Source organism: Mesorhizobium sp. INR15 (assembly GCF_015500075.1).
Classification (GTDB): Bacteria; Pseudomonadota; Alphaproteobacteria; order Rhizobiales; family Rhizobiaceae; genus Mesorhizobium.
Genome location: NZ_CP045496.1, coordinates 745,150 through 802,820, shown reverse-complemented (window position 1 = coordinate 802,820; position 57,671 = coordinate 745,150). Strand labels below are relative to the sequence as shown.

Annotated in this window: 47 protein-coding genes (2 of these 47 only partly in view); 22 read left to right on the top strand and 25 right to left on the bottom strand. The window is 63.3% G+C overall.

Annotated features, from left to right (window positions below; translation table 11 throughout):
- The 4 genes in view from GA829_RS03745 to GA829_RS03730 are tightly spaced (at most 40 nt apart) and all read right to left on the bottom strand, a layout consistent with a single transcriptional unit that may run on beyond the window.
- On the bottom strand, window positions 1-637 hold the 5' portion of the coding sequence (locus GA829_RS03745; RefSeq protein WP_195177222.1) for a fumarylacetoacetate hydrolase family protein. Its footprint begins 242 nt before the window's first position; 637 of the gene's 879 nt are visible here — the first part of the coding sequence; the start codon lies at window positions 635-637; its stop codon lies off the left edge, out of view.
- A gap of 40 nt (window positions 638-677) precedes the next feature.
- Entirely contained in the window at window positions 678-1,658 is a 981-nt protein-coding gene (gene hpaD, locus GA829_RS03740) for a 3,4-dihydroxyphenylacetate 2,3-dioxygenase (RefSeq protein ID WP_195177221.1), read from the bottom strand.
- Window positions 1,659-1,672: 14 nt separating this feature from the next.
- Window positions 1,673-3,190 carry a 5-carboxymethyl-2-hydroxymuconate semialdehyde dehydrogenase gene (hpaE, locus tag GA829_RS03735; RefSeq protein WP_195177220.1) on the bottom strand — a complete coding sequence of 506 codons (1,518 nt, stop codon included), beginning with the start codon at window positions 3,188-3,190 and terminating at the stop codon, window positions 1,673-1,675.
- 11 nt (window positions 3,191-3,201) lie between these two features.
- Window positions 3,202-3,588: a 5-carboxymethyl-2-hydroxymuconate Delta-isomerase gene (locus tag GA829_RS03730; RefSeq protein ID WP_195179512.1), complete on the bottom strand. Its 387-nt coding sequence runs from the start codon at window positions 3,586-3,588 to the stop codon at window positions 3,202-3,204.
- Window positions 3,589-3,804: 216 nt separating this feature from the next.
- Here GA829_RS03730 and hpaR point away from each other — a divergent pair, with 216 nt between their 5' ends.
- Window positions 3,805-4,200 (top strand): homoprotocatechuate degradation operon regulator HpaR, encoded by a 396-nt coding sequence (gene hpaR, locus GA829_RS03725; protein ID WP_258052322.1) that lies wholly within the window; start codon window positions 3,805-3,807, stop codon window positions 4,198-4,200.
- Between the two features lie 21 nt (window positions 4,201-4,221).
- Here the strand turns inward: hpaR and GA829_RS03720 are convergent, their stop codons facing one another.
- Together GA829_RS03720 and GA829_RS03715 are read right to left on the bottom strand one after the other, a co-directional pair.
- Window positions 4,222-4,731, bottom strand: coding sequence for a flavin reductase (locus GA829_RS03720; protein ID WP_195177218.1), 510 nt, complete (start codon window positions 4,729-4,731; stop codon window positions 4,222-4,224).
- A 6-nt stretch (window positions 4,732-4,737) separates the two neighbouring features.
- Window positions 4,738-6,282 carry a 4-hydroxyphenylacetate 3-hydroxylase N-terminal domain-containing protein gene (locus GA829_RS03715; protein ID WP_195177217.1) on the bottom strand — a complete coding sequence of 515 codons (1,545 nt, stop codon included), beginning with the start codon at window positions 6,280-6,282 and terminating at the stop codon, window positions 4,738-4,740.
- Window positions 6,283-6,377: 95 nt separating this feature from the next.
- Between GA829_RS03715 and GA829_RS03710 the strand changes: the two genes are divergently transcribed.
- The 8 genes from GA829_RS03710 to GA829_RS03675 all read left to right on the top strand — a co-directional run bounded on the left by GA829_RS03710 (window position 6,378) and on the right by GA829_RS03675 (window position 15,577).
- Window positions 6,378-7,250, top strand: coding sequence for a helix-turn-helix domain-containing protein (locus tag GA829_RS03710; RefSeq protein WP_195177216.1), 873 nt, complete (start codon window positions 6,378-6,380; stop codon window positions 7,248-7,250).
- 159 nt (window positions 7,251-7,409) lie between these two features.
- Window positions 7,410-8,504: a transporter substrate-binding protein gene (locus GA829_RS03705; RefSeq protein ID WP_195177215.1), complete on the top strand. Its 1,095-nt coding sequence runs from the start codon at window positions 7,410-7,412 to the stop codon at window positions 8,502-8,504.
- Window positions 8,501-9,118 carry an ANTAR domain-containing response regulator gene (locus GA829_RS03700; RefSeq protein ID WP_195177214.1) on the top strand — a complete coding sequence of 206 codons (618 nt, stop codon included), beginning with the start codon at window positions 8,501-8,503 and terminating at the stop codon, window positions 9,116-9,118. The genes GA829_RS03705 and GA829_RS03700 overlap by 4 nt, the downstream gene beginning before the upstream one ends.
- A gap of 19 nt (window positions 9,119-9,137) precedes the next feature.
- On the top strand, window positions 9,138-10,004 hold the full coding sequence (locus GA829_RS03695; protein ID WP_195179511.1) for an ABC transporter permease: 867 nt from the start codon (window positions 9,138-9,140) through the stop codon (window positions 10,002-10,004).
- A complete protein-coding gene (locus GA829_RS03690) occupies window positions 10,001-10,921 on the top strand; it encodes an ABC transporter permease (RefSeq protein WP_195177213.1) in 921 nt (306 codons plus the stop codon). Before GA829_RS03695 ends, GA829_RS03690 begins: the two co-directional genes overlap by 4 nt.
- 34 nt (window positions 10,922-10,955) lie before the next feature.
- Window positions 10,956-12,587, top strand: coding sequence for an ABC transporter substrate-binding protein (locus GA829_RS03685; RefSeq protein WP_195177212.1), 1,632 nt, complete (start codon window positions 10,956-10,958; stop codon window positions 12,585-12,587).
- The gene (locus GA829_RS03680) at window positions 12,577-13,521 is read left to right on the top strand and encodes an acetamidase/formamidase family protein (RefSeq protein ID WP_195177211.1); all 945 of its coding nucleotides are present in this window, start codon (window positions 12,577-12,579) and stop codon (window positions 13,519-13,521) included. Before GA829_RS03685 ends, GA829_RS03680 begins: the two co-directional genes overlap by 11 nt.
- Window positions 13,522-13,810: 289 nt before the next feature.
- The gene (locus tag GA829_RS03675) at window positions 13,811-15,577 is read left to right on the top strand and encodes an ABC transporter ATP-binding protein (RefSeq protein WP_195177210.1); all 1,767 of its coding nucleotides are present in this window, start codon (window positions 13,811-13,813) and stop codon (window positions 15,575-15,577) included.
- 36 nt (window positions 15,578-15,613) lie between these two features.
- Here GA829_RS03675 and GA829_RS03670 read toward each other — a convergent pair whose 3' ends face one another.
- Window positions 15,614-16,264: a LysE family translocator gene (locus GA829_RS03670; protein WP_195177209.1), complete on the bottom strand. Its 651-nt coding sequence runs from the start codon at window positions 16,262-16,264 to the stop codon at window positions 15,614-15,616.
- 466 nt (window positions 16,265-16,730) lie between these two features.
- On the opposite strand from GA829_RS03670, the gene GA829_RS03665 reads away from it, so the two are divergent.
- Window positions 16,731-22,760, top strand: coding sequence for an ATP-binding protein (locus GA829_RS03665; protein ID WP_195177208.1), 6,030 nt, complete (start codon window positions 16,731-16,733; stop codon window positions 22,758-22,760).
- Window positions 22,761-22,765: 5 nt separating this feature from the next.
- On the opposite strand, the gene GA829_RS03660 is transcribed toward GA829_RS03665, so the two are convergent.
- From GA829_RS03660 to GA829_RS03630, 7 genes are all read right to left on the bottom strand, one after another.
- Window positions 22,766-23,755: a 2-dehydropantoate 2-reductase gene (locus tag GA829_RS03660; RefSeq protein ID WP_195177207.1), complete on the bottom strand. Its 990-nt coding sequence runs from the start codon at window positions 23,753-23,755 to the stop codon at window positions 22,766-22,768.
- A 158-nt stretch (window positions 23,756-23,913) separates the two neighbouring features.
- Window positions 23,914-25,440 (bottom strand): acyl--CoA ligase, encoded by a 1,527-nt coding sequence (locus GA829_RS03655; RefSeq protein WP_195177206.1) that lies wholly within the window; start codon window positions 25,438-25,440, stop codon window positions 23,914-23,916.
- 289 nt (window positions 25,441-25,729) lie between these two features.
- Entirely contained in the window at window positions 25,730-27,316 is a 1,587-nt protein-coding gene (gene ggt / locus GA829_RS03650) for a gamma-glutamyltransferase (protein WP_195177205.1), read from the bottom strand.
- A gap of 48 nt (window positions 27,317-27,364) precedes the next feature.
- Complete coding sequence (locus GA829_RS03645; protein ID WP_195177204.1) at window positions 27,365-28,159, bottom strand: ABC transporter permease; 795 nt, start codon at window positions 28,157-28,159, stop codon at window positions 27,365-27,367.
- On the bottom strand, window positions 28,156-29,073 hold the full coding sequence (locus GA829_RS03640) for an ABC transporter permease (RefSeq protein WP_195177203.1): 918 nt from the start codon (window positions 29,071-29,073) through the stop codon (window positions 28,156-28,158). The genes GA829_RS03645 and GA829_RS03640 overlap by 4 nt, the downstream gene beginning before the upstream one ends.
- Window positions 29,070-30,155, bottom strand: coding sequence for an ABC transporter ATP-binding protein (locus GA829_RS03635; protein WP_195177202.1), 1,086 nt, complete (start codon window positions 30,153-30,155; stop codon window positions 29,070-29,072). Before GA829_RS03635 ends, GA829_RS03640 begins: the two co-directional genes overlap by 4 nt.
- A 74-nt stretch (window positions 30,156-30,229) precedes the next feature.
- Window positions 30,230-31,270: an ABC transporter substrate-binding protein gene (locus GA829_RS03630; RefSeq protein WP_195177201.1), complete on the bottom strand. Its 1,041-nt coding sequence runs from the start codon at window positions 31,268-31,270 to the stop codon at window positions 30,230-30,232.
- Between the two features lie 226 nt (window positions 31,271-31,496).
- On the opposite strand from GA829_RS03630, the gene GA829_RS03625 reads away from it, so the two are divergent.
- Complete coding sequence (locus tag GA829_RS03625) at window positions 31,497-32,198, top strand: GntR family transcriptional regulator (RefSeq protein ID WP_195177200.1); 702 nt, start codon at window positions 31,497-31,499, stop codon at window positions 32,196-32,198.
- A 31-nt stretch (window positions 32,199-32,229) separates the two neighbouring features.
- Here GA829_RS03625 and GA829_RS03620 read toward each other — a convergent pair whose 3' ends face one another.
- From GA829_RS03620 to GA829_RS03575, 10 genes are all read right to left on the bottom strand, one after another.
- Window positions 32,230-33,396 carry an aminotransferase class V-fold PLP-dependent enzyme gene (locus GA829_RS03620; RefSeq protein WP_195177199.1) on the bottom strand — a complete coding sequence of 389 codons (1,167 nt, stop codon included), beginning with the start codon at window positions 33,394-33,396 and terminating at the stop codon, window positions 32,230-32,232.
- Window positions 33,397-33,400: 4 nt separating this feature from the next.
- Complete coding sequence (locus GA829_RS03615; RefSeq protein WP_258052321.1) at window positions 33,401-34,048, bottom strand: GntR family transcriptional regulator; 648 nt, start codon at window positions 34,046-34,048, stop codon at window positions 33,401-33,403.
- A gap of 482 nt (window positions 34,049-34,530) precedes the next feature.
- Window positions 34,531-35,178, bottom strand: a complete 648-nt coding sequence (locus tag GA829_RS03610) for a glutathione S-transferase family protein (RefSeq protein ID WP_195177197.1) — start codon at window positions 35,176-35,178, stop codon at window positions 34,531-34,533.
- On the bottom strand, window positions 35,175-35,585 hold the full coding sequence (locus GA829_RS03605) for an SRPBCC family protein (RefSeq protein ID WP_210337730.1): 411 nt from the start codon (window positions 35,583-35,585) through the stop codon (window positions 35,175-35,177). The genes GA829_RS03610 and GA829_RS03605 overlap by 4 nt, the downstream gene beginning before the upstream one ends.
- Window positions 35,586-35,611: 26 nt before the next feature.
- Window positions 35,612-35,926: an ArsR/SmtB family transcription factor gene (locus GA829_RS03600; RefSeq protein WP_258052134.1), complete on the bottom strand. Its 315-nt coding sequence runs from the start codon at window positions 35,924-35,926 to the stop codon at window positions 35,612-35,614.
- A gap of 184 nt (window positions 35,927-36,110) precedes the next feature.
- Complete coding sequence (locus GA829_RS03595) at window positions 36,111-36,869, bottom strand: SDR family NAD(P)-dependent oxidoreductase (RefSeq protein WP_195177194.1); 759 nt, start codon at window positions 36,867-36,869, stop codon at window positions 36,111-36,113.
- A 136-nt stretch (window positions 36,870-37,005) separates the two neighbouring features.
- The gene (locus GA829_RS03590; RefSeq protein ID WP_195177193.1) at window positions 37,006-38,061 is read right to left on the bottom strand and encodes a glycosyltransferase family protein; all 1,056 of its coding nucleotides are present in this window, start codon (window positions 38,059-38,061) and stop codon (window positions 37,006-37,008) included.
- The gene (locus GA829_RS03585; RefSeq protein ID WP_195177192.1) at window positions 38,058-39,794 is read right to left on the bottom strand and encodes a glycosyltransferase family 4 protein; all 1,737 of its coding nucleotides are present in this window, start codon (window positions 39,792-39,794) and stop codon (window positions 38,058-38,060) included. Before GA829_RS03585 ends, GA829_RS03590 begins: the two co-directional genes overlap by 4 nt.
- Before the next feature lie 31 nt (window positions 39,795-39,825).
- Complete coding sequence (locus GA829_RS03580) at window positions 39,826-41,793, bottom strand: FAD-dependent oxidoreductase (protein WP_195177191.1); 1,968 nt, start codon at window positions 41,791-41,793, stop codon at window positions 39,826-39,828.
- Window positions 41,794-42,043: 250 nt separating this feature from the next.
- The gene (locus tag GA829_RS03575) at window positions 42,044-42,478 is read right to left on the bottom strand and encodes a MarR family winged helix-turn-helix transcriptional regulator (protein WP_195177190.1); all 435 of its coding nucleotides are present in this window, start codon (window positions 42,476-42,478) and stop codon (window positions 42,044-42,046) included.
- A gap of 198 nt (window positions 42,479-42,676) precedes the next feature.
- On the opposite strand from GA829_RS03575, the gene GA829_RS03570 reads away from it, so the two are divergent.
- The 11 genes from GA829_RS03570 (at window position 42,677) to GA829_RS03520 (ending at window position 57,166) form a co-directional block, all read left to right on the top strand.
- Window positions 42,677-43,765, top strand: a complete 1,089-nt coding sequence (locus tag GA829_RS03570) for a substrate-binding domain-containing protein (protein WP_195177189.1) — start codon at window positions 42,677-42,679, stop codon at window positions 43,763-43,765.
- Window positions 43,766-43,973: 208 nt separating this feature from the next.
- Window positions 43,974-45,590, top strand: coding sequence for a flotillin family protein (locus GA829_RS03565; RefSeq protein ID WP_195177188.1), 1,617 nt, complete (start codon window positions 43,974-43,976; stop codon window positions 45,588-45,590).
- Window positions 45,587-46,810 (top strand): urea ABC transporter substrate-binding protein, encoded by a 1,224-nt coding sequence (locus tag GA829_RS03560; RefSeq protein WP_308462325.1) that lies wholly within the window; start codon window positions 45,587-45,589, stop codon window positions 46,808-46,810. Before GA829_RS03565 ends, GA829_RS03560 begins: the two co-directional genes overlap by 4 nt.
- 13 nt (window positions 46,811-46,823) lie before the next feature.
- Window positions 46,824-47,690 carry an ABC transporter permease subunit gene (locus GA829_RS03555; protein WP_195177187.1) on the top strand — a complete coding sequence of 289 codons (867 nt, stop codon included), beginning with the start codon at window positions 46,824-46,826 and terminating at the stop codon, window positions 47,688-47,690.
- Window positions 47,690-48,730, top strand: a complete 1,041-nt coding sequence (locus tag GA829_RS03550; protein WP_195177186.1) for a branched-chain amino acid ABC transporter permease — start codon at window positions 47,690-47,692, stop codon at window positions 48,728-48,730. The genes GA829_RS03555 and GA829_RS03550 overlap by 1 nt, the downstream gene beginning before the upstream one ends.
- On the top strand, window positions 48,720-49,433 hold the full coding sequence (locus GA829_RS03545) for an ABC transporter ATP-binding protein (RefSeq protein WP_195177185.1): 714 nt from the start codon (window positions 48,720-48,722) through the stop codon (window positions 49,431-49,433). Before GA829_RS03550 ends, GA829_RS03545 begins: the two co-directional genes overlap by 11 nt.
- Window positions 49,430-51,853: an amidase gene (locus tag GA829_RS36555; RefSeq protein WP_195177184.1), complete on the top strand. Its 2,424-nt coding sequence runs from the start codon at window positions 49,430-49,432 to the stop codon at window positions 51,851-51,853. The genes GA829_RS03545 and GA829_RS36555 overlap by 4 nt, the downstream gene beginning before the upstream one ends.
- Window positions 51,854-51,949: 96 nt before the next feature.
- A complete protein-coding gene (locus GA829_RS03535) occupies window positions 51,950-53,650 on the top strand; it encodes an AMP-binding protein (RefSeq protein ID WP_195179509.1) in 1,701 nt (566 codons plus the stop codon).
- Between the two features lie 2 nt (window positions 53,651-53,652).
- The gene (locus GA829_RS03530) at window positions 53,653-54,441 is read left to right on the top strand and encodes an FkbM family methyltransferase (RefSeq protein WP_195177183.1); all 789 of its coding nucleotides are present in this window, start codon (window positions 53,653-53,655) and stop codon (window positions 54,439-54,441) included.
- Window positions 54,442-54,627: 186 nt separating this feature from the next.
- Window positions 54,628-55,875 carry an NAD(P)-binding domain-containing protein gene (locus GA829_RS03525; protein WP_195177182.1) on the top strand — a complete coding sequence of 416 codons (1,248 nt, stop codon included), beginning with the start codon at window positions 54,628-54,630 and terminating at the stop codon, window positions 55,873-55,875.
- A 100-nt stretch (window positions 55,876-55,975) separates the two neighbouring features.
- The gene (locus tag GA829_RS03520) at window positions 55,976-57,166 is read left to right on the top strand and encodes a carboxylate--amine ligase (RefSeq protein WP_195177181.1); all 1,191 of its coding nucleotides are present in this window, start codon (window positions 55,976-55,978) and stop codon (window positions 57,164-57,166) included.
- A 45-nt stretch (window positions 57,167-57,211) separates the two neighbouring features.
- On the opposite strand, the gene GA829_RS03515 is transcribed toward GA829_RS03520, so the two are convergent.
- A protein-coding gene (locus GA829_RS03515) for a class I SAM-dependent methyltransferase (RefSeq protein ID WP_195177180.1) crosses the window boundary here: on the bottom strand, window positions 57,212-57,671 show its 3' portion. 359 nt of this gene lie beyond the right edge of the window; the window shows 460 of its 819 coding nt (coding positions 360-819); its start codon lies beyond the right edge, outside the window — the gene reads right to left on this strand; it ends in the stop codon at window positions 57,212-57,214.

Here is a 57,671-nt window from a genome sequence, read left to right as displayed (position 1 = left end):
CATTGACGCGGGTGGTGAGTTCGATGTCGGCGATCTGCGCTTCGTTCGTGAACGGCACCAGCCATGGGCCGATCGAACCGGTGCGGTCGAAATTCTTGCCTTGCGTGACATTGAACTTGGCGTGGCGCACCCAGTCGCGAATGGTGCCTTCGTTGCACAGCGACAATGCCGCGATGTGGCTCAGCGCATCGGCCTCGGCGATGCGCCGGCCGGCCTTGCCGATGACGATGACCACTTCACCTTCATAGTCGAGCTGCGGCGATTCCGGTGGCCGCACCAGCGGCACGCCGTGACCGACGAACGAGCGCGGAAAGCGCACGAACAGCGACGGGTTTCCCGGCGCGGCCTGGCCGTCCTTGTATTCCTCATTGCGGTCCGGATAGTTGACGCCGACGCAAATGATCTTTTCCGGTGACGGCACCGGAATTTCATAGGCGATACCATCGAGCGGGAAATCCGCCGCAAACGCATCCGCTTCTTCCACCAGGCGCGGCAAGGCGCCGGCGTCGATCACTTCGCGCAATGTCGGCCACTGGCCGTGGCGCGCCGACAGGTCGATGACGCCCTTGTCCGATATCGCGCCGTAGCGTGTCTTGCCGCCGACGGTGAAGGTGGCGATACGCCCAGGTCCAGACATCACAGGTTCCTCGCGAAATTGGGAAGCGACATGTCCATGGTCACGGCGCGATGATCGGCGATGCCGTCAGATCGGGCTGGCGTGGCGCCACGCCGGCGAAGACGCTGCCTTCCTCGAACCAGCTCTTTGGCGCTGGCGCGCCCCACAGCGTCTGGCGCTGCGGGTCCTTCAGGTCCCACTTGATCGGCTCGAGGTCCGGGTCGACCGTCTGATAGTCCGAGCAGTAGATTTCGATGCGATGATTGTCGGGGTCGCGCACATACAGGAAGAAGGCGTTGGAAATGCCGTGCCGGCCGGGGCCGCGTTCGATGTTCGGGAGGTAGCCGGTCGTTGCCATCAGGTCGAGCAGGTCGATGATGTTGAGTGGCGTCGGCACCCAGAAGGCGACATGGTGCAGGCGCGGGCCGACGCCATTGGTGAAGGCGATGTCATGCACGCCGCCCTTGCGGTGTGTCCACGCCGCCCACAGCTTTCCGGTGCCGGCATCCTCTGTGTACTCGGTCACTCGGAAGCCGATCTCGTTGTAGAAGGCCACAGCCTCGTCGACATTGGGCGAGAAGCAGTTGAAGTGGTCGATGCGCAGCGGCTTCACGCCCTTGTAGAGCGCGTATTTCTGGTGGATCGGCGGCAGCCGTTCCATCCTGGAATAGAATTCGAGCGGAATGCCGTGCGGGTCGCGGGTGCGGAAGGTGCGCGACTGGTATGGCCGCTCGACCCATTCCACCGGCAGGCCCTTGCCCCTGAAGAAATGCTCGGCCTTGTCCAGGTCCTCGTCTGAAAACACCTTGAAGCCGAGGTCGCGCGCTTCGGCGGTATCCGCCTTCTTCAGCACGATGCAATGATGCCCACGTTCCTCAAGTGCCCTGAGGTAGATGGTGTCCGATGTCTCGTCGGTGACCTGCAGGCCGAGCGTGTCGACATAGAAGGCGCGGGATTTGGCGAGGTCCGTCACCGCCAGTTCGACATGGCTGAGGCGTACGATGTTGAAGGCGGGGTAGAGGTTTGGCTTGGGCAAAGGCATCTGGTTTCCTCCGGTCAGCCGCCGAGTTTCTGGATCGCATGCGCGGCAGTGGCGAAGGCGATGTTCTTCGTCTCCATGTAGAAATCGAACGAATGGTCGCCGCCGTCACGGCCGATGCCGGAATTCTTGACGCCGCCGAAAGGTGTCGGCAAATGGCGGACATTCTCCGAATTGACCCAGATCATGCCGGCATCCAGCGCATCGGTGAAGCGGAAGGCGCGGGTGACGTCGGAGGTCCAGAGATAGCCGGTCAGGCCATATTGCGTGTCGTTGGCCAGGGCCAGCGCATCGGCCTCGTCGTTGAACGGTATGGCGCTCAGCACCGGCCCGAAAATCTCTTCCTGTGCGATCCGCATCGTGTTCGTCGCCCCGGTGAAGAGTGTCGGCGAGACATAGCAGCCGCCGCCCGGACCCTCGAACTTCGCCCCGCCGGCAGCGACCGTGGCGCCTTCCTTGCGGCCGATCTCGATATATTCCAGCACCTTCTTCTCATGCACGGGATGGATCAGCGGTCCGACCACCGTCTTGGGATCGAGCGGATGGCCGACGGCAATGCGCTTGGCCCTTTCGGCGACCTTGGCGGTGAAGCTGTCATAGACCGAGGCTTCGACCAGAAGCCGCGACGAGGACGTGCAGCGTTCGCCGTTCAGCGAATAGATCATGAAGACCGCGGCGTCGGCGGCACGCTCCAGGTCGGCGTCGGCGAAGACGATCACCGGGTTCTTGCCGCCCAGTTCGAAATGCACGCGCTTGAGCGTATCGGCGCCCTGTTTCATGATCATCGAACCGGTGCGGCTCTCGCCGACGAAGCCAATCGCCTTGATATCGGGATGCTCGGTCAGTGCCTTGCCGGCATCCTCGCCGAAGCCGTTGACCAGGTTCCAAACGCCTTTCGGCAGCCCAGCCTCCTCGGCGATCTCGACCAGCAGGCGTGCGCTGAGCGGCGAAAATTCAGCCGGCTTATGAACGACCGTGCAACCGGCGGCTAATGCCGGCGCGATTTTCCAGGTGGACAGCATGAACGGCGTATTCCATGGCGTGATGATGCCGACCGGGCCGATCGGCACCCGCGTGGTCATGTTGACCTGGCCAGTGGCCCGCAGCGTCTCGCCGTCGCGCGCTTCCGGCGCGCGGTCGGCGAAGAAGCGGAAATTCTCGGCGCCGCGCAGCGCCGCCTTGGCCATGAACTTCAGTGCCTGGCCGGTGTCCATGCATTCGACGAAGGCGATCTCCTCGGCGCGCGCCTCGATCGCGTTGGCAATCTTGTGCAGCAGCTTCTTGCGCGCCTCGCCCGGCATGGCGGCCCAGGCCGGGAATGCGGCCTTCGCAGCCTTTGCGGCGCGATCGATGTCGGCGGCGCCGCCGCGCGCCACCTTGGCCAGCGGCTTGAGGTCGACGGGCGACAGCGTCTCGAAAGTCGCCCCATCCAGCGCCGGCACAGCCTCGCCGCCAATCTGGTTCAACACGCCGTCGCTCTTGAAGCGGGCGAGGTAGGCTTCGGCCTTCTTGAGATTGTTTTCCAGGTCGGACATGGCTGTTTCCGTCACTTGCCGCGCAGCCGCGGGTGGATTGCGTTTTTCTTCCAGCTCAGCACCGGATCGATTTCCCTGATCTCAAGCGACAGGGCGAAATGCGGGGTTTCGAACAGTGTGGCGAGATAGTCTCCGACCGCCGCGAAGACGGCATCGCCGGTCCGCTTCTTGTCCTCGGCGCTGCGGCCGGTTCCGATCCGGAACGACATGTCGAGAAAGGCATTTTCCGGCAAATTGTCGGCAATCGCGTAGGCCTCGGCGCGGAAGGCCCGCACCCGCACGGCGCCGGTCTCGAACAGCCCGGTGTCGAGCACCGTGCGCAACACCAGGGCGCACAAAGCCTTGATGTCGACCTTGGCATCGAGATTGGCCGAATACTCGATCGAGAAATGCGGCACGGCGTTTCGGTCCCCATTCATTGCATTGTTGTAGTTAACGCGTTAATTACATGAGGCATCCGCGAAGTCAAGTCTTGCATCGGGCTTGAGGCGACGATACGGGATGATGTGATGGGCTTTGAGGGGCCAGCGCTGCTGGGGTAAAGCCTGCTGCGATCGCATGCCGGTGCTGGAGAATTTCACTTGCTGCCCGAAAACACCCGCCGCTCGTTGCCGATGGCGCTTCTGCATGCCCGCGAAGCGGTGATGGCGCGCTTTCGTCCAATGCTGGCCGCGCATGATGTGACCGAACAGCAATGGCGCGTGTTGCGCGTGCTGAGCGAAGCGGGCTCGGTCGAGGCGACCGAACTTGCCGACCGCGCATCGGTGCTGCCGCCCAGCCTGACGCGCATCATCAAGGCGCTTGAAGGCCGCAAATTCATCACCCGCAACAAGGCGGAGGGCGATGGCCGCCGTGTCATCCTCACCATCGCGCCGGCGGGTTCCACCCTGATCGACGCGCTGTCACCCGAGCGCCTCGTCATCTATCGCGACATCGAGCAGCGCTACGGCCACGAGAGGCTGGAACAACTGCTCGACCTGCTTGAGAGCCTGATCGCTGGCGAAAGCTGACGCCGCCGCAACGATGGTCTCTCAGCCGCCAAAACTCCCAAGCCGCGTCGGCTGCGTATAATTGCGGTCGACATAGAGCAGCGCCGAGCCGCCGCTGCCATGCCGCACATCGATGACGCGGCCGATCATCACATTATGCGTGCCGACAACATGCACATCCTCGATCTCGCAGTCGAAATTGACGATGGCGTCCGACAAAGCAGGGGTGCCGGAGGTCAGGGTCTGCCACCGCGCCGAGGAGTAGCGGGCCTCCATGTCGCGGGTCGCGCCGGCAAATTTTCCGGCGAGGTGCATATGGTCATGCGTCAGCACGTTGACGCAGAAGCGCCGGTTGGACAGGAACATCGCGGCCTGCGCCGACCGCACGTTCATGCACACCAGCAGCGTCGGCGGCTCGTCGGAGACGCTGCACATGGCGGTGGCGGTAAAGCCGCCGCGTCCCGCAGGCCCGTCTGTTGTAACGATGTTCACCGGCGCGCAGACCCTGGCCATGGCGTCGCGAAAATCGGCCTTCGAAATCTGGATGGCCATCGGACGTCACCCCGCTGTTGAAGCGAGCGGGTTGAGCCAGGTATCTCCCGTCCAGCCGTTCTCGTCATAATCGGCCATGCAGGTGTCGACCAGTTCTTCCATCGCCTTCAGCCGTCCGCCGCGTTCGGCGCCTTTCAGCACCTGCAGCCGCACCTCCTCCGGCGCACCGGCATAGTTGAGCTCGTAGAGCGCGTGGCGGCCGCCGAATTCAGTGCCGGTCGCATCCCAGAGCAGCTTCATGATCTTGATGCGCTCGACATGGCCCATGTCGTCGGAGCCACGCACATACTGGGCGAGGTATTTGTCGATCTCGGGATTGTTGAAGTCGCGCACCGACGACGGCAAGTAGATCAGCCCGGACGCGATGACCCGGCGCACCGTGTCGATGACGCGCGGATAGGCCTCTGACATGAAGGTGCGGTAGGCGAGCGCGGCTTCCAGGTTGGGCAGAACCGCGCCATTGGCCCACGGGATCGGGTTGTAGGCCATGGCGTTGGAGAAACTCCAGAACATGTGCCTGAGCGCAATGACCTCGCCCAGCGCCGCCTGGTTGCCGCGGAAGGCATCGCCGCCGGTGGCGCGGAGCGCCTTGGCCAGCAGGCCGGCAAGGAAATCCAGCTTGACGGCAAAACGCGTGCAGCCCTGGAAGCAATAGCCGTGCATGAAGCCGGACGCCGGATGAAAGGAAAGGATCTTCTGCGCATCGCGCAGCACCAGCACGTCCTCCCAGGGGATGAAGACATTGTCGAGCACCAGGATCGCGTCGTTTTCATCGAAACGCGACGACAGGGGGTAGTCGAAAGGCGCGGCAACCGTGTTGGCCGTCTGCTCGTAGGAGACGCGGCAGAACATCTTTATGCCCGGCGCGTTCATCGGCACGATGAACATCACCGATAGCGAAGGGTCTTCGGTCACCGTCGCCGAGCTTTGCGCCAAGAAATTGTAGTGGGTGAGCGCCGACGACGTTGCCACCACCTTGGCGCCGGAGACATAGATGCCGGCGTCGGTTTCCTTGGTGATGTGGACGAAAACATCCTTCACCTGTTCCGCCGGCTTGTGACGGTCGATCGGCGGGTTGACGATGGCATGGTTCATGAACAGGACGGATTCCTGCGCCCGCTTGTGCCAGGACAGCGCGTTGTCCTTGAACGGGCCGTACCAGTCGGCATTGGCGCCGAGCGTGTTCATCAGCGCGGCCTTGTAGTCGGGCGTGCGGCCCATCCAGCCATAGGACATGCGGGACCACTCGGCGATCGCCGTCTGCTGGGTGGCGAGTTCGGCGGAGGATTTGGCGACGCGGAAGTATTTGTGGGTGTAGCCGCCTGAGCCGGTGTCGGTCGGCGAGGTCAGCGCCTGCTGTCGTTTCGGGTCATGCAGCGCGTCGTAGAGCCGTGCCAGCGAACGCGCCGAGTTGCGCATTGACGGGTGCGTGGTGACATCGGCGATGCGTTCGCCATTGATGTAGACCTCGCGGCCGTCGCGCAGGCTCTCCAAGTATTCGGCCCCGGTAAATGGACGCGCCTTGTCGGCGCGAAAGTCTTCTGACCGCATGATGATCCTCCTCTTGGATGATGCACACCCTAGCGCCGGCGCCAGCGATCGGTTATGGACGGAATGGCAAAACCGATTGGACTTTTTCCGGCGCCATGACCCAGAAAGCCATTCCTGATTTCTTCGTCTACGGCGAGCCGGTCAAGCCGCTCGATGTCGGCTTCCTGCATGTCGAGACAGTGCAAGCGCGCAGCAACATTCATCGTGGTCAGGTCGCTGCGCACAAGCACCCGCAGATGGGTCAGATCACATATTGGACCAGCGGCTCCGGCACCTACCGTGTCGAGGATCGGTCCTGGGACTTTTCGGCGCCGGCGGTCAGCTTCGTGCCGAGCAATGTCGTGCATGGTTTCTCGATCGGGCCGGATACGGACGCCATCGTGGTCTCGATCGCGGATGACGCCTTGGCCGCCATCGCCGGTCACAGCCTGTTGCCGCTGGACAGGCCGGTCTTTGTCGACGGTCACCCCCAGCATGCCGCATGGGCACGGCTGGCCGCCGTGCTGGACATGATCGGCGCCGAATATGCCGAGGCGCAGGCCGGCAATGACAGGACGCTGCCGGCGCTGATCGCCGTTGCGCTGTCCTACATCGCGCGCCTCAGCCCCGAGGCGACAGCGCTTGCATCCTCGTCCGCGAGCGCCTCGCTGGCACAGCAGCTGCGCCGCCTTGTCGATGCGCATTTCCGCGAGAACTGGCCGGTCGACCGCTATGTCGAGGCATTGGGCAGCACGCCGCATCTTCTTGACAAGGCGGCTCGCGAGGTGCTGGGCGCCGGCGTCAAGCGGATCGTCAGCGAGCGCCGGCTGCTTGAGGCGCGGCGGCTTCTGCTGTTTACCGTGCGCACCGTCGAGGACATCGCCTACGAGATCGGCTTCGATGACCCGGCCTACTTCTCGCGCTTCTTCCGGGCTAGGGCCGGCGAGGCGCCGGCGGCATGGCGGCGCAAGCAATTGCGGCGGGGCTGATGCCGGCGCAACACTTTCCCGCTTGACTGACCGGAGGTTCCGAATAGGCTAACAGGCGAATTCTGGAAAATACCGGCCTTGATCGCCGGGCGGCAAGAATGCCTCGTATGCCTCGCCCTGTCGGCGTGGCTGCGGGGCATTGTCATTTTGGGGACCTGTTTGAAACGGCGCATCGAAATCGGCATCCTCTATTCGCGCTCGGGCAGCTACCAGCTTGTCTCCGACGCGTGCCGCATGGGCGCGATGCGCGCCATCGCCGACATCAACGCCGATCGCGGCTCCGGCATCGAACTGGTGCCGGTGGAACGCGACCCGCAAAGCAACGCCGATCGCTACGCCACGCTGTGCGAGGATATTTTCAAGACCAGCAGCGCCCGCCATGTGGTCGGCTGCGTCACCTCCTGGAGCCGCAAGGAGACGATCCCCGTCCTGGAGAAGGCCGGCGGCATGCTCTGGTATGCCTGCCCGTATGAAGGCTTCGAGGCCAACGAGCATGTCGTCTACATGCACGCCTGCCCCAACCAGCATCTGGTGCCGCTGATGGCGCATGTCGTGCCGCGCTTCGGCGCCAACGGCTTCCTGCTCGGCTCGAACTACATCTGGGGCTGGGAGATGAACCGCGTGGCGCGCGACCTGATCGCCGACGCCGGCGGCAACGTCCTGGGCGAGCGCTATCTGCGCATCGGCGAGACCGACGTGTCGCGGCTGATCGCCGAAATCAGGGCCACGCGCCCAAGCTTTGTCCTCAACAACCTGATAGGCACCTCGTCCTACGCCTTCCTCGCCGCGTACCGCGATCTGGCCGCTGAGGATTCGGCCTTCAGCCCTGAATCCTGCCCCGTCATCTCGTGCAACCTGACCGAAGGCGAGCTGCCGGCGATTGGCGCGTCGGGCAATGGGCATCTCTCGGTCGGGCCCTATTTCGCACCGAGGCCGGCGGCGTTTGCCTCGTCCTTCGAGGCCTCCGCCTATGCCTCCGTGCAGGTCATGGCCGATGTGCTGTCCCGCGATCCCGATGCCGGCCCAGCGGAATTTTCCAAGACCTTCGCAGAACGGCGCTTCTCCACCCGGCTCGGGCCGATCGCCATCGACGCCCGCACCCAGCACGCGACGCTGCCGGTCATCATCGGGCGGATCGCCGACGGCTTCTTCGAGGTTGTCAGCCGCGAGGACGAGGTCGCGCCGGACCCCTATCTGTCGCGCTACGATCCCGCCCGGACATTTGGCCGGCCGCGCCTGCGGGTAGTGTCGTGACCAGAACCCCGCGCATCCCCAATCTTGGTGGCGCCAGGGCCTTTATCCTGCATCGCCCGCACCCGACGGTGCAGGCGATCACCAGGCAATTGTCGGCCATCGGCCTGATCACGGTGGATTGCTGGCCGGAACTGCCGCCGGAGGCGCTGGCCGCCGATTTCGTCTTTTTCGACGCCGATCTCGGCTTCGACGAGCAATTCCCCTGGAAGGCGGGCGAGGCGCCGATGCCGCTGGTGGCGCTGATCGGTTCCGAGGCGCCCGGCCGCATCGAATGGGCGCTGTCGCACAAGGCCGATGCGCAGCTGCTGAAGCCGGTCGGTACCGCTGGTGTCTACAGCGCGCTGTTGATCGCGCGGCAGAGTTTCGAGGCGCGCAAGCATCAGGCGAGCGAGATTGCCTCCCTGCGCCACCGCGTCGCCGAGCGCCAGACCATCGTGCGCGCGGTGTCGGCGCTGTCGAAAGGCAGCGACGACGACCGCGCCTATGCGCAGCTGCGTTCGCTGGCGATGAGCTGGCAGATCAGCGTCGAGGAGGCCGCGCGCCGGATCGTCGCGATGACCGAGGAAGCCAAGACCGAGGAAGAGAGCGGCGATGACCAGTCCCATCGCGCCTGATCTCAGCGTCGCCGGGCGCATGCCGGCCAAGCCGCGCGCCGGCGTCTGGCGCCGGCTGATCAAGCGCCGGCTGGCGCTGCTTGGCCTGGTCATCGTCGCCATCGTCGTTGGCGGCGCCATCCTGGCGCCCTGGCTGACCGGCTACGATCCCTATGAGCAGATGTTCGACGGCCTGACCATCGAGGGTTCGCCCTTGCCGCCGAGCGCGAAATTCTGGCTCGGCACCGACCTGCTTGGCCGCGATCTCCTGACCCGCATTCTCTACGGCGCGCGCACCTCGCTGATCATCGGCATCGTCGCCAACGGCGTGGCGCTCTTCATCGGCACGCTGGTCGGCGTCACCGCCGGCTATTTCCGCGGCTGGATAGGCAGCGCCCTGATGCGCTTCACCGACCTGATGATGGCATTTCCCGCGCTGCTGCTGGCCATCTGCCTGGCGGCGGTGTTCCAGCCCAGCCTGTGGATCGTTGCCATGGTCATTGCTCTGGTCAACTGGGTGCAGACGGCGCGCGTCATCTACACCGAGACCTCTTCGCTGGCCGAACGCGAATTCATCGACGCCGAGCGCACCATTGGCGCGAGCGCGCCGCGCATCCTGTTTCGCCACATCCTGCCGCATCTCCTGCCGACCATCATCGTCTGGGGCACGCTCGGCATCTCGACCACGGTGCTGCTCGAAGCGACGCTCTCCTTCCTCGGCATCGGCGTGCAGCCGCCGACCGCATCCTGGGGCAACATCATTTTCGAGAACCAGACCTATTTCCAGGCAGCACCCTGGCTGGTGTTCTTCCCCGGTGCGGCGATCCTGGCGCTGGCGCTGGCCTTCAACCTGATCGGCGACGCGCTGCGCGACATTCTCGACCCGACGCAAAGGGGCCGCGCATGATCGCCTATCTCGGCCGCCGCCTCATCCAGTCGGCTCTCATCCTGCTCGGCGTCTCGCTGATCACTTTCGCGCTGCTGTATCTCTTGCCCGCCGACCCGGTGCGCCAGATCGCCGGCCGCAGCGCCACGCCGCAGACGGTGGAAAACATTCGCCAGCAACTCGGCCTCGACCAACCTTTTGTCGTCCAGTACTGGCACTACCTGACAAAACTGGTCAGCGGCGATCTCGGCCGTTCCTACATCCAGCGCTCCGAGGTCACCGAGCTCATCGTCTCGCGCCTGCCGGCGAGCCTGCTGTTGATGGTCGGCGCCATTTTCTGCGAGCTGGCGATCGGGCTCAGCATGGGGCTGATCGCCGCCGTCAAGCGCGGCACCGCCACCGACCAGACGCTGATGGTCGCTTCCTTCGTCGGCGTCTCGGCGCCGCAATTCGTCGTCGGCCTTCTGCTGCTCTATGTCTTCGCGGTCCGGCTCAGCTGGTTTCCGATTGGCGGCTACGGCACCTGGCACCATCTCGTGCTGCCGTCACTCACCATGGGCATCCTTGGCGCCGGCTGGTACGCGCGCATGATGCGCTCGTCGATGATCGACGTGCTGCGCCAGGATTACGTCCGCACCGCCCGCGCCAAGGGCCTGGCGCGCGGCTCCATCATCTTCCGCCACGCCTTGCCCAACGCCATCCTGCCGATCGTTGCCATGATCGGCATCGACATCGGCATCTTCATGGGCGGCATTGTCGTGGTCGAAAGCGTGTTCGGCTGGCCCGGCATCGGCCAGCTCGCCTGGCAGGCCATCCAGCGCGTCGACATCCCGATCATCATGGGCGTCACCTTGGTGTCGGCCTTCGCCATCGTGCTCGGCAACCTGCTCGCCGACATCATCGCGCCGTTCATCGATCCCCGCATCAAGCTCAGATGAAACCAGAAAACGAACAGAGAAAGGGAACATAAAAATGAAAAAGTTTCTCGCTTCCACCGTGGCGGCATCGGCGCTGGCGCTGATGCTCGGCATGACCAGCGCCCGCGCCGAGGACACCATCAAGCAGGGCGGCGCCATCACCATCACCTACAAGGATGATGTCGCGACGCTCGATCCGGCGATAGGCTATGACTGGCAGAACTGGTCGATGATCAAGAGCCTGTTCGACGGCCTGATGGACTATGAGCCGGGCACCACCAACCTCAAGCCCGACCTCGCCGAGAGCTACGACATCTCGCCCGACGGCAAGACCTTCACCTTCAAGCTGCGCCATGGCGTGAAATTCCACAACGGCCGCGAGATGACCGCCGACGACGTGAAATACTCGCTGGACCGCGTCACCAACCCGAAGACGCAGAGCCCTGGCGCCGGCTTCTTCGGTTCGATCAAGGGCTATGACGAAGTCGCGGCCGGCAAGGCCGAAAGCCTCTCCGGCATCACCGTCGTCGACCCCTACACGGTCAAGTTCGAGCTGACCCGCCCCGACGCCACGTTCCTGCATGTCATGGCCATCAACTTCTCGCATGTCGTGCCGAAGGAAGAGGTCGAGAAATACGGCGTCGATTTCGGCAAGCATCCGGTCGGCACCGGCGCCTTCAAGCTGGCGGAGTGGACGCTCGGCCAGCGCATCGTCTTCGAGCGCAACGCCGACTATTGGCACAAGGGCCTGCCGCATCTCGACAAGATCACCTTCGAGATCGGCCAGGAGCCGATCGTGGCGCTGCTGCGCCTGCAGAAGGGCGAGATCGACGTGCCCGGCGACGGCATTCCGCCGGCTAAATTCCAGGAAGTGATGGCGGATCCCGCGCAGAAGGCGCTGGTGGTCGAAGGCGGCCAGTTGCACACCGGCTATGTCACCATGAACACCACCATGGCGCCGTTCGACAATGTGAAGGTGCGCCAGGCCGTCAACATGGCCATCAACAAGGCGCGCGTCGTCCAGATCATCAACAACCGCGCGGTGCCGGCCAACCAGCCGCTGCCGCCGTCGATGCCGGGCTACGACAAGGAATACAAGGGCTATCCCTATGACGTCGCCAAGGCCAAGGCACTGCTTGCCGAGGCTGGCCATCCCGATGGTTTCGAAACGCAGCTGTTCGCCATGAATACCGATCCCAACCCGCGTATCGCGCAGGCAATCCAGCAGGACTTGGCGGCAATCGGCATCAAGGCCAGCATCCAGTCGCTGGCCCAGGCCAACGTCATTGCCGCCGGTGGCGACAAGGCCGGCGCGCCGATGATCTGGTCGGGCGGCATGGCCTGGATCGCCGACTTCCCCGATCCGTCGAACTTCTACGGCCCGATCCTCGGCTGCGCCGGTGCGGTGCCCGGCGGCTGGAACTGGTCGTGGTACTGCAACAAGGACCTCGACGCCAAGGCAGCGGAAGCCGACTCGGTGGTCGATCCGGCCAAGGCGGTCGAACGCGACAAGATGTGGAGCGCCATCTACGGCAAGGTGATGGAAGACGCGCCCTGGGCGCCGGTCTTCAACGAGCAGCGCTTCACCATGAAATCGGCCCGCATGGGCGGCGCCGACAACCTCTATGTCGACCCGGTCCATATCCCCATCAACTACGACAATGTGTATGTAAAAGATGTGCAATAACTGCGACTACACCATCCACGGGCGCCATCACCATTTCGGCTGGGACAATTCCTTTGTCCCGGCGCAGACGGTGGCGCCCGGCTCGACCATCGAGTTCCAGTGCCTGGATTCGTCCGGCGGCCAGCTGACGCCCGCCAGCACCGTCGCCGATATCGCCAAGCTCGACTTCGCCCAGATCAACCCTACGACCGGGCCGATCTTCGTTGACGGTGCCGAGCCCGGCGACGCGCTGAAGGTGACGATCGAGATGTTCAAACCGTCCGGCTTCGGCTGGACGGCGAACATTCCCGGTTTTGGCCTGCTTGCCGACGATTTCAAAGAGCCGGCGCTGAACATCTGGAAGTATGACGCAGCTTCGCTGGAGCCGGCGCTGTTCGGCAAAAATGCCCGCGTGCCGCTGAAGCCCTTCGCCGGCACCATCGGCAATGCGCCGGCTGAAATGGGCCACCACTCGGTGGTGCCGCCGCGCCCCGTCGGCGGCAATCTCGACATCCGCGACCTTGCCGCCGGCACCACGCTCTACCTGCCGGTGGAAGTGGCGGGCGCGCTGTTCTCCGTCGGCGACACGCATGCCGCGCAAGGCGACGGCGAGGTCTGCGGCACGGCAATCGAAAGCCCGATGGACGTCGTGTTGAAGCTCGACCTGGTCAAGGACGCCAGGCTGAAGACGCCGCGCTTCACCACGCCGGGCCCGGTGACCCGCCACCTCGACGCCAAGGGCTACGAAGTGACCACCGGCATCGGCCCCGACCTGATGAGCGGCGCGAAAGAGGCCGTCGCCCAGATGGTCGACCTCATCGCCGGCCGCTACAAGATAGACCCTGTCGAAGCCTACATGCTGGCCTCGGTCTGCGGCGATCTCAGGATCAGCGAGATCGTCGACATGCCGAACTGGGTGGTGTCGTTCTACTTCCCGCGCTGCGTGTTTGAATGAGGTTGGCTCTCCGTCACGCCCCCCTCTGTCCTGCCGGACATCTCCCCCGCAAGGGGGGAGATCGGCAGTTTCGCCGCCACGACCATTCTTCAACGTTGAAAAATGGCGAAAGCCGTCGCGACATCCAATCTCCCCCCTTGCGGGGGGTGAGGAGTGGTCCGCGTAGCGGATGGGAAGCCAATTGCTTGGCTTTCCGAACGACGAACGCCCGAAGCGACAGCGAAGGGCAGGGTCCGGCAGGACAGAGGGGGGCGCGCCGGAATAGACCTCTCAGAACCCTGCCCCTGCAATGACCCCCACCAGCGAACCCATCCTCACCATCGCCAACCTCTCCGTCTCCGTGCGCGGCGAGGATGGCCCTCGCGAGGTCGTGTCCAACCTTTCGCTGACGCTCAAGCGTGGCGAGACGCTGTGCATCGCCGGCGAATCCGGCTCCGGCAAGTCGATGACGGCGCTTGCCATCATGCAGCTGCTGCCGCAGCCGGCCGCGCGCATTTCCGCAGGCACCATCAAGCTGGGCGACACCGAGCTGACGACGCTCGACGAGCGCCGCATGCGCCGCATTCGCGGCGATCGCATCGCCATGATCTTCCAGGAGCCGATGACCTCGCTCAACCCGGTGCTGTCGATCGGCCGCCAGCTCACCGAATCCATCGAGGCGCATACCAGCCTGTCACCGGCTGACGCCCGCCAGCGTGCCATCGAGGCGCTGAAGGCGGTGCGCATTTCGGAAGCCGAAAGCCGGCTAAAGCAGTTTCCGCACGAACTCTCCGGCGGCATGCGCCAGCGGGTGATGATCGCCATGGCGCTGGCGCTGGAGCCCGACGTGCTGATCGCCGACGAGCCGACCACGGCGCTCGACGTCACCGTGCAGGGCGAGGTGCTGGAACTGCTGCGAGACCTGCAGCAGAAGCACGGCACCAGCGTCATCCTTATCACCCACGACATGGGCGTTGTCGCTGAAATGGCCGACCGAGTCATCATCATGCGGCATGGAAGCATGGTCGAGGAAGGCACGACAGCCGACATTTTCGCCCGCCCGCGGGCCGAGTACACGAAGGAATTGCTGGCGGCGGTGCCGCGCATTGGCGCCGGCGTCGGCCGCCAGGACACCAGGGAGACGAAATCCGGGCAGGCCGCCCACCCGAACGCTGTCGCCGTGGTGAAAGACCTCCATGTCCGCTTCGACCTGCATGGCGGCTTCTTCGGCCGGGTCAACCGCCGCGTCCACGCCGTCGAAGGCGTCAGCTTCTCCATCGCGCCCAACGAGACGCTGGCGCTGGTCGGCGAATCCGGCTGCGGCAAGTCCACCACCGCCAAGGCGCTGGCCGGGCTGGTGCCCTACAGCGGCGACATCGCCATTGGCGGCCGTAATCTCTCCGGCCTCGGCGGCACCGAGCGCAAGGCGGTGCGCCGCGACGTGCAGATGATCTTTCAGGACCCCTACGCCTCGCTCGACCCGCGCATGCGCGTCGGCGACCTCGTCGCCGAGCCGCTCGTCATCCACGGCATCGCCTCGAAGGAGGAGCGCCACGCTCGCGTCGCTGCCCTGTTCGAGCGCGTCGGCCTGTCATCGGCCCAGATGGAGCTCTACCCGCACGAATTCTCCGGCGGCCAACGCCAGCGCGTCTGCATCGCGCGCGCCCTGGCGCTCAGGCCCAAGCTGATCATCGCCGACGAAAGCGTCTCGGCGCTCGATGTCTCGGTGCAGGCGCGTGTGCTCGACCTGCTGAAGGAGCTGCAGCGCGAATTCGGCGTCGCCTACCTCTTCATCTCGCACGACATGGCGGTGGTCGAAAACATCTCCGACCGCGTCGCCGTCATGTATCTCGGCCAGATCGTCGAAATGGGCACCCGCGACCAGGTTTTTTCCAACCCGCGCCACCCCTACACCAAGCGCCTGATCGAAGCCGTGCCGGTGCCGGATCCGGCCAGGCGCCGGACACGGTTCGCCAGGCTCGACCAGGAAATCCCCAGCGCGACGCGCAAGCTGGGCGAGAGCCCGCAAAGGCTGGTGCTGAGCGATGTCGGGGGCGGGCATCTGGTGGCGGGCTAATCCGCCCGCGCACCCCTGGCTGCCTGTCCTGTGCGGCTACTTCCGGTGGTTGCCTGCGAAGGCAGCCGTCAGCCCGAGGCCGATGAAGATGACGCCGCTGACATAGCGTTCGAAGTTCAGGTAGGTGCGGCTCTGCTTCAGCCACTTGCCGGCAGCACTCGCGACCAGCGCGTAGCAGCCGTCGCTGATGAAGCCGAGGCCGGTGAAGACCAGCCCGAGAAAGACGATCTGCGTCGCCACGTGGCCACGGCTCACATCGACGAACTGCGGCAGGAAGGCGAGGAAGAACAGCGCCGTCTTCGGGTTGAGAAGGTTGACGAGGAAGCCGTCACGGTAGAGCCGCCGGTAACTGTGCCGCGCCGGCGTCGCCTCCGCGTCCCCGCCCTTGCTACCGCCGAAGATTTTCCGCAGGCCAATCCAGATCAAATAGGCCGCGCCAACATATTTGACGATGCTGAAGGCGATCGCCGACGAGGCCAGCACCGCCGACAGGCCGAGCGCGGCGGCCAGCACATGCACCAGCGTTGCCGAATGGATGCCGAGATCCGAAACAAAGCCGGCAAGCCGCCCCTGCTCGACCGAGCGCGCGACAATGAACAGAACCGCCAGCCCGGGAACCAGCAACAAGGCAACAGCCGCGACGACGAACAGCCCGAGATTGGCGGTTCCGGGAATGACGAACTCCATGCGGTGGACTCCAATGGCAATCGCGAAGGGTGCCAGTAGGGAAGTTAGGAGGCGACTCTGTCAAGTGGCAGGCGGGTGGGATTGGCTGCGTCGGCGAGAGTCTAGGCGCTCGATGTGTCGTTGCAGACGCGTGCACCTGATATCCCGAAGCAGCTCAGCGCGGCTTCGGCGGCCACTTCATCTCGCACGTCAAACCTCGCTGTTGAAGCCATGTTGTGCGTTAGCTATCCGCCGCAAAGTAGCAACCTGCCGCTATGACCAGTAGTGACACTTTTTTACCTTAAAGTAGAAATGTCGAATCGAGTGTGTATATGTGGATGGCCCGCAAAAATTCATTTCGATACCGATTGGTTCATTTATCAAAGCAGATTCCATCCATCTCACACTTGGCCCGGTCCAATTTCGGTGCGGAGAATACAGTGGTCCGAACGCAGCCAAGTGCCGAGCGCAGTAGAAGGCCCTTGCAATGACTGGTTCGCGCGCGAAGGGCAAAGCGACCATTCCGCCAGGAGAAGGCGAGCGCCGCGCTATGCGGGGGTACGTCCCGCAATACGAGCTCGCCGCCCGCTTGATCTACAAGGCCCTTGCAGCAGGCACGTTGCGCTGGGTTGGCCTTGCCGATCCCAAGGCCGGCGTCTTCGATGATCTCCTGCTTGGTTATGAGGACTCCGTAGTCGGCTATCAAGTCAAAAGCGCCAAGAGCCCCGACACCTTCCGACTGCGAACGCTATTTTTCGGGGCTGAGGAACTGTGGCCCTCGATAGTCTCGTCCTGGAAGAAACTACGTGCCGAGCACTCGGCTTCGCGTGTGGAGCTCCGTTTTGCCACCGACCACTTTCTCGACACAACAGATAATCTCAACGGCACTGGACAAGAACGCGTCTCGTCCGCCGCTTTTCAGCGAGCGAATGAACGCTATCGCGATATTTGGACCCTCAAGCAATGGCGAGCATCACCCTTTGCGCCATTCTTGACAGAGCTTTACGAGGCGAGCGGTCTTAGCGAGGGAGAATTTTCACAGCTCTGGCGCGGCCTCGCGCTGATCACAGGTGGAAGCGCGCGTCTCCTCGGTCTAGATCCAGCCACTACTCAGGACACAAGTCGCCAGAAGGCCTTATTTGCGCTTCTGCCAAGATTGATCGCTGAGGCTGGCTCGAAACGTCGCTGGAAAACCTCCGAATTGTTCCGCGAGCTTGGCTGGCGCGACCCATTTGGCTTGCGCCACGAGCATGTCTTCCCGGTTGATGCTCTCGCACAATCGAATCCCAAGACTGAGGCTGATATCTATAACGCTCTGCAGGCTGCAGGGCGTGGCTATGTAAGCCTGATCGGATCGCCCGGCAGCGGAAAGTCGACCCTGCTTCAAGCCAGCATGGTGCCAGTGCCGAATACCTTATTCGTCAGGTATCTCGCGTTCGTGCCTAACGAGGGGCATGGGCTGGGTCGCGCTGAAGCAACCGACTTTCTCCAAGACATCATTTCGCAACTGAAGCGCCAGGGCTTAGGACATTCTCTCGTTACGGGTGAGCAATTGCCTGAGTTGCGGGCGCAGTTCGAAACGACTCTGCGCGAGGCCGGCGACCGCTTCAAGAACTCGGACATCCAAACTGTCGTCATCGTTGACGGTCTCGATCACATCCCACGCGAAGAACTACCCGAACACTCCTTGTTGAGCGTCCTGCCTTTGCCACACGCCGTCCCCGACGGCGTGCTCTTTCTTCTTGGTACACAAAAATTGGACCTAAAGGGCATCCCGCCGAGCGTTCGGGACCAGGCCGATGCTGTCGGAAGGCGAATTGAGATCGCCCCGTTGTCGCGTGAAGCGGTACACCGTATCGCCCACGCGAGCCGTCTATCGCCAGATGTCGATTACGACATCCTTTGGGAGCGCTCCGAAGGCCACCCGCTGTCCGTACGTTATCTGATTGAGGCTCTTCTGCCCGTTCCAAACAAGGATGACCGTAGAAACTGGTTGTTTGACGGACCGACCTTCGGCGGAAATGCGGAATTGTTTTATGATCGCGCCTGGCGTGAGATCGAAGTTGAACCAAACGCGCAACGAGCCATGTCATATTTGGCTCTTATTGAGGGCTCACTTGATCCGACGCAGCTTGATCTACTTGTTGGCCGCGCGGCGACCGACCTGACAGCACGCGCTGCCCTTCATCTGCTGCGAAAGGACAAGGCAGGGCGTTGGTCGCTGTTTCACAACAGCTTCCGACTTTATCTCTTGGAGAAAACCAACCTCCGCTTCGGGCAGAAAGACGAAGCCGAGCTCAAGCGCCGCTATCGCGACCTTGCTCAAATGGCAACCAATGCGAGCGTAGATGATGCACAGCGCTGGATGGAGCTTCGCTACCTAGCACGTGCCGAAGTCGACGTCGCGGTTTTGGCCCTGGCCGCGCCGGGGTGGTTCCGTCAGCAATTTGTTGAAGGCAGGAACCCCGGTGAGATTCAGGCGGACATTCGCTTCGCTCTTTCCGCGGCTCAGCGACTTCATGACGTTGGTGCGGTCTTCACGCTCATCCTTTGCCGCCACGAAATCGAGATGCGGGCTGACACTATTACTGTGGGAGGACTAATCGACGCTTACATCGCAACCGGCGATCTCGATAAGGCAATGTCACTTCTGGAATCCGACTATTTCAGCATTCCGATTGATGCTCCTTACAAGGTGATCGATGCGCTCCTGGAGGCGAACCGGCCTGAGGACGCCCGAAAGCTTTTTGAAGATTCGGAACCCATCGAAAAGCTTCTGGGCACCGAGGGCATCTCGCTGGCGCGCGGTGATGATGACCTCTTCGATTGGGCAAGCCGGATACTTATTTTCCGGGAACCACGCCATCTTCTTGGCGCTTTGGCGCGCATTCAAATGTCGGAAAATAGTTTCCGGCGCGGCGACGCAGGGGCCCTTGCAGAGTTCAAGCAAGAAATGCTCCTGCTGGCCGCCTGTTCCAAGATAGACGCAGCGCCGGATATGGATCTCCAGGCCCTTTGCGATTCCCTTGAAATACAGGCCATTAAACTTCCGGTGTTGCAACTTCGGTCGGCCGAAACGGCTCATGCTTGGGACGACCTCCGCCTTATTCGAAAGCGCCTGATAGAAGCGTCTTCCGCAACCGAAGGCTTAAGCAACGCCATCTGCAGCCGGGCGGCGCGCCTGGCATTGGCTGTAAATGAGATCGAGCTTGGGCGTCTTTTTTTCAGTCAGATGGTACCACCGACGCTGTTGAACCATCGTATCGATTCCGTTGACGGAATCGTCGAAGCTACCATAGATGTATTCAACTATGCGGCCATCGAAGCGCGGCTCGGTCCAGGTATTGGCTTGCGGCGATACCCAGATTCGCCGCTACTGGCCCCATACCAAAGGAAGCTCGAAGCTGCGGGAGGCCTTTTAGGAAAGGGCAGAGCAGGACATATCAAACCGCCGGAGATCGTCTGGCGCTCCCTGCAAGAGCTTCTGCTTGTTGTTGGGCACGGGGACGGCCAACGCGATCATTTCGATCACGAAAGATGGGAACTCGACAAAACTCTAGCCATCATTCCCGAGCTTGTTCTCCGCGTGGCTGCTGCACATGGGGCTGAAGCCCTTAAACACACGATAGTCAATATCGACTCCCTGCTCGACAATAACCCTGGCCGGCTTCGGTTTCCCAAATTCCGTCGCGCCTTCGCCGTGGCCGCATACAATCTGGAACCGAACACCCAGCGAGCGTCGGACCGCCTACCTACTTTACCCTCGATCGAAGATCATTCATCGCCCCACGACTACGCGTCGGAGATGTGCGAGCATGCTGTCGCGCAAGCGCGCATTGGCGACGTAACGAATGCGCGCTTCACAATAGCGCAAATGCACGACAACTCGCTTGGCATCGCGCGGCCGCCCAAGAAGGACGCTCAGTACGAGATGTGGAGGGGCATCTTCGAGAAAGCGAATCGTGCCGACCCCGAATGTTGCGAAGCGCGCGTGCGTTTCTACACCCGACTTCTCGACGGCATGTCGAAAACCGAGGGCAGAGGCGCAGCCGGCAGGATGGCGGCACCTATCATGCAGGAGGCGGCGGCCGCCTCGCCACAGTTGGCGAGTGCTGTTTTCCACGCGCTTGACGAGGCCAACGTATCAAATTGGTCGACCTTGGTAACTGCAGTGCTTCGAGGCATTTTGAAAAAGCGCTGCGACTTGGCGCCGCTTGTCGCAGTGATCTTCAACCATTTAGTTCTCCCAGTGCTCAAGGAGTTTGATCGAGACATCTACGTCGAGATTTTTGACGCTGCCCCGCGTCTTGCTCGGCAGGACACACTCGATGCCTCTGTCACGCGGATTGAAGTGGATGCCAGCGCTCCACTACGCGTTCCCTTCTTGGAGCAGATGTCGGAGCTTGCGCAAAGCCATGGCCTGATCTTCCGACCTGAAATTCTCGATCGTTGGCGCCCTTTGCCACACGATGTGAAAGAGGCAGAGAACGACTCGACTATCCGCAATGCGTTCAAACATGTTGCGACCGTGGAGGATTTCAAACGCGTCTTAGGGCAAGAGGCCAAGATCGATGGTTACTACGCGGGGCAAGCGCTGGAGACAGTTTTTGAGGGCGGTGCGTCTTATGCTGGCATCAAGGGAATTCTCTCTTATCCGGAAATCAGAAAGAGTGACCGGGCGCTACTGGTAGCAGCGCGCTCGGCGGCAAGGGCTGGCGAGACCGACGATGCTCGCGGCTATGCCGTTGCGCTACAAGCGCTTGCCGAGAAGGACGGGTCCTGGGGGTCTTGGCAGAGCGGTACCAAGCTCCGTTTTTACAAGCTGATGGTGGAATTGGAAGGCGACCCAGCCCGCGAGCGTGCTTTCGATGCCTTCACGTACGATCTAAGCCGGGGCCGGGAATGGTCAAATTCACTAATTCCTGACCTTGCCGATGTCTTTGAAGTTGTTGCTTCCGATGCCAACTGGCCAAGCTTTTGGGACATCCTTGCCGATCACCAGAAGGAATTCCGAGACTATCGTATCGGCTTGGAACTTGTGAATCAGCCGGATGCGTCGGTCAGCGAAGAGGATTTGATCGCCTTCATCCTGACTGCTGCCATCGACCTTATGACAAATGACTTTTCGCGGCAGGTTCGTTACGCAGCAATCGATCTTTGCGCTCTAGCGAACGGTGGGACCATCGTCGTTTCCCTGATAAATCGCCTCTGGAATAAGGGTGGCGACCTGGCACTCGAAGGAGTTCGTATCGCCTGGGAGACACGGAGAGCACCAGCAATAGAAGCACTGATCCGGGCCGATCTGCATGCTTGGATCGAAAGCGATGATTTGGCCGTCATGCGCTACGGAATTGCCTGTGCGGCGGAGCTGGAAATCGATGTCGCGCCTTCCGCGCGTTCCTTGCCGGCCTTTTACAGCCTTGAAATCCCCGAGACGGAAGCGGCACATTCATTCGAGCCACCAGCGGGCTTTTCCTCGACAGCACCGGGTCTATGGACGGAGGATCCATATAGTTGGACTTGGCCGCTTGAGATGGCGCTCAAGTCACTCAGCAAAGCGACCGATTTTTCAATACCTCTCCTTCGGCTCAGGGCCGCTGACAAGATGCGTCGCGATGGAGGCCGCTCTCTTTTTGGACCCGAGCCAGTTGACGCACAACATAGTCAACTCACTCGGCTTGAGCTACGGCTTATGTACCGTCGCCTGCCGATTGTTGCTGCGTTCAGGGCCGCGCGAGAGGTCGGAGCTGAGCTTGTCCGCGCCGGTTCTTTTCGGATGAAGGAACTGGCCGCCTTTCTCGACAGGTGCGGCGGACCAAATCTCAATTTTCCGTCGCGGCCGCCTGTCTCCAGACCCGCGACGATCCCAACGCCGAATCTTTCAAAAACGATTTGGCCAAAAGACCTTGCGGAATGGGTAGGTGACAGCCCGGCTCAACCATTGTGGCCCGAGTTTTCAGATGGGATCGTCATCGCCGCCGTTGGTGCTTTTACGATGTCCTCACTCAGACGTACGCTTACCGAGGAACACCTGTTTGTTCGAACGGACGAAACCTTTAGTGAAACTGAGTTTGAGGACACGATTTCGGAATTGCCACGAGGTATCGTGTCAGGACCATTTGTAATTCCATTGTACGGCGAGCCGTCGAAGTTGGGCATCGCTGTTATTGTGCCTGATCGCGCTGGCACATTCTCTGATGGCTCCATAGCTCTCTGCCCATGGATTGCTCAACAGGTAGGCCTGCGGGTCGAGACGAAAAACCCATTTAGCTATTTAGACGAGCTTGGCGCTGTGGCTGTGAGGACGCTTTGGTGGCGCGACGGCGGGCTCTATCAAAGGGATATTGATGGATCCGGCAGAGGTGAGGGGCACCTGGTCATCGCCAGCCGATCGGCTTGGACTGCTATTCAACCACTCATTTCCGAGACAGCTCATGTTTTGCGCTGGCGTCATGCTACCGAGGAGGACCGAGCCGAGAGCACGCAGGCAAAGCGACTGCATTGGAAGCTGCGTTAGAGAGGTCAATCCCTCACCGAATAACACCCCCGCTCAACCCCCAGCCGCCTCACCAACCCCAGCACCGCATCCACCGCCGGCGTTGGCGTCCCCGTCAGTCGCCCAAGCTCCTGCACCGCGCCCACCAGCGCATCGATCTCCATCGGTCTCCCACGTTCCAGGTCTTGCAGCATCGAGGTTTTGTGTTCGCCGACATCGCCGGCGCCCTTGATGCGGCGGTCGACGTCTATGGGGAAGCGTATGCCGAGGCTTTCGCCGATCGCTTGCGCTTCCAGCATCATCGTGCGGGCAAGTGTGCGGGTGGCTTCGTCGGCGACGATCGCGGCCAGCGTGCTGCCGGTCAGCACCGAGATCGGGTTGAACGAGAGGTTGCCCCAGAGTTTTATCCAGATCTCCGCACGGATGTCGTCGCGCACCGGCGCCTGCAGCCCGGCCTTGACCATCTCCTGCGCCAGTTCGGTGACGCGGGCGCTGCGTTCGCCGGAGGGCTCGCCAAGCGAGAAGCGCCTGCCCTCGACATGGTGGATCAGGCCGGGCGCGTCGACCTCGACGGCGGGGTAGACCACCGAGCCGATGACGCGCTGTGGGCCGAGCCGGTCCCAGATCGTGCCACCGGGGTCCACCGCTTGGAGCCTTGTGCCTTCAAGCGCGCCGCCGTTCTTGAAAAAATACCACCAGGGCACGCCGTTCTGCATGGTGACAACAGCTGTGTCCGGCCCGAGCAGCGGCGCGATCTGGTCGAGCGCCGGCGCCACCGAATGCGCCTTCAGCGCCAGCACGACAAAGTCCTGCGCGCCAAGTTCCTCGGCCTTGGCTGCGGCGCGCACGGGCGCGACGGTTTCCTGCCCGTGCTCGACCAGGCGCAGGCCGGCCGTCTGGATCGCTTCCAGGTGGGCGCCGCGCGCGACGATCGAGAGCTCGGTGCGGCCGGCCAGCGCCAGTTTGGCGGCGAGGTAGCCGCCGATGGCGCCTGCGCCGAAAATGGTGATCTTCATGGGAGTAGGCCTTTGATTTCAGGCATGTCGTTATCTCGCAACCAAGGAACTTCCAAGCGACATGCATTAGAGCAATTCCAGGAAAAGTGCATTGCGGTTTTCCGTCCGGAGTTGCGTAAAAACAGATACTTAGAGCGGATCAGCGAAGCTGAACCGGTCTAAAGTCCGAGCTTGGCGGCGAGCCCGATGCGCTGCAGCTTGCCGGTCGCGCCCTTGGGGATCTCGTCCAGGATCAGCACCTTGCGCGGCACCTTGAAGTCGGCGAGCCGCGTCGCGGCATAAGTGCGGATGTCGCTCTCGCTGGCAGCCATGCCTTCGCGCAGCACCACGGCCGCCGCTACCTCCTCGCCGAGCTTGTCATGCGGCATGGCGAAGGTCACCACCTGCGCCACCGCCGGATGGTCCATCAGCACGTCGTCGACCTCGAGCGGCGAGATCTTTTCGCCGCCTCGGTTGATGATCTCCTTCAGCCGCCCGGTGACCCTGAGATAGCCATCCGCGTCGAGCACGCCCTGGTCTCCGGTGTGGAACCAGCCATGCGCGAAGGCCGTCACGTTGGCGTCCGGGTTCTTCTCGTAGCCCGATGTGACATTGGGCCCGCGAATGACGATCTCGCCGGTCTCGCCGGCGTCGAGCAATTTTCCCTCCGGCGCCATCACCGCCACTTCGGGCCCGGCCGATGCGCCGACGCTGCCCGGCTTGCGCTGGCCGGGCGGCAGCCGGTTCGAGGCCATCTGATGCGCGGCCTCGGTCATCCCGTAGGATTCGATGACCGGGCAGCCGAAGGTTTTTTCCAGTTCGGCCATCACTTGCGCCGGTAGCGAGGCCGAGGATGAGCGGATGAAGCGCAGCGCGGCCGCTGCCAGCACCTCTTCATTGCGCGCCGCGCGCGGCAGGATCGCCTGGTGCATGGTGGGCACCGCCGTGTACCAGCTCGGCTTGGCGTCGCCCAGCCACTGGAAGAAGCGAAGCGCGTTGAAGCCCGGCGTGCAGTAGATACTGCCGCCCGATGCCAGCGACGACAGCACCGCCGCGATCAGCCCGTGGATGTGGAACAGCGGCATGATGTTGAGGCAGCGGTCATGGGCGCCGAGGCCAAGCGTGGCGCCGATATGGCCGGCGGATGCCGCGACATTGGCGTGGCTGAGCGGCACCAGCTTGGGCCGCGACGTGGTGCCGGATGTGTGCAGCAAAAGCGCGATGTCGCTGTCCTCAGCCATCTCAGGCGCCGCCCGAGGGCCGACGGGCTTGCCTTCGATGGTGAAGGTTCCAGCCGGCGCGCCAGCCGGCACGATGAGGCGCAGCACACCGATGCCGAGCCGCTCGGCCACTACAACCGCCGGGCCGGCCTCGTCGGCGCCGACGAGGATTGCCTTGGCGCCGATGTCGGTGAGGTAAAAGTCAAGCTCGTCTGCCCGGTAGGCAGGGTTGAGCGGCGCGGTCGAGGCCGTGGCCACCACCGCGACAAAGGCCGTCGCCATCTCCGGCCCGTTCGGCAGCACGATCGCCACCCGGTCGTTGCGGCCAATGCCGAGCGCGTGCAGCTGGTTGGCGGTGGCGGTGATGAGTTCGCGCAGGCCGCCGTGGGTCAGTGTGGGTCGATCGGGCGCCAGGATGGCGGGAGCGTCGTCAGCACCGGCGACGAGGCGGCGGGAGAGGTCTGGATGGTTTTCTGCGTTGGTCATGATCGCCGTCCGGGTTCAAACTACTTGCTTGTGAAAGTTCAGGTGACGTTGGCGCCGCCCCTCACCTGCCTGCCGGCATCCTCTCCCCGTATAGTGACGGGGAGAGGGACGCTGCGATAGGTGGCTTCGCCAATCGCCAGCGTTGCAGAACAGGCGCGCCGACATCGCGGTCAGCCCCTTTCTCCCCGTCACTATACGGGGAGAAATGCCCGGCAGGGCAATGAGGGGCGGCGCTGACACCTGGCGAAGCAATCTCTCGACGATTCCGCCCTGCCACTCCCGCACCGCCTCAATACCCCAGTGCCATCCCATCCTTGCGCGGGTCGGACGCGCCGGTCAGCGTGCCCTTGTCCCAGTCGATCAGCACCACCTGGCCGCCGCCCAGCGGGTGGTGCGGCTCGGTGATGGCGTGGCCGCGCCGGCGCAGGCCGGCGAGCGCCTCGGTGGGCACGTTGCGCTCGGCTTCCACCATGCCGTCATTGTAGAACACCCGGGGGGCGTCCAGCGCCTGCTGCGGGTCCATGCCGAAATCGATCATGTTGGTCAAAAGATGGACATGGCCGAACGGCTGGTAGCCGCCACCCATGACGCCAAACGGCATCACCACGCGGCCGTTGTTCGTTGCCATGCCGGGCATAATCGTGTGCATCGGCCGCTTGCCGGGCGCGATCGCGTTTGGGTGGCTGGCGTCGAGGCGGAAGCTTGAGCCACGGTTCTGAAGCACCACGCCGGTCTTCGGTCCGACGACGCCGCTGCCGAAGGAATAGTAGGTCGAGTTGATGAAGGAGACCGCGTTGCGGTCGCGGTCGACGATCGAGATATAGACCGTGTCGCTGCCCGGCAGGTCGACGCGCGGCAGATGCGTCATGGCACGCTCGCGGTCGATCTCGGTGCGCAGCCGGTCGGCATAGGCGCTGGACAGGAGCTCTCTCACCGGCACCGGCACATGATCCTGGTCGCCGACATAGGTGTCGCGGTCGCGGTAGGCCAGCCGCCCGGCCTCGATCTCCAGATGCAGGCGCTCGGCGCCGTTGGGGTCGAGCCCGCCGAGCTTGAAGCCCGACAGCACGTTCAGCATCAACAGGGCCGTCAGCCCCTGGTTGTTCGGCGGCATCTGGTGGATCTCGTGGCCGCCATAGCTGACGCTGACCGGCGCCACGTAGTCGCCTTTGGTCGCGGCGAAATCCTCCAGCGTGTGCAGCCCGCCCAAGTCCCTGAGCCGGCGCACGATGTCGTCGGCCACCGCACCTTCGTAGAATCCGGCGCGGCCATGTTTGGCGATGATCCGCAAGGTGGCGGCGAGTTGCGGCTGCTTGTGCACATCGCCGGCTTTCGGCGGCTTGCCGCCGGGCAGGAAGATGCGCGAAGCGTGTTCGTCGGCGGAAAGGTCCGTCTCCGGCTCGGCCCAGTCGAAGGCGACACGGTCATGCACGACATAGCCGTTCTCGGCATAGTGGATGGCCGGCGCCAGCACCTCGGCGATGCTCTTGCTGCCATGGTCCTCCAGCAGCCGGCACCAGGCGTCGATGGCGCCCGGCACGGTCACCGCGTGCGGGCCCTGTTTCGGCAGTTCACCAATACCCTTCTCCAGGTACCAGTCGACGGTCGCGGCGGCAGGCGCGCGGCCCGAGCCGTTGAAGGCCAGCACCTCGCCCCGTCCGCCCGGGCTGTAGAGCACGAAGCAATCACCGCCGATGCCGGTCGATTGCGGCTCGACCACGCCTTGCACGGCAGCCGCGCAGACCGCCGCATCCATGGCATTGCCGCCGGCGCGCAGCATCTCGATGGCCGCCAGCGTCGAAAGCGGGTGCGAGGTCGCGGCCATGGCCTCGGTGGCACGAACCGGCGAGCGGCCGGGAAACTGGAAATCACGCATTGTTGTCTCGATATCCCATGTCACTTGAAGCGAATTGGCCAGCTGAAATCAAGCACGGCGGCCGAAGGTCTGCGCGATGACCAGAAGCGCGACCGACAGCACGATCAGGCAGGTCGAGATCGCGGCGATGGTCGGGTCGATCTGGTCACGCAGCGCGTTGAACATGCGCCGCGTCAGGGTTGTCGTCTCGCCGCCCGATATGAACAGCGACACCACCACCTCGTCGAAGGAGGTGATGAAGGCAAACAGCGCGCCCGAGACGATCGAAAAGCGGATCTGCGGCATGGTTACTTGCCGGAAGGCGGCGATGCGCCCGGCGCCGAGGCTGCGCGCCACGCGCTCCTGGTTCATGTCATAGGAGCGCAGGCCCGAAAGCACCGTCAGCACCACCAGCGGCAGGGCCTGCACCGTGTGCGCGATGACCAGCCCTGTCAGCGTGTTGTTGAGGCCGATGCGGGCATAGAGGAAGAAGGTGCCGATGCCGATCAGGATCACCGGGATGATCAGCGATGCCGTCAGCAGCCCGTTGATGGTGCCGTTGAAACGCAGCGTGCCCCGGTTGATGGCATAGGCGGCGGCGGTGCCGAGCGGCGTCGCCACCAGCACCGTCATCACAGCCACCTTGACCGAGACAATGGTGGCGTCGCGCCATTCCACCGACTGGAAATAGCTCTGGTACCAGCGCAGCGACCATTGCTGTGGCGGAAACTGCAGCAGCGTCGAATCCGAAAACGACATGATGACGATGATGACCGACGGCGCGATCAGGAACAACAGCACGAGGCCGCCCAGCGCATAGAGCCACAGGCGTTGCCAGTGCGAGATTGGCAGGCTTCCGTTCATCGCGAACTCCACACGCCGGTGGCGCGCGCGCCGAGCAGCCATTGGAACAGGCCGAGCAGCGCCAGCGTCACCACCAGCAGCACGACGCCGAGTGCAGCGCCCGCACCCCAGTTGGAATAGAGGCTGGTCGTCTGTTCCATGCGCATCGCCCACATGATCACCTTGCCGCCGCCCATTAGCGCAGGTGTGACGAAGAAGCCGAGGCACAGCACGAAGACGATGACCACGCCGGAGGCAAGGCCGGGCAGCGAGAGCGGAAAGAAGATCTGCCGGAAGGTGGCGGCCGGCCCCGCGCCAAGGTTCATGCCGGCGCGCAGGCAATCCGTGTCGATGGTCTTCATCGAGGCGTAGAGCGGCAGCACCAGGAACGGCAGCAGGATATGCGTCATGCCGATGACGACGCCGGAAAAATTGTTCGCCAGCGACAGCGGCTGGCTGATGACGCCGAGGTCGATCAGCCAGCTGTTGATCAGGCCCTTGCGCTGCAGGATCACCAGCCACGCATAGGTGCGCACCAGCACCGATGTCCAGAACGGCAGGACAACGAAGATCAGGCAGATCGACGCCGCCCGGCGCGGCAGCTGCGACAGCATGTAGGCGAGGGGATAGCCCAGAAGCACGCAAGCGCCGGTGACGACGAAGGCCACCTTGAACGTGGTGATGAAGGTCTTGACGTAGGAAGCCTGCTCGAAGAAGCGGGCGTAGTTCGACGTGCTCAGCGCGCCGGCCTCATCGAACAGCGACAGCCAGAACAGCCAGCCGATCGGTATGATGATGATGGCGCAGACCAGGAACAGGCTCGGCGCCAGCAGCGCAAGCAACCGCCAGGACTCGCGCCGCGCATCGGCACGCAGTGCCGGCGCGTTCAAGCCGGGTCTGCCGGCGGCATCGGCGAAGACGGGAAACATGGTCATGAATCCGCCGCCACCAGGATCGTGTCCTGCGCATCGAGGCCAAGCGTGATCGGTTGCCCCACCGCCGGCATCCTGGCCAGCACATCGCTGCGGCAATAATCGCGCAAGGTCAGCTGGCGGCCATCGCGCAGCGAGGCGTAGCAGACGAAACTGTCGCCCTGGTAGATGATGTCGCCGACCGTGGCGCTCAGCACATTAACGCCATTGGCCGGTTCTAAGCTGGACAGCAGCCGCAGCTTTTCCGGCCGCACCACCATCAAATGCTGGCCCGAAGCTGGCGCCGGTGTCGCGGTATGGACGCGCCTGTCCTCGTACCAGACCGAACCGTTGCGGCATTCCACCGGGATGAAATTCGATTCGCCTATGAAGCCGGCTACGAATTTTGTCCTCGGCGTCGCGTAAAGCGTTTCGGGACGGTCGAGCTGCTCGATGCAGCCGGCGTTCATCACCGCGATGCGGTCCGACATGGTAATGGCTTCGCGCTGATCATGCGTGACATAGACCGTCGTCATGCCGAGCCGCCGGTGCAGGCCGCGCAGCTCGATCTGCATGTGCTCGCGCAGACCTTTGTCCAGCGCCGACAGCGGCTCGTCCATCAACAGGATGCGCGGTTCGAAGACGATGGCGCGGGCCAGCGCCACGCGCTGGCGCTGGCCGCCGGAAAGCTGGTCGACCCGCCGCTCGCCGAGACCCTGCAGCTTCACCAGCTCCAGCGCCTTCTCGACACGATCTTTCGTCTCGATGGCAGGCACGCGGCGCTGTTTCAGCGGGAAGGCGATATTGTGAAAGACATTCATATGCGGGAACAGCGCATAGTTCTGGAACACCATGCCGATGTTGCGCCGGTGCGGCGGTGTGGTGATGATCTCCTCGTCGCCGACCTTGATGGAGCCGGCATTGGCCCGAACGAAACCGGCCAGGATCATCAGCAGGGTGGTCTTTCCCGACCCCGAGGGACCAAGCAACGTCAGGAACTCGCCGGCGGCGACATCGAGGTTCAGGTCGCGCAGCACCGAGACGCTGCCAAATCGTTTCTCGATCGCGCGCATGCCGATCGGCAGCGCGGATGGCGCAATGGACAAGATTGTTTCTCCTGGGCAGAGACTGAGGGAGCAGGGCGACGCTCGTGCCGCCCCGCCAAGTCAGGGGTTCCGGCCTATTGCTGGATCAGGTTGTTGAACTTCTCTGTCGCCTCGACCAGGGTGTCGCGCCAGAATTCGGCATCCTGCAGCACCTGCTTCTTGACGTTCTCCGGCGCCGAATTGATGTCCTTGATCCGCTCCGGCGGGATCTTGCCGGTTTCGAACGCCTTCTCGTTGACCGGACCATTGTCGACATAGAGCGGCAGGTTGGCCTGCAATTGCGGGCTGACGAACATCGCCAGCGCCTTCATCGCCGCGTCCTTGTTCTTGGCGCCCTTGGGGATGACCATGCAGTCGGCGGTGAGCACACCCTGGTCGAACGAGAAGCTGACCGGCGCGCCTTCCTTCTTCAAGGTGCCGGCGCGGCCGTTCCAGATGCTCGCCATGTCGACTTCGCCGTCCTTCAACAGCTGCATGGCCTGCGCGCCCGATGTCCACCAGGCGTCGACATGGCCACGGATCTTGTCGACCGATTTCAGCGCGCCGTCGATGTCGACGGGATAGACCTTGTCGATCGGTATGCCTTCGGCAAGCGCGGCAACGCTCAGCGTTTCGGTGGGCTGGCTGCCGCTCAGCGCGCGCCGGCCCGGAAACTTCTCAACGTTCCAGAAATCCGCCCAGGTTTTTGGGCCTTTGTCGCCGAACACGTCGGTCCGGTAGATCAGCACGACGGAAGTGTAGGAAATGCCGACCCAGTCGTCATGCACAAGCTTGGGGTTGATGCCGCTCTTGTCGATGATGCCGTAGTCGAGCTTCTCGAACAGCCCCTCCTTGGAGCCGCGCGCGCATTCGTCGGCGCCGAGTTCGGTGATGTCCCACTTCACCGCATTGCCGGTCACCTGCAGCCGGACATCGTCGAGGCCGTTGGTCGTGTCTTCCTTGATGGTGATGCCGAGCGCGTCTGCCGTCGGCTTGAAAAACGCCTTTGCCTGCGCCTCCTGATAGGTGCCGCCCCATGAGGCAACGGTGATCGTATCGGCGGCGACGGCGGGCATTGCCACCGATGCGATGAGGCCGGCTATCGCAAAGGCACTGAAGCTGCTGGTCCTGTTCATTTTCGGTTCTCCAACCGGTGTTCCCATTTGTTTTTGATTTGGCATGCGATTTTGTATACAATTTTGAATGTAGCCGAGAGATCGAGCTTGTCAACACCGGTCGATGCCATCAATTTGTGCTCGCCCAGCCTGTGAGAGAGGGCGTCGCCGGCGTGGCAAATTAAGCCGACTGCGGCTACAAACGGGGCAATGCCCGGCCACGCGCCGGAAAACGGAAAGCGGATCTTTGGCCAAGGAAACGAAAAACACGCTGCGCGACTCGGTCTACACCTCGCTCAAGGCGATGATCGTGACTGGCCAGATTCCGCCGGGCGCACGCGTCACCGAGAGCGACATCGCGGCAAAACTCAATGTCAGCCGCACCCCGGTGCGCGAAGCTTTCAACCGGCTGGAGCGCGATGGGCTGGTCAACGGCCGGCCGAGGCAAGGCTATGCTGTCACCGAGTTCGACATCAACATGTTCCGCGAGGCCTTCGACATCCGCGAACTGCTCGACGGCCATGCCACGGAACTGGCGGCCGCGGCAGCGACCGAGAAGGACAAGGCCCGTCTTCGCGCCATGCTGGCTGAATGCGAGCGGCTGGCCGCCATTCCCGATCGCACCACCAAGGAAAAATTCCAGGAGCTGGAGGTCGGCATCGACCTGCACCGCGTGATTGCCGAGATCAGCGGCAATGTCATGCTGCACGGCATGCTGTGCGGCATACTCGACAAGTGTCAGCACTATGTCTGGACCGAACTGCTCTGGCTTGACGAATGGAAGATCGCCCGCGACGAGCACGCCGGGATCGTCGCGGCGATCTGCGCCAACGACGCCAAGCGCGCCGGCATGCTCGCCCGCGCCCATGTGCGGGGATCACGCGAGAACGTGCTGCGCCTGTTGCAGGCGAAGTCAGACTACCAGACGTTCCTCGCCAAGGCCTCCTGAGCCTACCTGGATCTGTTGCCCGGCGAATCCCTCAAGCCAGCGCGATGCGGCATACCTTTTCGATCTCGGCCTCGGTGTTGAAATAGTGGACAGAGGTGCGGACCAGGGAAGCGATCCCGCGCGCTTCCAGGTCAAGCCGCGCGTCGCACTGCTCGGAGACCGAGACGGAAACCCTGGCGTCTTCCAGCCGCCGCATGGTGTCTTGCGGGTGCTCATCGTCCCGATGGAAGGTGACGATGCCGCATTTTTTCTCACCTTGGTCGCCAAGGCGGATGCGGCTGTCCCGTGCCAGTTCGCCGCGCAGCATGTCGGCAAGGCCGCGAATACGCGCCCACGTCGCATCCACCCCGAGATTAAGTGCATAGCGAACGGCGGCGGCAAGGCCGATCTTTCCGGCGACATGGTATTCCCAGTTTTCAAACCGCCGGGCGTCCGGGAGCAATTCGTAGCCGTCGCGAGACACCCACTTCGCCGCGCCGATGTCGACGAAGGGCGGATGGATCTCCGCCAGCGCTTGCATGTTCGCGTAGAGAACCCCGGTGCCGCGTGGGCCGCGCAGGTATTTTCTGCCCGTGCCGGAGAGGAAGTCGCAGCCGATCGCCTTCACGTCGAGTGGCAGGTGCCCGATCGACTGGCAGGCATCGAGCAGGAAGCGTATCCCGTTCTGGCGCGCAACGGCGCCAACCTCTTCCGCCGGATTGACCAACCCGCCTTGCGTCGGGACGTGGGTGATCGCGATGAGGCGCGTTCGAGAGGTGATGAGTTGCCTGATGGCGGCGACGGAAACCTGTCCGCTCGCGTCGTTGGCGGCGACGTCGATGATGATGCCCTTGGTGCGGGCGAGATGGAGAAAGGCGAGATAGTTGCTGCCATATTCCGACATGCAGGTGACGACGCGGTCACCGGGCTTGAAGTCGAAGCCGTAAAACACTGAATCCCACGCGCGGGTGGCGTTTTCCACATAGGCGATTTCGGTCCGCTCGCAGTTCAGAAGGGCGGCGAACGCATCATAGAAATCGTCGATCTGCGCTGATGCCTCCCGTGCGGCGCGATAGCCGCCCATCTCGGCCTCTTTCTCGATATGGGCAATCACCGCCGACTTGACTGGATCGGCCATTGGCGATGCGCCGGCATTGTTGAAATGCACATGCCGCCCGCAGGAGGCCGTTTGTTCGCGCACGCGTTTGACGTCGATCATGTCATCAGGCCTTCTTGCTTTCCAGGGTCCGCGCCAGGTCGTCGCCCGCTTCGGCGATGTGCGGGCCGATCTGGGCGATCGCCTCGTCGATCTTGCCCAGCCGGCAAGCCTCAAGGATGGCCCGGTGTTCGGCCTGCGACTCGTCATGGTTGGCAAGGGTGGTGAGTTCGAGCCGCAAGTACCGGTCCGAAAGATCGATCAGTTCCGATATGAGGCCGGTGTAACGGCGCCCCGCGCCCACGGTCAGCGCCAGGTGGAACTTCTTGTGCAGGGAAAGATAATCGTCGAGCGATGATGCCCGATCCATCCGGTCGAGAAGGGTGGCGGCGTCTCGCAGCCGCTCGTCGGTCAGCAGCGGAATAGACCGGCGAAGTGCCGCCTGCTCCATATCGGCGCGCAGTTGAAACGTCTCGCGGATGTCACCGGGTTCGACGGACGCCACCACCGCGCCACGCCTTGGCTCGACGACGACCCAGCCTTCGGACTGCAGCATCCGCAGCGCCTCGCGAACTGGCATCCGGCTGACATTCAGCTGCGCCGCGACATCTTCCTGCCGAAGCTCGGCCCCCGAAGGCAATTCGCCCTGGATAATGCCGCGCCGCAGGACATCGGCCACATATTCCGCGACGGTCAGCGGCCGTCCGCCGCCCATCGGCAAGGTGGACAATATGTCGAGAGTAGGGGATTTCGGACGCATTGGCAGACCCTGGTTAGCGGCGCCTTGAATTTCGCCCTTGCGACCGTGCCGAATGACGGCTCCGGCCTGAGGCTATCGCTCAAGTCATCGTCTTCCAGCGTGATGGCCATCCATTGGCCATCACGCTGGAAAGAACCATAATTAATGGATCCAAAAACCAGTTGTCAATTATTTTGTTGCGCTCTGATCCCGGATGCTTGTGTCGGCCCATGCGCTCGGCTGGAATGATGAACGATGGCCCAGGCTGCTCCAGCGCATTTCGCGGTGGCTTGAGTGGGCTGTCGAGCAGCCAGCAGCGCGGCGCCGATGGCCGCAGGGAAAAGGCGGCGGCAGGCGGATCGCGGCGAAGACGTCGCTACAGCGACGCGGATGCTTGAGCGCGCGATGTCGCAGGAAGCGTCCCGCACCGTCACGCCATGCCAGCAGACCTTGATAGATCAGCTCTTGCTGGCGGAGTGCCTGGCGTCACCTGCTGCGAAGTGCGCCATCTGATCGGCATGGGCTTTCTTGAAGAGTGCGCGCTCCGTGATCCGCTTCACATAGGATTCCGTCGCCGGTCTATCTCCGAAAGAACGAACCCGTGCCACGCGCAGAACATCGGCCATCAGCAGGTCCGCGACGGTGAAGCGGTCGGCGGCCAGCCATTCTCGTTCCTTCAGGACGCGTTCCATGTGGTCAAGCCGGCTTTGCAGCCAGCCGGTCAGGCCGTTGTCCTTGGCGCCGGTGACCTCCAGGAACCACCAGGGAACTGAAGCCATTTCGATCGAGTTGAGCGCGGAGATCGTCCATTCAAGCGTTTGGGCTTCTCCGACAGGATCGCGTGGCATCAGCTTTTCGCTTTTTCGGGCCAGATGCAGCAGTCCCGCGCCACTTTCGAATATTTCAAGCTTGCCATCGCTCAGGAACGGAACCTGGGTGAATGGCTGACGTGCCAAATGGTCGGGTCCACGGTCTTCGAAAGGGACTGTTCGCACGTCATAGGCCAGTCCGGCTTCCTCGCACGCCCATCTCAGCCGTATGTCGCGCACAAAGCCACGCGGCCCCTCGGGCACCCAATCGAAGGTCCAAACGATCAGGTCGCTCATTCGAAATCTCCAAGAAAACTTGAAAGTTTGTCGACGAGGCCGTTCCAGCCGTCCTCATGACTTTTGCGCTCATCCTCGTTCGGAAGATGCTCGTGCATCAAGGTCAGTTCCGTGCCGCCCTCAAAAGGCCTGAGCAGGAATGTCACCAGGGACACCGGTTCGGAGGTCTCGGGCAGATCCCAGGTGAAAGCCAGTTTCCGCTCAGGGATGACTTCCTGATAAATTCCGGTTGGGTTGTGTTCGTCGCCATTGAGCAGGCGAAATACGACGCTGAACTGCCCTCCCGGGCGAACGTCCGCCACGGCGCTGAGTGTCGGCCCCGCATCAGGGCCCCACCATCGCAACATCAAATTCGGCTGCGTGATCGCCGCCCAGACCTTGGCGGGCGGAGCCTTGATCCTGCGCACGATCGTCACGCTGGGAAGACTGACGGTCATGGCTCGCCACCCTCTTCAACCAGAGCCACAAGCCGATCCAGGCTCACCGTCCAGAGGCTCTCATATCGTCTGAGCCACTCCATCGCTTCAAGCATCGGCGCGGCCGAAACGCGAACCGACACGGTGCGGCCGGTTTTGACCCGCGTGATCAATCCGGCGTCGGACAACACGTCCAGATGTTTCATCAACCCAGGAAGTTTCAGGGACAATGGCCGGGCAAGTTCACTGATCGACAGCTCGGGTTCCTCCTTCAGCCGCAGCAGAACGTGTCGCCGAGTGGGGTCGGCAAGCGCGAAAAATGTGCGGTCCATGGCTGATGCTTGATACTTCACCATATAGCGAAGTATTGGCTATGTTTGCCACCGATGTCAACCGCGCGGCTGCAAGCCCCGCTTCGGGTCAAAGCGGATTGCCCGGCAGGTCGCACGACTTGCGCGCATGGCTGATCAAGCCATTCGAGATCTCGAGAAATGACAGGGGGGTCTATTGGGGTGCTTAGCCCTTGCGTTCCTGAAGGCTGTTGCCGCCGTCGACTACCAGCAAGGTGCCGTTGACATAGCTGGCGCCCTCGGAGGCCAGGAAGACCACAGCAGCGGCGACCTCGTCGGGCCGGCCGGCGCGTGCCGGCGGCGTGTGCAAGGCAGCCGTCCGCTCCATGGCGCTTGATGAGCCCGTTTCGATCCAGCCGGGCGCCACGGCATTGGCGGTGATGCCGTTTTTCGCCACTTCCAGCGCCAGCGTGCGCGTCAGGCCAACCATGCCGGCCTTGGCGGCGGAATAGGCGGCGGTGCCCTCGAAGGACACCAGCGGCCCGGTGACTGACGCGACATTGACGATACGCCCATAGCCGGCTTCGACCATCGCCGGCAGAAATGCCTTGGTGACCAGAAACGCGGTTTTCAGGCTGACCTCGATGCCTTGATCCCACTCGGCCTCGCTCATCGACAGGAAAGCCTTGTCGACCGATGGCGATGCCAGCGATCCCATGCCGGCATTGTTGACCAGGATATCGACAGCACCGACTGCTGCCCGCAGCCGTTCAACCTCCGCCGCGATGGTGAGATCGGCGACCACGGCTGTGGCATCGATGCCTTCAGAGCGAAGCTCGGCGGCGCGGTCGTTTACGCGCACGCTGGCGCCGTTGAGGAACACGGCATGGCCGGCAAGGCCGAGCTGACGGGCAATGGCAATGCCGATGCCGTCAGCCGCTCCGGCGCCGGTGATCAGGGCGCGCCTGATCCTGGTGGTGCTCACGGCCAAATCAGGCTCCTTCGGAAGGTTGCATCGATCCTTGCCGGGTGGCCGGCAAGGGCGCCGCTGCAATCGCGGTCACGCGACCGCTGTAGCATACGGATCTGGAGGATGTCCCGAAGGGGGCGAGATCGGCGCCTTACCCGAAGCGGACGAGCCGGAGGCGCTCGCCAGGCTCCGCCTGATCAGCGGAGAGCGCCGTCAGCCGGTCAACCATCCGCTGGCCGACAGCTTTGGCGCTGAATGCCGTCATGGATGCCTTTGCCGCCGCGCGCCTGATATCGTGATCGGACCACCGGTAATGGGCGCTGCGCAGCTTGCGGCAAAGATCGTCCTCATCGACATAGGCCCAGCGCGGCTCTTGCGTCGAAAAGCCGAACCGTGCCCGCGTGTCCGGCGTGCGGATGACCTCGAGCGTGAAGTCGACGGGCAGGGAATTGTCGTCGTTCATATACTCCATGTTGCCGCTGAAACCGGTCGCCACGACGAGATTGCCGTTCGACATGGCGTCAGACATGCAAAGCCCCCAACCCTCGGCGCAATGCGGGCTGACCAGGCAGTCGCCGATGTCATGCAGGGCGGCGATTTCGCTGTCCCCGGCAAGATCGCTCCAGGCGATCACCCCAGGCACCGCCGCGAGGTCCGCCGGCAGGTCGCCGGGGGTCTTGACCACATAGGCCGGCCCACCATCGGGAAACGCCCTGGCGAAGGCGCGGATGCCGGCTTCGATGTTCTTGCGCTCCTCGATCTTGGAGATCGTGTAGAAGATGAAACGGCTGTCATCGAGGCCGAGCTGCGTGCGCAGGGCCTGGCTCGCCATCCTGTCAGGCGCTGCCGGCGCGACGATATGCGGAATGATCGTCACCGGGCGGCCCGCTGCCTGCATGATCTCGCGGCAGTAGGACGAACTGGTCCATATCTCGTTGACAAGGCCGAGCCGGCGCAGGCCATCCGGCGGCAAGCGGTCTGGCTCCCACACGGCATAGGCGATGACATGCCGTTCGCGCAGCACCGGATAGGCGCGCAGAAAGCCAGGATAGGACCACGGCTCGTCATGCAGCACGACGATTTCGGCATCCCCGGGGTCGTCGACCAGGCGGACACCGGCATCCATCAGCGCTTGCCGGTTGTCGAGGCCGGCACGGCGATGGCTGCGGTAGTTCGACAGGAGATAGCAGACCGCCGGCGTGCTCATCGGTGGATGCCCGCATCCTTGGAAGGTGTGAGCGTGATGATGCCGAACTTGCACAGCCACATCATCGAGCGCAGCCCTGTCGTGCGCCGTGCCTCCGGCAGCTTGTCGAGCAATGCGGTGACGCTTTGCGGGCCGGCGGCGAGGTTGCGCACGATGCGGTCGATCTCGAAATCGTCGAGCATGACCGGACGGGCAGCGCCGTTCATGCCGAGCGAGCGGATCTGCTGCAGCGCGCCTTCCGGGTCGGGGTCGGCGATCGTCGCGATCATCTGGGCATCCATCGGGCGCGACGGATGGCCGGAAAACATCGCGAACAGATCGGGGTAGTCGGGATGCACGGTCTGGCGCGTCGTGTCGCGCGCGCCGACCGTCTTGGCCTCGCGGCGCAATTCGGCAAGGTCGGCCCACAGCGCCTGATAGTTGACGATGATCTTGCGCCAGTCGTAGACCGTCTCGGCGCGCTTGCGCCCGGCATCGCCCATGCGCCGGCGCAAATCAGCGTCGGTGGCAAGGCGCGCGATGGCATCGGCGCAGGCGTCGATGTCGACCGCGGTGCATTGCGCGGTGTAGGTGATCAGCGTGAAATGGTCGAAGCTCGCCCGCGCATGCTCGTCCGAAAGCTCGACACCCGCACCCGCCGGCGCGAGCATCGTCGGGATGCGAATGCCGGTTTCGCCATCAACAACCGTCTCCTTGTAACCGTTCCAGTCGCTGACCACACAGGGCAATGATGCCGCCATGGCCTCGACCGGGGTCAGGCCGAAACTCTCCTGCACATTGTCGGGCAGCGAAACGAACATATCGGCGGCGAACCAGGAGGCATCCGCGGTGTGCGTATCAGCGCCGTCGATCCAGTGTGTGGGAACCGAAGGACAGAACAGCTGCCGCGCGTTGCGGTATTCATGCTGGCTCATCGGGTCGTTGAACTGGCCAACCATCGCCAGATGCAGGCGCCCCTTGCTCATGCGCCGTGACGCTAGCTCAAGCGCGCGAAACAGCGGCACCGGGTGCGCCTTCGAGCGAAAGTCGAGACGGCCGAAATTGAGCACCAGTATGTCGTCGGGCTCGAGGCCAAGTTGCGCGCGCAGGCGGGCACCCTCGGCGAGCTTGGCGTCGGTGCGCCTGAAGCGCTCGAGATGGACGCCGAGCGGAATGACAGGAAACTGCACCGGCGTCTCGCCGACGCTGAAACCGCGCGAGGCCAGGTACTCGCCCCAGGTCTCGAAAATATGGCCGATCGCCTGCCGGGCCGAGACCGATGTGCAGATCAGCGCGTCCCAGGGCTGTGTCGGCGCCACCATGAAGTCGCGAATGCTGCGAATGACGCGTTCGGTCGCGACCGAATGGGTGATGCCGCAGACGCTGTAGCGCCGTTCGCCGACATAGCGGCGCATCCACGCGCCCTCGGAAATGATCGGCCCCGGCATGAAGATGCAGCCGGCCTCCTCCAGCCTGTCAGCATCGAACGGCTTGATCCATTCAGTGGGCGTCGTCGGCGCGCCATGGCTGACGCGGTCGCGGAAAGCCTGGTAGATCTGCGGCGTATCGGTCAGGCAGTAAAGCTTGTCGACGCCGCCATGCGAGACCAGTGCGTCGAGAAACCCGGCGCCCGCCGACTGGCGGCCGACGACCATTGGCTTGTCGCCCTCATAGGCCTCCGGAATGAAGTGGATGGCACAGTTCGGCCGGCGCTCGTCGGCCAGCCGAACAGGTTGCGCGGAGGCGGCGCTCATGCCGCCACCGCGAGGTTTTTCATCCGCTTGCTCATGTCGTCCCCGTCTGCGGGTATCTCTCGTTGGGCGTGAAGGCCGTGTCGTATTTCGGGTAGTTGGTGAACTGGAAGCCGTTGTTGAACGCTCCACCCGAATTCTGGATGAGGTGGATGACGGCATCCATCGCCGTGCGCAGTGCTGGCTCGGTCCAGCCGCCCTCGACGCCGTAGGACTCGCCGGCGAAATAGATGCTGGAGGCCCTGGAGTAGGTCTGGTTGTAGGCAAGCAGGTCGTAGCACTGCTCCCATGCGCGCTGCCGGTAGAGCTTGGCGCAGCCGTGATAGGTCGGCTGCAGCGTCCACTGGAAGACGACACCGGCATTGGCATCGATATAGTTGCGGATGCTCTGGCCGAGCGTCGAGGTGGTGATCAGGTCAAGCTCGTCCAGAACCTTGCGCTTCAAGGTGGTGTCGTCGACTGAGATCAGCTTCACCGCATCGTCTTCCCAGGTGTAGCTGGCCAGGATCGCGGCGTCGTTGTTGTCGGTGCTCCATTGCAGGCCATAGGCGTCCTGCACGAATGTGTCGGTGACGATCAGCTGCGGTATCTTGACGTTCGGCAGGTTCCAGTAGGCCTTGTAGAGCGGGAAGAACACCTTGGCGCTGGCGATCAGATGCTGCTGCTGAATTGCCGCCGGCACCTGCCAGGGCAGCATTGTCTGGTTGTCGAAACCCTGAAAATCGATGGACAGCTGCGTCGACCAGATCGGCGCGGTGATGACGACATAGTCCATCGTCATGCTGGGTGATGCGGCGTCATTCCAGTAGACGTCGATCGTGTTCTGGGCATTGCGGACGAGTTTGCTGACCGTCGTGTTGACGTAGAACGCCGCGCTGACGTCATTGCCGTCCCTGCAGGCGCTGTAGAGCGACCTGGCCGCGCCCGGGGCCTGCAGGTAGAACATCAGTTCAACGAGAGACTGGATGCCACGATAGAACGGCTTTTCCAGCGGCCGCCCGTTGTTGTCGATGGGGGTCGCATTGTACATCGGCAAGTAGCCGGCATTGTTCAGCCCGCTGACGGTCTGCAGGTCCGAACTGTAACCGAACATGACGCAGCGGATGAACCACATGGCGCTGATCGCATAGAACGCGCCCCAGCTGCCGTCGCCAGTTCCGATCGTATAAAACAGGTCTGACTCATACGCGCTCATGCCGAAGCCGCCGAACCAGCCGTCGTTCTTGTAATTGACGACCGGGTCGGTGAAGACCAGGTCGCTGAACGACATCTTGTCGTAGTTCTTGGCGATCTGTTGCCAGAGCGTGTCCCAGGCCGGGCCATCCTGGGCATAGACCGGCGCGATGTTCTTGGTGAACAGGTCGATGAGCGCGTCGACCTTGGCCGCGACCTTCAGCAGATCCGGGTTTTGCGGCTGGCCGCCGTTCGGCCACGGGATCAGCGTCGGCGTGGGATAGGTATCGTTCGGACCATAGCCACTGTTCATGTAGATACCGGTGCCGCCGGCGGTCTTGCCGGGGTTGGGGAAGTCGTTCAGCATCGCGAACGTCTTGACCGGGTTGCCGTTCCACTGCTGGTCCTTGTTGAGGTAGTAGGACAGCACGCAGTTGGTCGACTGCTGCGGCGTCTCGCCGCCCGCCTCGTCATTGAAGAACGGCATGCGCATGGCGCCGAATTCATAGGATGTGAAGGCGCCGGACGGCGGCCGCTGGGTGTAAAGCCGTCCGCCGACGCGCGGGCTCGCTTCCATGATGCGCACGGCATAGCCGGAGCGCCACAATTCGCGCGCCACCGCCATGCCGGCGGCGCCGCCGCCGATGACGCCAACCATCTTCCTGGCGCCCGATGGAGCGGTGCCGATCGGCCGGCTGGCCGCCCAGGAATCATTGAGCAGCTTGAAGTAGTTGAACCGCAAATCCGGCGAATTGGGATAGTCGGGGAGCCAGGGATTGGCGGAAGCGTTGCGAGTATAGGGTACCTGCTTTTCAAAACCGGGCCGCATGCGCATTCCTCCTCGAAAGCGTGTTGAATGGACAGTAATGTAAAGCTGTAAATTATTTTCCTCGGCAAATAATCGTCGAGATGCTTTCTCCTGTCAATCTCTGGCTCGGAATTTTCCTTGAGATCAATTCATATGGCTTCGCAGCCAAGCAACGAATACGTAAAAACTTAAGGAATTCGAAGAAAAGCGGCCAGTTGTTCGAGGCCGGCTCAAGCAAGTCAGTCGATGGAAATATTAGGAAGTGCTTTTATCAGCTGCCGCGCGCGGCAAGGATGGCGCGCAACAGGCTTTCGAGCCGCTGCGAATCATCAGGACCAAGCGACGCCGTAAGGTCGTCGCAGAAGCGCTCGACGGCCGGAGCCCGGCTGCGCAGCATCTCATGGCCAAAGGAAGTGATGTGGATCAGCACGCGGCGCTGGTCGGCGTTGTCCTGCCGGCGATGGACGAGCGCACGAAAAACCATGCGGTCGATGGTTTTGGACAGCGCCGAGATCGCCATGAAGGCCTGGTCGGAGAGCTCGCCCATCGACAAGCCATCGCGTTCGGCGAGGATCGAAAGGATCCGCCACTGTTCCACAGGCAGGCCGCCATTGCCGGCCAGGATGCGGCTGAGATCGGTGTGAATCTCACGATGCACCTGGGCAAGCAGATCGGGCAGCTGGCGGGTGGCTGGCGTTTCGGGCATGGTCCGTGTTTACGTTTTAGACATCATCCAAGTCGGCAACCTAGAGTTTTTTTGTTTCCTCGGCAATCATTCATATTGCGCTGCCAGCGGAAGCACGTCATTCTCGCTTCGGGAACAGAAATGGCGCCACCCGCCGGGATGCGGACAGGAGCCTAAAAGACGGTGCCACAATGCATCGTCGCAAAGGAATCGGCGGGCATGAGCCAATTGCGGCGGCCGGGCGACCTCAGCATCAATTCGCGGCGGCGCGACCGGGTCGACGTCGGCCTCTTCATTCCTGTCAGCGGTGCCGCGGGAATATGGGGCCCGTCCTGCCGTTCCTGCGCCGAACTTGCCGCGGCCGAGATCAACGCGCGCGGCGGGTTGCAGAACCGCGAGATCGTGCTGCGCATTGTCGATGCGGGCCGCAGCGGCGAGGAAGTCGCCGACATCGCCCAGGAAATGCTCGAAAACGGCCAGATGGACGCGCTGGTCGGCATGCACACATCCGATGTGCGGACCGCGCTGGCGGAGCGGATCGGCGGGCGCGTGCCCTATGTCTACACTCCGCTCTATGAAGGCGGTGAGGTTGGCCGTGGCGTCTACTGCATCGGCGAGACGCCGGCGCGGCAATTGCTGCCCGGGCTTGACTGGCTGGCCGAGCGTTTCGACGCGCGCCGTTGGATGCTGATCGGCAACGACTACATCTGGCCGCGCACCACGCATCGCATCGTGCAGCGCCATTTCCAGCGCCGTGGCCAGCAGATCCTGGACGAGATTTATGTGCCGTTCGGCACCAAGCGGTTCGAGCACATCATCGAGCGCGTCAAGGCACTCAATCCGGACGGCCTGCTGCTGTCGGTCGTCGGCGAGGACGCCGTGCATTTCAACCGCGCTTTTGGCGCTTCAGGCCTGTCTTCGTCGATCGTGCGGTTCTCCTGCGCCATCGAGGAGAACATGCTGCTGGCCATCGGCGACGCCAATCTCGAACGGCTCTTTGTCGCCTCCGGCTATTTCGGCGCGCTCGACAACCGCGGCAATGATTCGTTCCGCGAGCGCTATCACAGCCGCTTCGGAGACGCCGGCCCGACACTCAACACCATCGGCCAGGGCCTCTACGAGGGCATGCGTTTCCTCGATACGCTGTCCAAAGTGTCCGACGGCGACGGTTGGCGGCGCCCGCCCCAGGCGCTCGGCGGCGAGGGCGTGCGCGGTGGCTTCTACGATCTGGCCCGCGAAAATTGCGCCACCACCTACCTTGCCGAGGCGCAAGGCTACGACTTCCGGATCCTGGCGAGCTTCGCTTAGAGCGCTCTGCACCAGCACCCGATGTGTGGCGGATCGGGCCAGCCCGTCCCGTTTTCAACCCACGCGGCGTAACCGCCATGGATCAGCCCTGGAGCGCAGGCTGCGAGGCCGCGTCATCATGAAAATGCTTTCCTAAGAAAATAATTGTTTGACACGGAAAATAATTAGCGACTAGGTTCCCCCTGCCTGGGAAGGGAACCAAAGCCGTATGACGTTGCTCGTCAGCCTGATTGTCGTGGTCGTCGCCATCGTCATCGGCGTGGCGTTCCTGCAGCGCTACTACCGCAAGGCGACCCGCGAGAAGGCGTTGCTGCGCACCGGGCTTGGCGGGCAGAAGGTGGTGATGGATGGCGGTTTCATCGCCTTGCCGTTCCTCCACCGCGTCGAGGAAATCCCGATGCGCACCATGCGCATCGAGATCAAGCGTGCCGGCGAAAAGTCGCTGATGACCGAGGATCGGTTGCGCGTCGACGTCGAAATGGCCTTCTACCTTCGTGTCGAACCGACCATCGACGGCGTTGCCACCGCCGCCCAGGCGCTTGGTGCCCGCGCCTTGCGGCCCGACGAGATCGGCAATCTGTTCGAGGGCCGTTTCATCGACGCCGTCCAGGCGATCGTCGCAGCCTACACGATGGAAAGCTTGCACGAACGCCGTGGCGCCTTCGTCAAGGCTGTGCGTGATGCGCTGGCGGAAAACCTGAAGCAGAACGGGTTGCATCTGGAATCCGTCTCGCTGATCCGCCTCGACCAGGCGGCCTTTGCAGCACTCGACCAGAACAACGCCTTCAACGCCGTCGGCATGCGCCGGCTGGCCGAGGTGATCACCGAAAACCGCAAGCGGCGCGCCGAAATCGAGGCCGAGGCAGACCTTGCCGTGCGCCAGACCGATCTGACCGCCGTCAAGCGCCGGCTCGACATCGAGCGCGAGCAGCAGGAAGCCGAGATAGCGCAAAGGCTGACGCTGGACCGGCTGCGCGCCGACACCGATTCGCAGACGGAAACGGTGCGCCAGGGCGCGCAGCGTGCCGCGGAACAGGCCCGCATCGAACGCACCCGCGACCTGCGCCTGGCCGAGATCGACAGCGATCTGCAGTTGCGGCAGTCGGAGGTCGAGGCCCTGCTCGCCGCCGAGACAGCCAAGATCGACAGCGAAATCACGCTGGCCCGCAAGCGCATCGAGGAAGTCTCGGTTCAGGCCGAAGCAGAGCGCGGCCGTGTCGCCGTGGTCGAGGCGCAGGAAGGGCTGCAGGCAGAACGCGACCGGCTGGTTGCCGAGCGCGAAGGGTCCGCCGCCCTGATCCGCGCCAGGCATGCCACGGAAGCTTCCGGCGAACGGGCGCGCGGCGACGCCGCCTCGCTGGTCGAAAAAGCGCGTGGCGAAGCGGAAGCCGCCGAACTGCGCGCGGCCGGGCGCCGTCACGAAAGTGCCGCTGAAACAGAGGCACGGCGTGCCTTGTTCGCCGCCGAGAACCAGCAGAGCGAAGCGCTGATGCGCATGAAGCTCGACATGCACAAGATCGACCGGCTTCCCGACCTTGCCGAGCGCATGGCCAAGCCGCTGGAGAAAATCGACTCCATTCGTATCAATCACGTTTCCGGTCTCGGCCTGGGCGGGCGCGGGCCCGACGGCGCCGGCGGTTTGCAATCGCAAATCGGCGGCGCCGTCGATGGGATTCTCAGCCTCGCCCTGCAGCTTCCCGCCATGCAGAAGCTCGGCCAGTCGATCGGCCTCAATCTCGACCTCGATCAGGGGAACGGCGCTCCGGTGGAGGCCTCAACGCCTCCTCGCCGCCAGAAATCAAACAAGGGGGACCAGGCATCATGATCAATCGCAGACAGTTTCTCGCCACGACCGCCGCGACAGCCGGCGCGCTGGCGCTGCCTTCCATCCGGGCTGCGCAAGCAAGCGAGCCGATCAAGCTCGGCTCGATCCTCGACGTCTCCGGCATCTTCGACGCCTACGGCAAGCCAATGGACATGGCCGCTACGTTGGCGGTCGAGGAGTTGAACGCCGGCGGCGGCCTGCTTGGCCGCCAGATCCAGAAAGTCTCCTACGACACCCAGTCCGACATGGCGCTTTATACCCAGTTCGCCCAGCAGCTTGTCCGGTCGGACCAGGTGCATGTCGTGCATGGCGGCATTCTTTCGGCCTCACGCGAAGCCATCCGGCCAACCTTGCGCAAGGCCAAGATTCCTTACTTCTACAACGTGCTCTACGAAGGCGGCGTTTGCGACCGCAACATCGTCTGCACCGGCATTACGCCGGCTCAGCAGATCGAGGTCCTGGTGCCGGCGGCGATCGAGAAATTCGGCAAGAAGGTCTATGTGCTGGCCGCTGACTACAATTACGGCCAGATCACCGCCAAATGGATGAGCCATTATGTCAGCCAGAGCGGTGGCTCCGTGCTGGCCACCGAGTTCTTCCCGCTCGACGTTTCCGACTTCGGCGCGACCATCGCCAAGATCCAGGAAGCCAAGCCGGACCTCGTGCTGTCGGCGCTGGTCGGCGGCGCGCATCTGTCGTTCTACCGGCAATGGGCGGCGGCCGGCATGAAGGACCGCATTCCGCTCGCGTCCTCGACGCTCGGATCGGGCAACGAGCACTTGGTGCTGACGCCGCAGGAGGGCAACGGCATCATGGTCGCCTACAGCTGGTCGCCCAGCATCGATGCGCCCGCCGCCAAGGCCTTTCTCGACAAGTGGAAGGCGCGCTTCGGCGATGTCGCGACGATCAACGAATTCGCGGTCAACAACTACCAGGGCATTCATCTGTGGGCCGAGGCGGTCAAGAAGGCCAACACGGTCGACCACGATCCGGTCATCGAGGCCCTGGAAAGCGGGCTCGCCATCGATGGCCCGTCCGGCAAGGTGACTATCGACCCGCAAACGCACCACGCAGTGCTCGACATGCAGCTCATGGAAATCCGCGACCAGTCTCTGGCCGTCATCAAGAGCTTCAGCCAGCGCCAGCCGATCGACACCCAGAAATTCTGCGACCTGAAGGCCAACCCGGACGACAACAAGCAATACGAAATCGATATCTGAGCGGCGGCTTCACATGGATTTCGCCGTCGTCGTCACTGTCGAGATACTGCATTCGATCGCGGTGCTGGTGCTGATCAGCTCCGGCCTCGCGGTCATCTTCGGCATGATGCGCGTCATCAACCTGGCGCATGGCGAATTCCTGACGCTTGGCGGCTATGTCGCCATCCTCGGCCACCGCAACGGCCTGAACCTCTATTTCTGCATGCTGGTCCTGGCTCCCGTGGTGGTCGGCCTCTGGGGGCTGATCGTCGAGCGGCTTGTGGTGCGCTGGCTCTATGGCCGGCTCATCAACACCATGCTGGCGACCTGGGGGCTCAGCCTGGCGATGACCGGCGCCTTCTCGATGATCTTCGGCAACACCATGACCGGCATTCCCAACCCGCTCGGCGGGCTGACGGTCGGCGACTACCAGATCAGCGGCTATAGCCTTTTCCTTATCGCCGCCGCTGCCCTGGTCATGGCGGTGATCACCATCGTGCTGAAAGCCACCCGCGCCGGGTTGATCGCGCGCGGCGCCATGCAGCGGCCCGACATGGCCCAGGCCTTCGGACTGAACATCTCGCATGTCTACATGACCACCTTTGCCGCCGGTGCCGCGCTCAGCGGGCTCGCCGGCGCGCTGCTGGCGCCGCTTGTCGGCCTGGGCCCCGGCAGCGGCGCCAACTACATCGCCAAGGCGTTCATCACCGTCATTTCCGGTGGCGCCTCGGTGGTTACCGGGACCATCGTCAGTGCTGGTTTGTTTGGTTCCATCTCCCAGGTCTTCACCCTTGTCACAAGTTCGGTGGGCGGCGAGATAGCCCTACTCGTCGCCGCGGTGGTGCTGCTTCGGCTCATGCCGATCGGCATCACCGGCCGCTTTTTCAAAGGCTGGACCTGATGAATTCGCGTGTCCTCGTGACGGAGGCCGGCCAGGTCGTTGCCGGCACGGTGGCATGCGCGCTGGTGCTGCCATTCATCGTCGACGTGCATACGGCCACCTTGCTGACCGTCTATGCCATGCTGGCGCTTAGCCTCGGCTTCATCTGGGGGTTCGGCGGCATATTGTGCTTCGGCCAGGCGGCGTTCTATGGCCTTGGCGCCTACACCTACGCACTTGCCGCGATCAATTTCGACGGCGCCTGGGTGGCCTTCGGGCTCGCTATCCTGGTGCCGGCGGCGTTTGCCGGACTGCTCGGCGCGCTGATGTTCTATGGCCGGCTGAGCGATGTCTATCTCGCGGTCGTCACGCTGGTGGTGACACTGATCCTGTTCAAGTTCTTCAATTCGACCGCAGGACCATCCTACCGTATCGGAGAAGCGCGGCTGGGCGGCTTCAACGGCATTCCCGGCTTCCCGACCCTCACCGTGCCCGGCAGTCCGGACACTTACATCTACGGCGCCGGACTGTTCTATTTCGCCATCGCGCTGCTGGCGCTGGTCTATCTCGGACTGCGGCTGACGCTGCTTTCACCATTTGGCCGCATCGTCGTCTCGCTGCGTGAGAACGAGGAGCGCACCGAATTGCTCGGCTATGACGTGCGCTTCTACAAATCCGCTGCCTTTGCGGTGAGCGGCGGCATCGCCGGACTGGCCGGCTGCCTGTTCGCCAACTGGGCCGAGATCGTCACGCCCGGCCTGTTCAGCCTTGGCCAGTCGGCCGAGATCATCATCTGGGTCATCGTCGGCGGGCTCGGCACGCTGATCGGACCGATGATTGGCGCGGCACTGCTCGGCTATCTCAAATTCGCGCTTGGCCATCAGTCGGTGGTCGACAATTCCTTTATCATGGGGGTGCTGCTCATCGTCGTCGTGCTGTTCCTGCAGGAAGGCCTGGTGCCGACCGTCACCCGGTTCGCCAAAGCCGGCCTGCGCCGCTCCTCTTCGAAGAAATCCCGCCGCCAAAGCCGGCGCAAGCGTATCGTTTCAGATGTCCGGTGATGTCGTCCTCGAAACCACCGGCCTGACGGTCCGTTTCGGCGGCGTCACCGCTGTCGATGGCGTCGACTTCGCTCTGCGCGAGCGCGAGTTGCGCTGTCTGATCGGACCCAATGGTGCTGGAAAAAGCACCTTCTTCAAATGCCTGACAGGCATGCTCACGCCAAGCGAAGGCGCAATCTATCTGCGCGATGAAGCGGTCGCCGGTCTTGCGCCGTTCCAGCTTGGGCGGCGCGGCGTCGGCATCAAGACGCAGGTTCCGAGCGTCATGAACGGACTTTCGGTGCATGAGAACGTCTGGCTTGCCGCGCGAAGGCGCAAAGGCGACGCAAACGCGGCGACACTTGCAGCCCTGGAGGCGGTTGGCATCGTCGACCTGCGCCGCGAGACGGTTGGGCAATTGTCGCATGGCCAACGCCAATTGGTGGAGCTTGCCATCGTGCTGGCCGGCAAGCCGTGGCTGATCCTGCTTGACGAGCCGGCCGCGGGCCTTTCCGGCGAGGAGGTCGAGCGCATGGTCGGCATCCTGCGCGGCCTGGTCAAACACGCGACGCTGATCGTCGTCGAGCACGACATGCATTTCATCCGCCAGATCGCCGAAACCGTCACCGTCTTCCATCAGGGCCGCATCATCGCCCAGGCGCCGGTAGAGGACGTGCTGGAGGATCCGCTGGTGCGCGATGTCTACCTCGGGAGGAGCCGGTGAGCGCGCGCCCCTTGCTGACGATCGACGGCCTGACCGGCGGCTATGGGGACATCCAGATCCTGCGCGGTGTTTCCCTGGCGCTTGGCGAAGGCGAGGCGGTCGGCGTGCTCGGCCACAACGGCATGGGAAAGTCGACGCTGCTGAAAACCGTAATGGGCTACCTGCCGGCAGGCGCCGGCCATGTCGGGTTCGACGGTGATGACATCACCCGCCTCGCGCCGTTCGAGCGCGGAAGGCTCGGCATCGGCTATGTGCCGCAGGGCCGAGGCATCTTTCCGCACCTGTCGGTGCGCGACAACATCCGGCTCGCCTGGAACCGCGACTGCGCCTCGGCGGATGCCGAGGAGGCGGTCACCAACGCGGTCGCTGATTTTCCGCGCCTCGAACGGCTGCTCGATCGGCCGGGCGGCGCCTTGTCTGGCGGCGAACAGCAGCTCCTGGCACTTGCCCGCTGCCTTGCCGCCGAGCCGCTGATCGTGCTGCTGGATGAGCCGACCGAAGGCATCCAGCCCTCGATCATCGAGGAGATGGGTGCAACTCTCAACCGCATCCGCAAGCAGACCGGCCTGACAATGCTGGTCGTCGAGCAGAACCTCGAGTTCCTGGTCGATGTCTGCGACCGGCTGGTCATCATGGAGCGCGGCGCGGTGCCGGATCCGGCCGGTCACGACGCCAGCAGCAGCGAAATCGAAAGCTTCATGGGCTTTGGCCGTGGCCGGGCATTGTCGCCAAAATCCAATTCGCCGGCATTGGGCGTCCAGTCTCCCTCGGCCCAGGCGCACGCAATCCACGCCCACACAGCCCAGCCCCACACAGCCCAGCCCCACACAGGCCAGCCCCACACAGGCCAGGCCAAAGCCTCATCACCCGCCGCGACGGCGCCGCCCGCCCACAGGGAGAGCTACATGACCATCCGACGCCCCACCCTCGACCAGATGAAGAGCCTGGTGAGCGGCCTGCATATGCACCTCTCCGACGAGGAGCTCATCGCCTACATGCAGCTGATGGAAGGCAGCTTCCAGGCCTATGATCGCATCGACCAGCTGCCCGACCATTTGCCCAAGGTGAAGTATGCGCGCACGCCCGGATACCGGCCGTCGGCGGCGGAAAACCCGATGAACGCCTGGTACTATAAATGCGAGGTGCGCGGTGCCGCGTCCGGTCCCCTCGAAGGCCGCAAGATCGTGCTGAAGGACAATATCTGCCTTGCCGGCGTGCCGATGATGAATGGCGCCTCGACGCTGGAAGGTTATGTGCCCGACCTCGATGCCACCATCGTCACGCGCATCCTCGATGCCGGCGGCACCATCGTCGGCAAATCGCATTGCGAGTATTTCTGCCTGTCGGGCGGCAGCCACACCAACGCCACCGGACCGGTGCACAACCCCCACAAGATGGGTCACACGTCTGGCGGCTCGTCCTCCGGTTCCGGCGCGCTTGTCGGCGCCGGCGAAGTCGAGATGGCGATCGGCTGCGACCAGGGCGGATCGATCCGCATGCCCGCCGCATTCTGCGGCGCCTACGGCATGAAGGCGACGCATGGGCTTGTCCCCTATTCCGGCATCATGCCGATCGAGATCACCATCGACCATGCCGGCCCGATCACCACGAATGTCGCCGACAACGCGCTGCTGCTCGAAGTCATCGCCGGAGCGGACGGGCTTGATCCGCGTCAATACGCGCCGCGTGTCGACAAATACACCAGTGCGCTTGGGCGCGGTGTGTCCGGCCTGCGCATCGGTATCCTGCGCGAAGGTTTCGGCTGGGCGGCGAGCGAAGCCGAGGTCGACCGCAAGGTGCGCGCCGCTGGCGATCAGCTGCGCAAGCTTGGTGCGCAGGTGGAAGAAACCTCCATTCCCATGCATCGCGACGGCCAGTCGATCTGGACGCCGATCGCACTTGAAGGGCTCACCGACCTGATGATGCATGGCAACGGTTTCGGCACCAACTGGGAAGGTCTCTACGTCACCAGCCTGCTCGACGCTCATGCCAACTGGCGCGCCCGCGCCGACGACCTGTCGAAGACGCTGAAGATCTCGATGTTTGTCGGCGAGTACATGCAGACCCATTATCGCGGCCGCTTCTACGCCAAGGCGCAGAACCTGAGCCGGCTGCTGCGGGCCACCTATGACGCGGCGTTCAAGACCTATGACCTGCTGCTGATGCCGACCGTGCCGATGACGGCGCCGCCGCTGCCGCCGCCGGATGCGCCGCTGTCGCTGCACATCCAGCGCGCCTTCGAGATGATCCCGAACACGTCGGCCTTCGACGCGTCCGGGCACCCGGCCATGAGCGTGCCTTGCGGCATGGTCGGTGGCCTGCCGGTCGGCATGATGCTGGTCGGCCGCTTTTACGAGGAGAGCACCATCTACCGCGCCGCCCATGCCTTCGAGCAGTCGGGCGACTGGCGCAAGATGTGACGAAGAGGGGGAACCATGACCTCGACCATCCATGACCTGAAACAGCCGATCACTGTCTTGCGCAACCTGACCAATGGCGGCGACCGGCACGCGTCCATGCCAGCCAGGAGCAAGCGTGTGCCCGCCGACGGCACGTCGCATGTCAGCGGCGACCGCGACATTCCGCTCTGGGAACTGACCATCCCGCAACTGCTCAAGCAGACGGTTGCCCGTCATGGCCAGCGCGAAGCAGTGGTGTTTGGCCAGCAGAACATTCGCTGGACCTATCAGGACTTCGACCGCCGTGTTGACGAGTTCGCGGCCGGCCTGCTCGCCGCAGGCATAAGCACGGGCGACCGGGTCGGCATCTGGTCGCCCAACCGTGCGGAATGGGTGGTGACGCAATTCGCCACGGCGCGCATTGGCGCTATCCTGGTCAACATCAACCCGGCTTACCGCGTCGCCGAGCTCGAATACGCGCTGAACAAGGTTGGCTGCAAGGCGCTGGTGCTGGCCCGTGCGTTCAAGACCAGCGACTATCTCGGCATGCTGCGGTCTCTCGCTCCGGAGCTGGACAGCGCGGCCCCCGGGCATCTCACGGCGCAGCGGCTGCCGCATCTGCGCGTCGTCATCGGCATGGGCTATGGCTACATGCCGGGCCTGTTCCGCTTCGGCGATGTCCAGTCGATGGGCACGGCCAGCCATCGGCTGAAGCTCGATGCCGTCACCGCCGGCCTGTCGTTGCAGGATCCGATCAACATCCAGTTCACCAGCGGCACCACCGGCACCCCGAAGGGCGCGACGCTGACCCATCGCAACATCGTCAACAACGCCCGCTTCGTGACCGGCACGATGCGGCTTGGCGAGCACGACCGGCTGGCCATCCCGGTGCCGCTCTACCACTGCTTCGGCATGGTGATGGGCGTCATGGGCGCCGTCGCCCAGGGCGCAACCATGGTTTTCCCCGGCGAGGGGTTCGAAGCGGAAGGCGTGCTCGAAGCGGTGGCCCGCGAGCGCTGCACGGCGCTTTATGGCGTGCCGACAATGTTCGTGGCCATGCTCGAACATGCCCGCTTCGCCGAGTTCGACCTCACCAGCCTGCGCACCGGCGTCATGGCTGGGGCGCCATGCCCGATCGAGGTGATGAAGCGCGTCGTCTCCGACATGAGCATGAGCCAGGTGACCATCGCCTACGGCATGACCGAGACCAGCCCGGTTTCCTTCCAGAGCAATGTCGACGACCCGATAGACCGCCGCGTTTCGACCGTCGGCAGGGTCCATCCGCATGTCGAGGTCAAGCTGGTCGATGAAGCCGGCGCCACCGTGCCCGTCGGCATCGCCGGGGAACTCTGCACGCGCGGCTATTCCGTCATGCGCGGCTATTGGGGTGAAGAGGAGCTGACCAAACAGTCGGTTGATCCGGCCGGCTGGATGCACACCGGCGACCTTGCCACCATCGACGCCGAAGGCTTCTGCAACATCGTCGGCCGCGTCAAGGACATGCTGATCCGTGGCGGCGAGAACGTTTATCCGCGCGAGGTCGAGGAGTTTCTTTACCGCAACCCCAAGGTCGAGCAGGTGCAGGTGTTCGGCGTGCCGGACGAGAAATATGGCGAGGAGATCTGCGCCTGGATCGTGCTCAAGGCCGGCCAGACGGCGACCGAGGACGAAGTGCGTGCCTTCTGCCGCGACCAGATCGCCCACTACAAGGTGCCGCGCCATGTCCGCTTCGTCGCCGAACTGCCAATGACGGTGACCGGCAAGGCGCAGAAATTCAAGATGCGCGAGACGATGATGGCCGAACTCGGACTGACGTAGAAATGCCGGCTTACACCCTGGCCGAACGCGAGGACGGCACCCGTTTCTGGATCAATCCAGAGGATCTTTATGTGTCGCGCGGCATAGTGAGCGGCGACTGGGAATGCCGCGAGACCGCCTTCGTGCGCGCCACGGTCAAACCGGGAATGACTGCCGTCGACATCGGCGCCAACCTTGGCTGGTATACGGTGCATCTGGCGCATCTGGTTGGCGAGACCGGCACCATCGTAGCGTTCGAGCCGCGCGAGGATATTCATCACCATCTGTGCAGGACGGTGGCGGCCAACAACCTGGCCAATGTCACCGTTCACGCTTATGCGCTCGGCTCCGCCGAGGGCCGGCATCAATTGCGCTGGCGGGCAAACGACGACAATCCGGGCAGCACGCATCTGTCACCCCGAGGCGTTCTGGATGCACCTGAACCGGAAACCTTCCGCTACCAGGCAACCACCGTGCGGACACTTGACGCGGTCGTCCAATCGCCGGTCGATTTCATCAAGATCGACGTTGAAGGCGCCGAGAAACTCGTCTTCGACGGCGCCAGACGCATCCTGACGCAGGACAGGCCCATCATCCTGTCCGAACTTCGGCCACGCCTGCTGCTGCAAATCTCGGGCATCGGCATCGATGCCTATCTCTCATATCTGCGGGCGATGGACTACCGCGTTCACGAGATTGGCTGGGATGGCGGGATCAGCCGCGAATTGACCGCCTGGCCGTATGGCGAGCAACAGGACCACATCAACGTCGCCCTGTTACCCATTGACGCAAAAGGCGGGCTTTCGACGTGATCTTCACGGCGCGCGAATGACCATGCCGAACAACTTCCGGCAACTTCACGCATACCGCCTGATTTCATCAATCCCGATACAGTCTATTTTCGCAATCTTAACCCCGGCGAGACTAGGAAAGGTGCTGAAAACGAGCTTCAACCCTGGTTTTATCAAGGGTTCCGGCGGCACCAGGAGGACAAGGCCTTGACCGCTTCGACAAGAACGAATGACTGCGAAGTGGCCGTTATCGGCGCCGGGCCCTTCGGGCTGGGCGTTGCCTCGGGCCTGAGGGCCGCCGAGGTCGACGTCCGGGCCTTCGGCAGCCCGATGGGCTTCTGGCGCGACAACATGCCGAGGGGCATGCGGCTGCGCTCGCCCTGGCGGGCCACCTATATCGGCAACCCGGATGGCCCCCTGTCGCTTGATTCCTATGGCCAGCAGGTGGCGCTTCGGGAGCCGTTGATGCTGGAGAATTTCGTCGACTACGGATTGTGGGTTCAGGCCAAGGCGCTTCCCGATCTCGATACACGCATGGTGCGCCGTGTCGAAAAGACGGGCGCCGGATTTCGCCTCAACCTCGCCGATGGCGATGCCGTTCATGCGGGCCGCGTCGTCGTTGCCATGGGCCTGAAGAACCAGCAGCTGGTGCCGGCCGTGTTCAACGGCCTGCCTCCCGAATTGGTCAGCCACACCAGCGATCACACCGGATTCGAGGCCTATCGCGGCAAGCGTGTCGCCGTGATCGGGCGCGGGCAAAGCGCTTGCGAGTCCGCAGTCATGCTGAGAAAGGCCGGGGCGGACGTCGAACTGGTCTGCCGGGGCGACATTCACTGGCTAGGCGAACCGTCCAAAAGCGGCGGCCAAAGCTTGCGTGGCACCATCTCGGGGCTGCTGGCGTCACCCTCGCGGGTCGGCCCGTTCCCTGTGTCCTGGATGATCGAGGCTCCCGGCCTCGTGCATGGGTTGCCAGTGGCGACGCGCGACTGGGTCAACACCAAGGGCCTCAAGGCCGGCGCAACGGCCTGGCTGCTGCCGGATTTCCAGGGCATTCCGGTCAACGCCGGCCGCACGATTGTTGCTGCGACCGCCAAAGGGTCCCGCATCGAATTGAAATTCGACCAGGGGGCTTCGACTTTCGATCACGTCCTGCTGGCCACCGGCTACCGCATCGACATCGGCAAGCTCGGACTCTTCGCGCCTGAATTCCTTGAGACGATCACCCGCCAGAACGGCATGCCAATACTCTCGACGGGGCTGGAATCGAGCATTCCCGGCTTGCATTTCGTTGGCGCCAGCGCTGTCGCGAGCTTTGGTCCGTTGATGCGCTTCACTGCCGGCACGCCCTACGCGGCGCGCAGCGTCACCCGCCTCATCCAGCGCGCAAGAAGCAGGACCGGGCAACGCGCGACGGTGAAACTGAGCGCGGCCTCGATGTCGGCCAAATCCCACTAGGCTTCACCGGCGGGTCTCGCGGCCCGCTCGGTCAGGCAATGGCCAATGAAATGAAATGCAAGGTGCTTCGACCTTGCGAGCAACACGTGAGGACGGAGGCTTGGGGAGTTCAGGTGCAGTGCTGCTGGGTGGCGCACACGGGTCGCTCGCGCTGGCGCGCAGCCTCGGCGCCCAAAAAGTGCCTGTCGCCTATATCACCAACGATTCCCCGCTGCCGGGCTGGTCGCGATGTGTCGGCACGACGATCCGATGGCCTGGCACGCGTGATGATAACGCGCTGGCCTTTCTGCTTGAGGCCGCACAGACACACCAGTTGCAGGGATGGCTTCTTGTCCCGGCCTCCGACCCCGAGGTGCGTCTGGTTTCCGAAAACCTTGCCGCGCTTTCGTCCATCTACAGAATAGTTCTGCCGGGCTGGGATGCGCTGCAATGGGCCTGCGACAAGCCGCTTCTCTACAAGCGGGCGGCGGACCTGGGGCTGGCCATTCCCAAGACCTATGACATCGCGCCGTCGCTCGATCAGGCTGATATCCCGGAACTGACCTTCCCCGTGGTTTTGAAGCCGCACATGGGCGGCGGCAACAGCCGCATTGCCAAGGCCAAGGTTGTCCGGGCCGATGACGCGGCGTCCTTCCTGTCCGCCTATCGCGATGCCGCCGGCCAGATCGGCGGCGAGAATGTCGTCGTGCAGGAACTCATTCCAGGCGGCGGCGAAAGCCAGTTCTCCTATGCCGCACTTTGGAGCGAAGGCAAGCCGGTCGCCGAGTTCACGGTGCGCCGCACCAGGCAGTTTCCGGTCGACTTCGGCTACACCAGCACCTTCGTAGAGGTTGTCGACGAGCCCCGCGCCGTCATCGCTGCCCGCGCCTTGCTGGCGTCGATCGGCCACAGCGGGCTGGTCGAGGTCGAGTTCAAGCACGACAGCCGCGACGGCACGCTGAAACTGCTCGACGTCAATCCGCGCCCCTGGTCCTGGTTCGGGCTTTGCGCGTCGGCCGGCGTCGACTTGGGTGGCATGCTGTGGGAGACGGCGAACGGCCGGGCCAGTTCGGCGTCCGCGCCGCGCCTCGGCACGGCCTGGATGTACCTTGCCCGCGACGCGATTTCATCGATGCGGCTGATGCTGCGCGGCGGCCTCGGCCTCATGGCCTATCTCAGGTCTTTCGCGTCGGTCAGGTCCTGGGCGGCGTTTGCGTGGAACGATCCGCTGCCGGGCCTGATCGACCTGCCGCTGACGGCCTGGCGGGTGCTGACAAAGCGGCTGTTGAAAAAGATCATTAGCCGGCGCTGAGGTTCCGTCGACGCTGCCATCAAGCCATGATCGACATCCGCCTTGTTAGGAAGGCCGATATTCGAAAGCCGCGTAGTCGATGGTCCGAACCGCATCGAGAAAATGCGGCATCGGCGGCGTAACGAGCCGCTCGAAAACCCCGGTGTCGCGGATCGCCGGCCGAGCCCAGTCGATGGCGCTGTGGCTCGAACTGCCATAGACGACAAAGCAGCGCCGCCGGTGCCGCGCCAGCGATGCCACGAGGTTGCTCAGCACGACATCGAACACATCCTTGGAAAACGGATTGTAGAAATAGACCAGCAGCGGTGTCTCAGGAAATTCATAGGCGGCGGCATCGGCCTCGACAACGCTGAGCGCACGGCATTTCTGCGCCGGGCTCTTGTAGCGCTCGATGTTGCGCTTTGCGATCGCGACCAGCTCCCGCGCGAACTCGACGCCGACAATCGACGCGAACGGATAATGCGAGGCAAGCAGCAGCGTGCGTGATTTTCCCGAGCCGATGTCG

Bases quoted from the DNA above. Each gene is read 5' to 3' on its own strand.
- hpaD (WP_195177221.1), bottom strand. From the start codon at position 1,658: ATGCCTTTGCCCAAGCCAAACCTCTACCCCGCCTTCAACATCGTACGC.
- hpaE (WP_195177220.1), bottom strand. From the start codon at position 3,190: ATGTCCGACCTGGAAAACAATCTCAAGAAGGCCGAAGCCTACCTCGCC.
- hpaR (WP_258052322.1), top strand. From the start codon at position 3,805: ATGGCGCTTCTGCATGCCCGCGAAGCGGTGATGGCGCGCTTTCGTCCA.
- GA829_RS03720 (WP_195177218.1), bottom strand. From the start codon at position 4,731: ATGGCCATCCAGATTTCGAAGGCCGATTTTCGCGACGCCATGGCCAGG.
- GA829_RS03715 (WP_195177217.1), bottom strand. From the start codon at position 6,282: ATGCGGTCAGAAGACTTTCGCGCCGACAAGGCGCGTCCATTTACCGGG.
- GA829_RS03710 (WP_195177216.1), top strand. From the start codon at position 6,378: ATGACCCAGAAAGCCATTCCTGATTTCTTCGTCTACGGCGAGCCGGTC.
- GA829_RS03695 (WP_195179511.1), top strand. From the start codon at position 9,138: ATGCCGGCCAAGCCGCGCGCCGGCGTCTGGCGCCGGCTGATCAAGCGC.
- GA829_RS03690 (WP_195177213.1), top strand. From the start codon at position 10,001: ATGATCGCCTATCTCGGCCGCCGCCTCATCCAGTCGGCTCTCATCCTG.
- GA829_RS03685 (WP_195177212.1), top strand. From the start codon at position 10,956: ATGAAAAAGTTTCTCGCTTCCACCGTGGCGGCATCGGCGCTGGCGCTG.
- GA829_RS03680 (WP_195177211.1), top strand. From the start codon at position 12,577: ATGTGCAATAACTGCGACTACACCATCCACGGGCGCCATCACCATTTC.
- GA829_RS03675 (WP_195177210.1), top strand. From the start codon at position 13,811: ATGACCCCCACCAGCGAACCCATCCTCACCATCGCCAACCTCTCCGTC.
- GA829_RS03670 (WP_195177209.1), bottom strand. From the start codon at position 16,264: ATGGAGTTCGTCATTCCCGGAACCGCCAATCTCGGGCTGTTCGTCGTC.
- GA829_RS03665 (WP_195177208.1), top strand. From the start codon at position 16,731: ATGACTGGTTCGCGCGCGAAGGGCAAAGCGACCATTCCGCCAGGAGAA.
- GA829_RS03660 (WP_195177207.1), bottom strand. From the start codon at position 23,755: ATGAAGATCACCATTTTCGGCGCAGGCGCCATCGGCGGCTACCTCGCC.
- GA829_RS03655 (WP_195177206.1), bottom strand. From the start codon at position 25,440: ATGACCAACGCAGAAAACCATCCAGACCTCTCCCGCCGCCTCGTCGCC.
- ggt (WP_195177205.1), bottom strand. From the start codon at position 27,316: ATGCGTGATTTCCAGTTTCCCGGCCGCTCGCCGGTTCGTGCCACCGAG.
- GA829_RS03645 (WP_195177204.1), bottom strand. From the start codon at position 28,159: ATGAACGGAAGCCTGCCAATCTCGCACTGGCAACGCCTGTGGCTCTAT.
- GA829_RS03640 (WP_195177203.1), bottom strand. From the start codon at position 29,073: ATGACCATGTTTCCCGTCTTCGCCGATGCCGCCGGCAGACCCGGCTTG.
- GA829_RS03630 (WP_195177201.1), bottom strand. From the start codon at position 31,270: ATGAACAGGACCAGCAGCTTCAGTGCCTTTGCGATAGCCGGCCTCATC.
- GA829_RS03620 (WP_195177199.1), bottom strand. From the start codon at position 33,396: ATGATCGACGTCAAACGCGTGCGCGAACAAACGGCCTCCTGCGGGCGG.
- GA829_RS03615 (WP_258052321.1), bottom strand. From the start codon at position 34,048: ATGGGCGGCGGACGGCCGCTGACCGTCGCGGAATATGTGGCCGATGTC.
- GA829_RS03610 (WP_195177197.1), bottom strand. From the start codon at position 35,178: ATGAGCGACCTGATCGTTTGGACCTTCGATTGGGTGCCCGAGGGGCCG.
- GA829_RS03600 (WP_258052134.1), bottom strand. From the start codon at position 35,926: ATGGACCGCACATTTTTCGCGCTTGCCGACCCCACTCGGCGACACGTT.
- GA829_RS03590 (WP_195177193.1), bottom strand. From the start codon at position 38,061: ATGAGCACGCCGGCGGTCTGCTATCTCCTGTCGAACTACCGCAGCCAT.
- GA829_RS03585 (WP_195177192.1), bottom strand. From the start codon at position 39,794: ATGAGCGCCGCCTCCGCGCAACCTGTTCGGCTGGCCGACGAGCGCCGG.
- GA829_RS03580 (WP_195177191.1), bottom strand. From the start codon at position 41,793: ATGCGGCCCGGTTTTGAAAAGCAGGTACCCTATACTCGCAACGCTTCC.
- GA829_RS03575 (WP_195177190.1), bottom strand. From the start codon at position 42,478: ATGCCCGAAACGCCAGCCACCCGCCAGCTGCCCGATCTGCTTGCCCAG.
- GA829_RS03570 (WP_195177189.1), top strand. From the start codon at position 42,677: ATGAGCCAATTGCGGCGGCCGGGCGACCTCAGCATCAATTCGCGGCGG.
- GA829_RS03565 (WP_195177188.1), top strand. From the start codon at position 43,974: ATGACGTTGCTCGTCAGCCTGATTGTCGTGGTCGTCGCCATCGTCATC.
- GA829_RS03560 (WP_308462325.1), top strand. From the start codon at position 45,587: ATGATCAATCGCAGACAGTTTCTCGCCACGACCGCCGCGACAGCCGGC.
- GA829_RS03555 (WP_195177187.1), top strand. From the start codon at position 46,824: ATGGATTTCGCCGTCGTCGTCACTGTCGAGATACTGCATTCGATCGCG.
- GA829_RS03550 (WP_195177186.1), top strand. From the start codon at position 47,690: ATGAATTCGCGTGTCCTCGTGACGGAGGCCGGCCAGGTCGTTGCCGGC.
- GA829_RS03545 (WP_195177185.1), top strand. From the start codon at position 48,720: ATGTCCGGTGATGTCGTCCTCGAAACCACCGGCCTGACGGTCCGTTTC.
- GA829_RS03535 (WP_195179509.1), top strand. From the start codon at position 51,950: ATGCCAGCCAGGAGCAAGCGTGTGCCCGCCGACGGCACGTCGCATGTC.
- GA829_RS03530 (WP_195177183.1), top strand. From the start codon at position 53,653: ATGCCGGCTTACACCCTGGCCGAACGCGAGGACGGCACCCGTTTCTGG.